The sequence below is a fragment of the Nocardioides sp. genome (assembly GCF_035481145.1).
Lineage (GTDB): Bacteria > Actinomycetota > Actinomycetes > Propionibacteriales > Nocardioidaceae > Nocardioides.
Genome location: NZ_DATIHB010000070.1, coordinates 1 through 42,230, shown reverse-complemented (window position 1 = coordinate 42,230; position 42,230 = coordinate 1). Strand labels below are relative to the sequence as shown.

Here is a 42,230-nt window from a genome sequence, read left to right as displayed (position 1 = left end):
CTCGCGGAGTCGGCGTTCGACGTCGCGCCCGACGCTGCCGGGACGCCGCTGGCGCACGACGGCTGGCGCGACGGTGGCGCTGCCGCCTCGCTCCGTCCGGTCCTGGCCGGCACACCCGCGCTCCGCCTCGTCGGTCCCGCTCACGTCGAGACGGCCGACGGCAGCATCGTCACCTGGGGCGAGGAGCTCCGCGAACCACTCGCTCCCGGCGTCGAGGTCGTGCACGCCGCGGTCGATGGGGCCTGGCTCTACGGCGTCGTACGCCGCGATCGACGCAGCGTCGAGGTGGTCGTCGCAGGTCAGCGCAGCACGTTCGAGCGTCACACCGCCGACCGTGACCACACCGCGCATGCCGGCGACGGTGCGGTGCTCGCGCCGATGCCCGGCACGGTCCTCGCGGTCCGGGTGGCACCCGGTCAGGAGGTCGCCAAGGGCGACGTCCTCGGTGTCCTCGAGGCGATGAAGATGGAGCTCAGCCTGACCGCTCCCTTCGACGGCACGGTGACCGACGTCGCGTGCACCCCCGGTGCGCAGGTGGCCCTCGGGGCGGTCCTCTTCGAGGTCGATGCGGCAGAATCGCCGGCATGACGACTGCGGGGTGGCGCCGATGACCGACACCCCCCAGCAGTACGTCGGACGGCTGGTCGCCGAGGCCGCCTCCCGGCGCGCGGACCCTCCGTCCGCGGCGACCGTCGCCACCCTTCTCGCGAAGGTCGACCGGGCCAGCGTGCCCGGTCGCGGCACGGGTGCGAGCGAGGGCGTCCGGCTCGCGGTGGGGCTGCTGGCGGAGGAGCTGCTCGCCCGCGACCCGGGCGTCTCCCCGCGCCGCCGTGGCGCCAGCCGCGCCCCGCGCCGTGGTGTGCTGGTGGTGGGTGCGCCGCTCGCGGTCGCCGCCACGCGCGCGGCCAGCGGCCTCCCGGCGGCACGCCCGAAGCGGCCCACGGACGTGGTGGTCCTCGGCCGCCCGCTGGACGAGGCGATCGCCGATGCCTGGGCCCACCAGGTCCAGGCCGGGATCAACCGGACCTGGGGTGGCATGACCGCGACCCTCGCGGCGCACGACCGGATCCCGCCACGCTCCGACGCGGCCTGGGTGGCCGCGCGCTGGGCACGGATCGTCGGCGCCGACCGGGTGCATGTCGCCACGCGTCCCGGACCGGTCGGCGGACTGACCCGGGCCCCGCTGCAGGTGGTGCAGCCCCCCGTCGTCGCAGCCGCGGTCGAGCTCACCCGGCTCACCGCCGAGCAACTCGGCATCCTGACCGACCGGCCCACCCATGCGCGCGTGCTGGAGCAGGTGCTGGTGCCCCTGCTCGCCCGCGAGCGGGGGCGCGGCCCTCGCGTGCGTGCGAAGCTCGATCCGTGGCTCGGACGACGCGCTGCCGACATCATCGAGCACATCGAGCAGGGTGGCTACGCTCTGCACGGCGACCCCACCGACCTCGCTCCACGCGGCGGGCCGGGGGTCATGTGGCCCGGATCGGACCACCAGCAGCCGGCGCTGCTCGCCGTCGCCGTCCGCACCCTGCTCGCCCTCTGTGAGGAGTCACCGTGACCGATGCCGCGTCCAAGGGGCCGATCTACCTGCACGTCGGCACGCCGAAGACGGGCACGTCGTACCTCCAGGATGTCCTCTTCGGCAACCGCGACGTGCTCGCGAAGCAGGGCCTGCTCTACCCCGCCGAGCGGTTCGACGGGCAGTTCCTCGCTGCCCTCGACCTGATGCGCCTGCCGTGGGGTGGCCTGGAGCGGGAAGCCGTCGGCGCGTGGGACGCGCTGGCCCGGAAGGTCCGCGACTGGGACGGCCCGGTCATCATCAGCCACGAGATCCTGGCGACGGCCAAGCCCGCCGACATCAAGCGCGCGCTGACGTCACTGGGCCACCCCGGGCGCGAGGTCCGCATCCTCGTCTCCGTCCGCGACCTGGCCCGCCAGATCCCGGCCGAGTGGCAGGAGAACGTCAAGCACCGCCGCGGGCTGCGCTACCGCCGATTCCTCGAGCAGATCCAGGACCCCGCACGCCCCGGCAAGGTGGCGCCGTGGTTCTGGGACGCGCAGGACGTCCCCGCGATCCTCGGCCGATGGGCCGCCGACCTCCCGGCCGACCGCGTCACGCTGATCACGGTCCCGCCCCCGGGGGCTCCGCGCGACCTGCTCTGGCAGCGGTTCGTGGAGGCGTTCGACCTCTCCGGCTACAAGTTCGATCTCTTCACCGAGCGCGCCAACCCGTCGATGGGCGTCCCCGAGACCGCTCTCCTGCGCCGGCTCAACCGTGCCGCCACCAAGGTGGTGCCGCCCCAGCACTATCGCGTCCTGGTCCGCGAGCTCCTCGCGCACCGCACCCTCGCGCTCCGCACCGAGTCGCCGCGCCTCGGCGTACCTCCGGATGTGTGGGAGTGGGCCGACTCGCTGGCGCGTGGCTGGGTGGCCACGCTGGAGGAGCGCGGCTACCGCGTCGTCGGTGACCTCGCGGACCTGACGCCCGCCCCCGCGAAGGCGGAGTACGCCGACCCCGACCGCCCCCGCGAGCGTCAGGTCGCGAATGCCGCGGTCGAGGCGCTCACCGCCCTGCTCGTCGAGGCTGCGCGCCTGCGCGACGTCGAGGAGCAGCTCCGTGCCGAGCTCGCCGAGGCGCGTGCGGCTCTCCACAAGGCGGAGCTGCCGCTGAAGGAGCGCACCAAGGTGCGCGCCTACGGCTACGCCTCGCAGCGCCCGTGGGGCCGCCGCGCGATCGCGGCGTACAAGAAGCGGCAGGGCTGAGGCGCCGGGCCAGCCCCGTCACGCCTTCGGCGTGGCGCCCTTCGCAAACTCGCGCGCCGCGTAGCGGCCCAGCTGCCAGGTGGCGTAGCCGTCTGCGGTCAGGCCGACCACGCCGCCGAGCACCGGGACGCGCTTGCCGATGGTGGTCGCCAGCCGGCGGCCCGCAACACGTGCGATCAGCTCGGTGGCGATCTCCAGGCTGAGCATGTTCTCCAGCTCGGGCGCGAGCTCGGGGCCCGTGGCGAGCTTGTGCGGCGTGCCCGGCAGCTGCTTCTTCTTGACTGCCTTCTTCACGCCGTCCTCGCCGAGGAGGGCGGTGACGACCGCGCGGCGTACCTTCACGTCGTTGAGGTCGTGGCCGTGGAGGTGGGCGATCTCCGCGATCATCCGCACCTGGATCAGGGTGAGTCCGGTGATGTTGGCCGGCACCGCCGCGATCGCGGTCATCAGGCCCCCGATGTTGGTCACGAACCCCTGCGCACCCGCGTAGGCGACGTGCACGCGGACGATGTCGGCGACCGCCTTCGCGACGTCGCCCTTCTCGTCGGCGAGCTGCTTCTCCGCGGCCCGCACGGCGGGGCGCAGCGGTCCGATGCCGGTGATGGCCTTGTCCATGGCCTCACGCACGAAGTTGTGTGTCACGTCGGGCACGAGCTTCTGCACACGGGGGGCGAGGCGACGGCCGACGATGCTTCCGAGTCCCATGTCCGTGATCGTAGGCGACGGGTCCCTACGATCACGGGTGTGCAGCCGCCCGTCGAGCCACCGCCGTCCCCGTGGCACTTTCCGGATCCGTCGACGGCCGATGACGACCTCGTGGCGATCGGCGCGGACCTCGCCCCCGGCACCCTCCTCGCGGCGTACCGGGCCGGGCTCTTCCCGATGCCGCTGGGTGACGACGTGGACGCGGACGAGCCGCCCGGCTGGTTCTCCCCCGTACGCCGCGGGGTGCTCCCGCTGGACGAGCTCAAGGTCAGCGCGTCCCTGAGGAAGTCGTGCCGCCGCTTCGAGATCCGGGTGGACACGGCGTTCACCGAGGTGATGCGCGCGTGCGGCGACCCCGCGCGCGACGGCGGCTGGATCACCAAGGAGTTCGTGGCGGCGTACACGGAGCTGCACGAGCTCGGCTGGGCGCACTCGGTCGAGGCCTGGCGCGACGGCGAGCTGGCAGGTGGGCTCTACGGGCTCGCGGTCGGTGGCCTCTTCGCGGGGGAGTCGATGTTCCACCGGCAGCGGGATGCGTCGAAGGTGGCGCTGGTCGGGCTGGTCGACCTGCTGCGGGACGAGCACGCCGACCGGCGGCTGCTCGACGTGCAGTGGCGCACCGACCACCTGGCGACGCTGGGCGTCGTCGAGATCCCGCGTGCGACCTACCTGCAGCGCCTGGGCGTCGCGCTCGGGCTGCCGGCACCTCGGGCCTTTGTCGCCGAGTAACGCGCGGGCTCAGACGACCTGGGCGGCCTGGCCGGTCTCGCTGACCATCGGGCGGCCGGCAGCCTCCCAGTCGAGCATGCCGCCGTCGAGGTTCACCACGTCGTGGCCCTGCTGCTGGAGCCACATGACCGCCTGAGCGGAGCGCCCGCCGACCTTGCAGACCACGAGGGTCTGGCCCGCGGGGAGCTCGTCGACACGGGCGGTGAGCGTGCCGAGCGGGATGTGCAGCGCGCCCTCGATGTGGCCGTACTGCCACTCCATCGGCTCGCGGACGTCGAGGACGGTGAGCCCCTCCGGCAGCGGGTGGGGGACCTGGTCGATCGAGACGGTGGGGATGCCCATGCGTCCTAGTATCGACGCATGCCCGAGCTGCCCGAAGTCGAAGCCCTCGCCCTCGACCTCGCGGGCCGCCTCGAGGGCCGCGCGATCGTGCGCATCGACCTCGCGGCGTTCAGCGCACTGAAGACATTCGACCCGCCGCTCGCCGCGCTCAACGGCGCCTTCGTGGACGGCGTGGCCCGGCACGGCAAGTTCCTCGACATCTCGGCGGGCGGCCTGCACCTGTGTGTCCACCTCGCCCGCGCCGGCTGGATCCGCTGGAAGGACTCCGTCCCCGCTCTCCCGGCGCGCCCCAGCTCCAAGTCGCCGCTCGCGGCCCGCATCGTGCTCGACGACGACACGGCCCTCGACATCACCGAGGCCGGCACCAAGAAGAGCCTCGCCCTGTACGTCGTCCGGTCACCGCAGGACGTCCCCGGCATCGCCTCGCTCGGGCCGGACCCGCTGGACGACGCCTTCACGGTCGAGGTCCTCGAGGGAATCCTCCAGAGCGAGGGGCGCAAGCAGATCAAGGGCGTGCTCCGCCACCAGGGCACCATCGCCGGCATCGGCAACGCCTACTCCGACGAGATCCTGCACGCGGCGCGGATGTCGCCGTACAAGCCGGCCTCCTCGATCGAGGGGGAGGAGCTGACCACGCTCTTCCACGCCATCAAGGACACGATCGGCGATGCGGTCGATCGCTCGCGGGGCCTCGCCGCCTCCGAGCTCAAGGGCGAGAAGAAGAGCAACATGGCGGTCCACGGCCGCACCGGCCAGGCGTGTCCGGTCTGTGGCGACACCGTGCGCGAGGTGAGCTTCGCCGACTCGAGCCTGCAGTACTGCGCCACCTGCCAGACCGGCGGCAAGCCGCTCGCCGATCGGCGGATGAGCAAGCTGCTGAAGTGACGCGCCCCCGCCGCGTCGCCCCCGAACGACGTACACGCTCGTGTTGTCAGGCGGACCGCGGAGCCGCCCGGCCAGGCGGCGCGGGCCGAGCTGTACGTCGTCCGGGGGCCGCCACCCGATCGCCGGGTGACGACCCCCTTGCCCAGGCAGGTCAGCTGACGTTGAAGAACTCCCGCAGCGCCGGCACCCGCCGCAGCACAAGCTGGTCGAGCGCCAGGACCGCGACGACCGAGGCTCCGAAGAGCGGCAGGAAGGCGCCGAGCGCGATGAGCCCGACGACGGCTCCCGGTCCGGTCTTCCAGGTGAGCCGGCCACGCGGCGCCGCGAAGACGCGCCCCTTCGGACGCCGGCGCCACCACATCATCGGCCCGGTGACACACATGAAGATCACCGCGACGCAGAAGGCGCCGGAGACGATCATGTTGGCGGTGCCGAACCGGCGCCCCTCGTGCAGGGCGATGCCCTGGCCGACCACCTTGGCGACGGCGCCGTACTGGTCGTAGCCGAACTCCGACACGACCTTGCCGGTGAACTGGTCGACGTGGACGGTCGCCTCGTGGCCGGGCTCGTTGAAGGCGTAGCCGAGCACGGAGTAGACGCCCTGCTCGTCGGCCGGCGGGATGACGGTCATGGGGTGCTTCAGGCCCGCGTCTTCGGCGGTGCTGACCGCCGCGTCGACGCCGACCTGCTGCGCGCCGGACCCTGCCTCCGAGCGGGGCACCTCGGTCTTCCCCTCGCCCCACGGCACGTTGTGGCTGTGCGGCACGGAGGCGTCGAGCTTCGGGGCGCCTGACTGTGCGCCGGGGTCGGTCGACCAGAGCGAGGTGCCCTGCGACGTCGCGAGCTCCTGGACCTTCGTGCCCCACCAGACCGTCCACGGCAGGCCCGAGACGACCAGGAGCAGCAGGCCCACGCCCACGAACGGGCCGACCTTCGCGTGGCGGTGACGCAGGGCGACGCCCGGGGAGACTGCCCGAGCGGGCGGCGCGACCTGGGCGCCGCCCTTGCGGGCCAGCGCTGCGCGCCGGCGGGCCGGCCGCGTGCGGCGGAACATGTAGAAGCCGGTGAGTGCCATGACGATCGCCCAGCAGGCGCCGAGCTCGATGACGTACTCACCGGTGGTGCCGGCCATGAAGCTGCCGTGCAGCTCCTTCGCGTAGCCCGACACGGTCGTCGCCGGATCGAGCTCGCCGAGCACCTCGCCGGTGTAGGGGTTCACGTAGACCTCGCGGACGGTGTCGTCCTCCCAGCTCGGCGTGCCCGGCGGCGCCGTCGAGAGCGAGAAGTCCGTCGACCGGTCGGCGCCGGACGGCTCGAGCACGGCCGCGATGCGACCGTCGGGATAGGCCTCCAGCAACGACGCGGCCTGCTCGTCGTACGACAGGCGCTGCGCACCGGCCGGCACGTCCACCTTCATCAGGTCGGCGTGGAGCAGTGGCTCGATCTGGAACCGCAGCAGGTAGACCAGACCCGTGCTCGCGAGCATAAGCAGCACCGGGATGACCAGGAAGCTGGCGTAGAAGTGCCAGCGCCAGAAGGCGCGGAAGAGGCCACCCGAGGGCTTCTTCCGCGGGCGCGAGACGGCTTGCGCCGTGGGTTGTGGGTCGTCGAGCCCTTCCGGCTCGACGACGGTGGTGTCGGACATGGGTCCTCCTCAGGACACGTGGGGTGCACCGCGTGACCCGAGCGGTGAGTCCGCCGGGCCGGAGGTGCGTGGACCGTGCCGCCCTCAGCTCGGGGTCAGCGAGCGGGGGCGGGGAGGAGGGCCGGGGGACCCCGGCGTACGTGCGTGTCGGCGAGCCAGACAGAGGTACGCCGCGACGTCGCGCCGGCGACCGGCGCGCGACGGAGCGTGGGGTCGGAGAAGGCGACCGGGCGAGGGAGCGACGGCAGCGCGAGGGCGACGAACCGGGCCGCACGGGCGAGCAGCTGCAGGACCGTCCAGAGGGCTCGCTCGCCCTGCCCAAGGAGGAGGCCGGCGAGGGCGGCCGCCATGAGGTGGGTGGCCGTCATCATCAGCCCCGATGCCGAGGAGACGTCCACGAGCACGTGGTGGGTGGCGTCGGAAAGGGCGCCGCCGACGGTGTCGGCCGCGAGCCCGTGCCCGCCGTGCCCGGCGAGCGCCGACATCGCGAAGTGGAGCGTGGCCTGCGCTCCGAGGAGGAGCAGGGCGAGGCTGCGCCGCGAGGCACGCTGTCCGAGCCAGAGTGCGCAGCCGGCGAAGCAGAGCGCGGTCATCGCGACGAGCACCCCGCGGCCCGGCAGCAGACCCCCCGCGGAGACGTGCGCCGCGATGGCCAGGAGCAGGGAGAGGCCGGTGGCGACGGTGGCGCGCACCAGCACCAGGTCACGCGCCGCCCGAGTCGTCACGGCGCCATCATGCCTGCTGAACCCGTGACGCGCGTGGATCGGGGGAGCATGATGGACGTGTGCCTCCGGTCACCCCGCTTCCGCTGACGGGCGAGATCTACCTCGACGCCCGTTCGCCGTCGCGCGCGCTCCGGGTCACGTGGCACCACGAGGCGGGCCTCGTCGTCCTGTCGCTGTGGCGCGACACGACGTGTGCGGGCACGTTCCGGCTGGCGATCGAGGAGGTGCCCGACCTCATCGACGTGCTGCGGGCCGGCCTCGACGCGTCGTACTCCAGCGCGCTCGGCGACCGCCGGGCCGCCCGCCTCGCCGGCCTCTCCGACGCCGGCTGAGCGCCCTCTCCCTGCCGAGCCTGCACCCGTAGTCAGTCGAACCTGCACCTGTGGCCGCTCGATGCGACACGCTAGCGATGTCTAAGGCCGCGCCTAGATTCGCCGATACCGTCACATCGTGGACCCGATCCGTAACCCCTATGCCCCCGGCGCCGGCCAGCGCCCGCCCGAGCTCGCCGGTCGCGACGAGCAGCTGGCGCAGTTCGACGTGGTGCTGGAGAGGGTCTCCCGCGGGCGCCCCGAGCGGTCGATGGTGCTCACCGGCCTGCGCGGCGTCGGCAAGACCGTGCTGCTCAACGCGCTGCGCTCGGCCGCGGTGCGGAAGCGCTGGGGCACCGGCAAGCTCGAGGCCCGCCCCGACCAGGGCCTCCGCCGCCCGCTGAGCTCCGCGCTCCACCAGGCGATCCGCGAGCTCGGCCACCCCCAGCAGGACGACGTCGACCACGTGCTGGGCGTGCTCAAGGCGTTCGCCCAGCGCGAGGCCGGCCCTGCTGCGAAGCTCGCCGAGAAGTGGAACCCCGGCATCGACGTCGTCGCCCGCAAGGGCCGCGCCGACTCGGGTGACATCGAGATCGACCTCGTCGAGCTCTTCACCGACATCGGCGGACTCGCAGCCGACGTCGGCAAGGGCATCGCGGTCTTCATCGACGAGATGCAGGACCTCGGCCCCGACGACATCTCCGCGCTCTGCGCCGCCTGCCACGAGATCAGCCAGTCGGGCCTGCCGGTCATCGTGGTCGGCGCGGGCCTGCCGCACCTGCCCGCCGTGCTCTCCGCGAGCAAGTCCTACTCCGAGCGGCTCTTCCGCTACCAGCGGATCGACCGCCTCTCCCGCGAGGCGGCTGACGCGGCGCTGGAGCGGCCCGCCGGCGACGAGGACGCGGCGTACACGGGGGAGGCACTGGAGGCGATGTACGCCGCGACCGGCGGCTACCCGTACTTCATCCAGGCCTACGGCAAGGAGGTCTGGGACCTCGCGCCGCGCTCGCCGATCACCGTCGACGACGTGAAGGTCGCGGCACCGGCTGCCGAGGCAGAGCTCGCGGTCGGCTTCTTCGGGTCCCGCTACGAGCGCGCGACGCCGGGGGAGCGGGAGTACCTCCGGGCGATGGCCGACGTCGCCGTCGACATGGCCGCGACGGGTCAGGGACGCATCGACGACATCGGCTCGGTCGCCACGGCCGACGTCGCGATCCAGCTCGGCAAGAAGCCGCAGTCGCTCTCGCCGGCCCGTGACGCGTTGCTGAAGAAGGGCTTGATCTACTCCGCCGAGCGCGGACTGATCGCCTTCACCGTCCCCCACTTCGGCCGCTACCTGCTCGACCACGCCTGACGGAGGGCGGCGCGCCGTCATCTCAAAACCGGGCAGACGCACCTCGCGGGGGTGCAAGATCACGGCATGGAGGTCGTCGCCCACCGCGGAGCCAGCGCGGACATGGCCGAGCACACCCTGGGCGCGTACCTCGAGGCGCTCGAGGTCGGAGCGGACGCGCTCGAGTGCGACGTCCGGCTCAGCGCCGACGGCCACCTTGTCTGCGTGCACGACCGCGACCTGCGGCGTACGGCGGGCGCGCGCGGCACGGTGTCGACGATGGAGCTCAGCGACCTCGCGGAGCTCGACTTCGCGAGCTGGAAGCGGCCTTGGTCCGATCTCGACGACGAGGCGCCCGACCTCGACCCACGGCTCGGCGGCGTGCTGACGCTGCGCAACCTGCTGGCCACGGTCGCCGACTACGGGCGGCCGGTGGAGCTGGCGATCGAGACCAAGCACCCCACGCGCTACGGCGGGCTGGTCGAGAAGCGGCTCATGGAGACGTTGCGCGAGTTCGGCTGGGCCGGCAAGGAGTCGCCGGTGCGGGTGATGAGCTTCTCGCACACGGCGCTCCTTCGGATGCAGCGGCTGGCGCCGGACCTCCGGCTCGTGCAGCTGGTCGAGAAGGCGCACCACTGGCCGATGCTGCGGCCGATCGTGCCGCGCGACTGGATCATCGGCCCGGGCATCAAGCAGCTCAACCTCCACCCCGGCCTGGGCGAGCACCTGATGCGGGAGCAACGGCGCATGCACGTGTGGACCGTCAACACGGAGAAGAACCTCCGGTACTGCCAGGAGCTCGGCGTCGAAGCTGTCATCTCCGACAAACCGGCCACCATGCTGAGACTTCTCGGCAGGAAATGACAACGGATGTTGCGGACGGCACCGCGAGGGGCCTATCTTTCTCTTGCCCGGTCGTTGTTGTATCCCCCGTCGACAACGACCGGGTTTTTCATTGCCCGAACATCGGTTTCTTTATACAACTTTGACAGTTTGCCGCGTCAGAGCAGCTCGTAGACCGTGACCGCGGCGAGCAGCAGGCACATGCCGGCTCCGACGTAGTGCAGCGTGCTGAGCCGGATCCGCGCGAGCAGCCAGCGCCCGAGCAGCACGGCCAGGCCGCTGACGGCGAGCAGCCCGCCCAGGGCGCCGATGAAGACGGACAGCGGGTCGTCGTACTTCGCCGAGAACGAGAGCACGAGCAGCTGCGACAGGTCGCCCCACTCGGCGGCGAAGAGGACCAGGAAGCTCGTCGCCAGCGCCGTCCACGCCGTACGCCGGTCCCCGGCCGCGTCTGCCTTCGCGGCGTACTCCGCCTCGGTGTCGGCCTCGTCGGCGTCCGCGCTGCGCGCCTCGCGCAGCAGCAGGAAGGCACCCACCAGGAAGAGCACCGCGGCGCCGCCTCGCACGACGTCGGTCGGGAGGAACGACAGCGCCTTGCCGAGCCCGACCGCGATCGCCACCTGCAGTGCGAACGCGCAGCCGACGCCGATCCACACGTAGAGCGGGCGGAAGCGGGTGCTCAGCACCAGCGTCGCGAGGAAGGTCTTGTCAGGCAGCTCGACCACGAAGATGGTGCCGAACGTGAGCGCGATGAGGGCGAGATCCATGGTGGGCCCAAGTGTACGGAGCGCCGACCTCGCGGCCGTGGCCACCCGATCCGCGCTGTGCCCGCCCGAGCCTGCGCGTGTGGTCACGCGAACCCGCACCTGTGGTCACGCGAGCCTGCTCGGGTGACGGTCGCGCCGCGGCTACGCTGCCGCCGTGCTGTACGTCGCGATCGCCGCTCTGCTCCTCGCCCTCGCCGCCTGCGTTCTCGCGCTCGTGGCCCTGCGTCGCGGAGCGCCGTCGACGGCCACCGGCACAGCCCACGAACCGCTGCCCGAGGACGTGCAGGGCCTCCGCCAGGAGGTTGCCGCGCTCCGTGCCGAGGGTGCCTACGCGCTGAAGCACCTCGCCGTGGTGCGCTACGACGCCTTCGGCGACATGGGCGGCCACCTCTCGTGGTCGCTGGCGATGGCCGACGATGAGGGCAACGGCGTCGTCCTGACCTCGATCCACGGCCGGAGTGAGGCGCGCACCTACGCCAAGTCGATCAACGACTGGTCCTGCGACCAGCAGCTCTCGCCCGAGGAGGACGAGGCGATCGCAGCCGCGCGGCCCTGACCACAAGCGCAGGCTCGCGTGACCACAACTGCAAGGTCGGGTGACCACTAGCGCGAGTTCAGCGTCGGGGGGGGTCAGCGAGGGACGCGCACCAGCAGCCGCCCGTGCACGGTCTCGCAGACCAGCTCCTTGCCGGACGGGATGATGTCGCCGTCGATCTGACGGGGGACGTCGACCGCCGAGCGCACCACGACCCGCGTGCCCGTGAAACGGGTGAGGGAGGCGTCGACACGCTTCTGCTTCGTCAGGATCCGCACCGCGAGCGGCAGCCACGACAGGAACTTGCGCGGGTAGAGCAGCACGACGTCGAGCTGGCCGTCGTCGATCGCGGCGTTCGGGATCAGCGGCATGCCGGCCTGGAGGTAGCCGACGTTGCCGATGACGACCGTGCGCGCGCGGTGGGTGGTGAACTCGCCGTCGTCGACGGAGATCTCCAGCTTCATGGCCGGGAACATCAACGCCTTGAGCGCGGAGAGGACGTAGGCGATCCAGCCGACCTTCTTCTTGATGTCCTCGTTGACGCCCTCCATGATCGCGGCGTCGAAGCCCATGCCGGCCATCACCAGGAACGACGTGTCCTCCACGCCGTCGCCTGACAGCGACACCATGTCGATCGCCTTGTCCTGGCCGTTGAGTGCGACGTCGATCGCAGAGCGGAAGTAGAGGGGGAGCGAGAGGTTGCGGCCGAGGAGGTTGCCCGTGCCGGCCGGGACGATGCCGACCGGGATGCCGGTGCCGGCCAGCTCGGCGCAGACCTCGCGCACCGTCCCGTCGCCACCGCAGACGAGGACGAGGTCCGCGCCCGCGATCGAGGCGTCGTGGGCCTGGCCGGTGCCGGAGTCCTCGACGGTCGTGTAGTGCCAGACCGGCTCCGACCAGCCCGCGTCGGCGGCCATCTGCTCGACGACGCTGCGGAACGCGTCGAGGTCCTCGACCTTGATCGGGTTCATGACGACGTGCAGGTCGCGGGTGCTGCCGGGTGTCGTGGCGAGCAGGGGCTCGAGCCGGCGCGCGTGGCTGCGGGGGACCGGCGAGTAGAGGGCGAGGACCAGCAGGACCCAGATGCCACCGAGCGCCGCACCGCCGATCACATCGGTCAGGAAGTGGCGCCCGAGCAGGATCCGGTCGGCAGCGATGAGGACGACCGAGAGGGCAAGCGCGGCGTAGAGGACCCGGCGTACGGGCGCCTTGCGGACCAGCATCGAGACGAGGACGCCGAGCGACCCTGCGATGGAGGCCGCCCACGCGGCGTGGCCCGACGGGTAGGAGCCGTTGTGGAGGATGTCGGTGACGACCTGCCACTCCGGGCGGTCGCGGTCGAAGGCCGCCTTGAGCAGGTGCACCGAGACGAGGGTCAGCGAGTTGACCAGGGCGAAGTAGACACCGGCGCGGGGGTGGCCCTTCCACCAGAGCAGCAGAGCGCCGACGATCGCGGTCACCTCGGCTCCGATGGTGCCGGTCAGCACCTCGAACCAGTGCAGGCCCGTGATCACGTGGCTGTGGCCGTCGACGAGGCGGGCGATGGGGTCGCTGAGCTCGGCGTCGAGGTCGAGCAGCGCCTGCCAGCCGGCGCTCACGAACACGCCGAGGAGGAGGAAGAAGCCGGCCAGGACGGCAGCCCAGGTCAGGAGCCAGCGGGAGGAGCGATCGGTCACGGCGCTCAGTATGCAGGCGCGGGGCCCGCAAAAGGCTGATGTGTGAGCGGGCCGATAGCCTGTGCGCATGATCGACCCGCGCATCCTCCGCGACGAGCCCGACCGTGTCCGCGCCTCGCAGGCCAAGCGCGGCCTCCCCGACGACGTCGTCGACGCGGCACTGGTGGCCGACACCCGCCGCCGGGCAGCCATCGCGGCGTTCGAGGAGAAGCGCGCCGAGCAGAAGCGCATCGGTGGCCTGATTCCGCGCGCGTCCGCGGAGGAGAAGCCCGCCCTGCTCGCCCAGACCAAGGCGCTGGCCGCCGAGGTCAAGGCCGCGGAGGAGGCCAACCGCGAGGCCGAGGAGGCCTGGGAGAAGGCGCTGAAGTCGATCCCCAACATCTGCGAGGAAGCGACACCGCCCGGCGGCGAGGACGACTCCGTCGTCATCGAATACGTCGGTACGCCGCGTGACTTCGCCGCCGAGGGGTTCGAGCCCCGCGACCACGTCGAGCTCGGCAAGCTGCTCGGCGCGATCGACCTCGATCGTGGCGCGAAGGTGTCGGGCAGCCGCTTCTACTTCCTCACCGGGGTGGGTGCGCAGCTCGAGTTCGCGCTGATCAACATGGCCCTCGACCAGGCGCGCGAGGCCGGCTTCACCCAGGTGGTCGCGCCGGCGCTGGTGCGGGCCGAGGCGATGGCCGGCACCGGCTTCCTCGACCAGGTCGACGAGGGTGTCTACAAGGTCGACGACCTCTACCTGGTCGGCACCTCCGAGGTCCCGATGGCGGCGTACCACTCCGACGAGATCCTCGAGCCGGCGACGCTGCCGAAGCGCTACGCGGCGTTCTCCTCGTGCTTCCGCAAGGAGGCCGGCTCGGCGGGCAAGGACACCAAGGGCATCATCCGGGTCCACCAGTTCGAGAAGGTGGAGATGTTCGTCTACACCTCGATCGAGGACGCCCCGGCCGAGCACCAGCGGCTGCTGGAGTGGGAGAAGCAGTTCCTCGACAAGCTCGAGCTCGCCTACCAGGTCGTCGACATCGCGGCCGGTGACCTCGGCTCCTCCGCGGTGCGCAAGTTCGACTGCGAGGCGTGGATCCCGACCCAGGGCAAGTACCGCGAGCTCACCTCGACCTCCAACTGCACCGAGTTCCAGAGCCGCCGGCTCAACATCCGTGAGCGCGGCGAGAAGGGCACCCGCCCGGTCGCCACCCTCAACGGCACGCTGACCGCTGTCACCCGCGCGATCGTCGCTGTCCTGGAGACCCACCAGCAGGCCGACGGCTCGGTCCGCGTGCCGAAGGCGCTCCAGCCCTACATGGCCGGCCTCGAGGTGCTCACCCCGATCGCCTGAAGCCCCACCTCGACGTGAGTAGGGTCGAGGCGTGACGGACCCGGCGTACGACGACTGGCAGCCGCGCCTGGTGGCGCTCGACATCGACGGCACCGTGATCCAGTGGGTCGAGGGCACCGGCCAGGACAACGAGGAGATCGCTCCCGCCGTCCGCGCCGCCGTGCACCGCGTCCTCGATGCGGGGGGCCACGTGGTCCTCGCCTCTGGCCGGTCCATCGACGGCATGACCAGCGTCGTCGACCTGCTCGGCCTCCACCGCGGCGAACAGGTCTGGGTCGTCGCCTCCAACGGCGGCGTGGTCTTCCGCTATCCCCCTGTCGACGTGGTCCACGAGGAGCGCTTCGACGCCTCCGAGGCGGTGCGGGCGATCCTGGCCGAGCACCCGACCGCCCTTGTCGCGGTCGAGGAGTACGGCGTGGGCTACCGCGTCTCGCACCACTTCCCGCCCGGCGAGCTGAGCGGCACCCAGATCGTGGCGGACGTCGACGAGCTCGTCGCCGAGCCGGTCACCCGCGTCGTCATCCGCGACCCCGATGCGACGCCCGAGGAGTTCGTCGAGCTCGGCCGCCGTCTGGGCCTGGCCAACACGGAGTACGTCGTGGGCTGGTCGGCGTGGATGGACCTCGCCCCCGTCGGGGTCTCGAAGGCGAGCGGGCTGGCCAGGGTCGCCGACGCGCTCGGCATCGACGCGCACGAGACGCTGGCGATCGGCGACGGCCGCAACGACCTCGAGATGCTCCGCTGGGCGCACCGGGGCGTCGCGATGGGCCAGGCGGTCGACGAGGTGAAGGCGGTGGCCGACGACGTCACCGCGCCGGTCGAGGAGGACGGAGTGGCCGTCGAGCTCGCTCGCTGGTTCCTGCCTGATCGCTGAGTGATGCTCACGCCATGGGCGGTCAGCGGCCGTAGTAGCGCGCGGTCTCGGTCTGCATCAGCTCGGTGAGCTCGGTGGTCTCGGCGGCGCCGGCCCGCAGGGCCTTCGAGAGGGGGATGTGGCAGTCGCTGCCGGCACAGGCGTGGAAGCTGTTCCAGGCCTTGCGCAGCTCCGCCTTCACGTCGGCGTACGCCGGGTCCCGGGCGACCGAGGTGAGCTGGACCGGGTCGGCGCGGAGGTCGAAGAGCTCCTCCTGGCCGTTGCTGTAGCGGACGTAGAACCAGCCGGCGGTCCGGATGCCGACGGCGGAGGCGTCGCCGCCCTCGAAACCGGGGACCGTGCGGTCGTTGGGGAGCTTGGGGAAGTAGGCCTCGTAGCCGACGGCGCGGTCCCAGCCGCGGTCGCTGCCGATGGCATCGACGAACGAGTGGCCATCAGTGCCGTCGAGGCGGGCTCCGGCCCAGTCGAGAACGGAGGCCGAGAGGTCGACCGTGTTGACCGGGATGTCGTCGTCGACGCCTTCGGGGACGCCCGGGCCCGCGACGAGCAGGGGGACCCGGTAGGACGGCTCGAACCCGATGACCTTGCCGTCACGCCAGCGGTGCTCGCCCTGCATGAAGCCGTTGTCGGAGGTGAACGCGACGATGGTGTGGTCGAGCTGGCCGCTGCGCTTGAGGTTGCGCAGCACGCGCACCAGCTGGTGGTCGAAGGCGAGGAGCGTCTCGGCGCGCTGGCGCGAGACCGCCAGGATGCCGGCCCGGTCGGCGTCGTCGAGCGGGTCGCGGAAGCGGGTCAGCCCGGCCTTGTCGCTGACGTCGTCCTCGGGCTCACCGCTCTCCGGTACGCCGAGGCCGCGGGGGATCTCGAGGTCGAACTTCCCCTTGGTCCACTCCGGGCGGGCCGGGGTCGCGAACTCCGCCGGGTCGTCGAGCTCGGTCGGTCCGCCGTGGTGCGGCGCGAGGGAGTTGAGCTGGAGGTACCAGGGCCGGTTGCCCGCCTGGAACTCCTCCATCACCTCGAGCGTCTCGTCGACGAGGACCTGCGAGTTGTACTCACCCTCGTGCCCCTCGAGGGTGCCGTTGACGTTGACGGTCGTGTCGAAGTACGCGTAGGTGCTGCCCTCACGCGGGTCCCAGGAGGGCAGGCCGGTGGCGTCCGGCGTACCCCGCCACTCGTCCCAGCCCGCCGGGACGTACGTCGCCGGGTCGGCGCCGGGGTCGGCCTTCGGGGCGGCGATGCCGTAGCGGTTGAGGTACTTGCCGACGTAGCCGGTGGCGTAGCCCGCCTGCTGGAGGGCACCGGCGAGCGTGTGCCGGTCGTCGAAGGAGCCGTAGCCGAACGGCTCGTCGTGCCACCAGACCTCGTGGTTGTGGCTGTACTCGCCGGTGAGGTACGACGCACGGTTGGGGCAGCAGAGCGGCGTCGGGGCGAACATGTTGCGGAAGTTGGTGCCCCGCGTGGCGAAGAACTCCTGGGTGCGCGGCATCCACTGGAGGTCGTCCGCACGCATGTCGTCGGTCATGACGAGGAGGATGTTGGGCCGGTCGATCCGTGGCTTGACCGGCTGCTTCAGCGGCGGGTGGGCGGCGACCTCGGCGCTCGGCGTGGCACGCGGCTCGCCCCCGGCGTCGGGAGCGCCCTGGCTGCATGCGCCGAGGGTGAGGAGCGCCGTCGACAGTGCGACGAGCAGACGTGCACGCACCATCGGTGACTCCCCCAAGACCTGTAACAATTCGCCCAGCCGTAGCCGCGCCAGGAAAACGCTAAGCCCCTCGGACCGGACTTGTCCGGCGAATCGCCGTCTCCGGACCGTGGCCTGCGCAACTCCGGCGACACTCTGGGGAGGACCCCAGGGCGTCTAGGCTCGCCCCATGCCGTCCCTCGTCGCGACCGACCTCGACGGCACGCTGCTCCACACCGACGGCACGGTGACGGCGTACACGCGGGCGGTCCTCGCGCAGCTCGACGAGCGTGACGTCCCGGTGGTCTTCGTGACCGGCCGGCCGATCCGCTGGATGGACTCCCTGTGGGAGCACGTCGGCGGCCACGGGCTCGCGATCTGCTCCAACGGCGGCATCGTCTACGACGTCGCGCGCCACGAGGTGCGCACCGCCCTGACCATCGAGCCTGAGGTCTGTCTGCAGGTGGGCCGCGCGCTGCGCCGGGCGATCCCGGGCACGACGTTCGCCCTGGAGAAGACCGGTGGGTTCGCGCTCTCCTCCGACTTCGTGCCGCGCGCGGAGACGCCTCCTGACATCCCACGCGGGTCGCTGAGCGAGATCGTCGACTCGACCGTGGTGAAGATGCTGGCGCGGCACGACGAGATGGCGCCCGACGCCTTCTGGCACCTCGTCGAGGAGCACGTCGGCTCGCTGGTGACGACGACCTGGTCGTCATCGGGTGCGCTCGTGGAGATGAGTGCGAAGGGCGTGACGAAGGCGTCGACCCTCGAGCGCCTGGCCGCCTCCCTGGGCGTCGCCCAGGCTGATGTCGTCGCCTTCGGTGACATGCCCAACGACATCGACATGCTGCTGTGGGCGGGCACCTCCTACGCCATGGAGAACGCCCATCCCTCCGTACGCCGCGTGGCCTCGCGAGTCGCGCCACCCAACGACGAGGACGGTGTCGCGGTCACGCTGGCCACCCTCTTCGGCCTCGAACGGTAGTTTGGCCCCGTCCGGCCACCACCGTCGTCGAAGGAGGGCCCTCATGCGGCGCCTCGTCCCGCTCGCCCTCGTGGCGCCCACGCTGGCGCTGGGGGCCGTGCTGGCGGCCTCCCCTGCCCAGGCCGCGTGCGACAGCGGCCCGCTCCGCACGGAGCTGAAGGCGGCGAAGCTGGTCGTGACCGGCACCGTCACGGAGATCGAGGAGCGCCCGCGCCACCAGCGCTACACCGTCACCGTCAAGCGGGTGTACGCCGGCTCCGCGACCACCACGCTCGAGCTCCGCGCCCCGAGCAAGGGCGCCGCCTGTGCCCTGCCGGTCGCCGAGGGCGCGCAGTGGCTCTTCCTCAGCGACGGGACGTCCGCAGCGCCGATCGTGCGCCGCGACGGTGGCAGCACGAAGCTCTCGGCCGAGGCCGCGACCGTCGTGGCCGACGTCCTCGGCTCGGGTGAGCGGCCGGCAAAGGGTGGCAACGACCCGGTCGAGGTCACGCTCGAGAAGGTCGGCGCCGCGGAGCGCTACGGCTTCTGGCAGATCGCGCTCCCGGGCGCTGTGCTCGCCGGTGGTGGCTTCCTGGTGCTGCTGCTCGCCCGCGCCCTGGGCCGCGCGCGCGGCTGACCGTCTCGCGTCAGAGGTACATGCCGTTGGAGTGACCGTCACCCGGCACCGGCGGGCCCGGCTGCTGCGGTGCCGACTGCTCGGCGTTCGGCTCGAGGTGGATGCCGGGCGGGAGGGCCCGGCGCATCTGCTCGAGCTGTGCGCGGGCGGCCATCTGCTGGGCGTAGATCGCCGTCTGGATCCCGTGGAAGAGCCCCTCGAGCCAGCCGACGAGCTGCGCCTGTGCGATGCGGAGCTCGGCGTCGGTGGGCGTGCCGGACTCGAACGGCTCGATCAGCCGGTCGAGCTCCTCGTCGAGCTCGGGGGCGAGGCCGTCCTTGAGCTCCTTGACCGAGGTCTCGAGGATGCCGGCGAGGCGGGTGCGGCTGGGCTCGTCGAGCGGAGCCGACTTCACCTCCTCGAGGAGCTGCCGGATCATGCTGCCGATGCGCATGACCTTCGCGGGCTGCTCGACGAGGTCGGTGATGGGGGCATCGCCGCTGTCGGGCTCGTCACCATCGGAGTCGGTGTCGAGGACGAAGACCTGCTCGGGCTGCTGCTCGCTCATGCCCTTCACCTTAGCCAGCGCCGTGAACCGAGCAGTACGAACAGGTTCGCGCGCGACAGGCGTTCGTACTGCTCGTTCGCGGTCAGAGCGTGAGCAGGATCTTGCCGACGTGGTCGCCGGAGTCGATCAGGCGGTGCGCCTCGGCGGCCTCCTCCAGCGGAAGTACGGCGTGCACGATCGGCGTCACCTGGCCGTCGGCGACGAGGGGCCACACGTTGTCGACGACGTCGGCGCAGATCAGCGCCTTCTCCCCGAGCGGGCGGCTGCGCAGGGAGGTCGCGTGGACAGAACCGCGCTTGGCCAGCAGGGCACCGATGTTGAGCTCGGCCTTCACGCCGCCCTGCATGCCGATGATGACGAGACGGCCGTCGGTGTTGAGCGCGCTCACGTTCGAGGAGAGGTACTTCGCGCCCATGTTGTCGAGGATGACGTCAGCGCCGCCAGCCTCCTTGAGGATCGCGACGAAGTCCTCCGCCTTGTAGTCGATCGTCACGTCGGCGCCGAGATCGGCGCAGGTCGCGCGCTTGGCCTCGGAGCCGGCGGTCGTGAAGACCTGGGCTCCGAGCGCGGAGGCGACCTGGATCGCGTGGGTGCCGATGCCGCCGGCGCCGCCGTGCACCAGGAACCGCTCGCCCGCCTCGAGGCCGGCGAGCATGAAGACGTTGGACCAGACGGTGCAGGCCACCTCGGGCAGCGCCGCTGCGTCGACCAGGGAGACGCCCGCGGGCACCGGCATCAGCTGGCCCGCCGGTACGACGACGTGCGACGCGTAGCCGCCACCCGCCAGGAGGGCGCAGACCTCGTCGCCGACCTGCCAGCCCTCGATGCCCTCGCCGAGCGCGGCAACGGTGCCGCTGCACTCGAGGCCGATGATGTCGGACGCGCCCGGCGGCGGCGGGTAGAAGCCCATCCGCTGCAGCACGTCAGCCCGGTTGACCGCCGTCGCGGCGACCTCGACCAGCACCTCTCCCGGACCGGGTGCCGGTGTCGGCACCTCCTGGACAGACAGGACCTCGGGTCCGCCGGGCTGGGTGGCGACGATGGCACGCATGGTGCCGAGGCTAGCGGCCGACAGGACCGAGGCGGGCTGCGCCGGGGCAGAGTCCCTCCCTGCAGCTCGCCTGCGCTCGTCCCTCGCTCCGGCTCGACGCTCGGGGCTTCGCCCCGGCTCCGCCCACCTCGGTCGACGGCTCAGCTGATCACGTCGGCGACGTCCGCCGAGTGGTCGACGCCGGCGTCGTCGGGGACCTCGACGTCGATCCCGTCGACATCCGGGTCGGGCGCGCCGGCGGGCCGCTCCCACTGCTCCGCGAGTGCGGTCGCCTTGGCAGCGAGCGCCTCCATCTCGGCGGGGTCCGCGTCGGTCGCGCCGGCGGCGTACCCGAGGAGGAACGTGGTGATCGGGGCCGACGTGTGTTGCACCTGGTGGGCCGAGACCCGCGCGAGGTCGAGGAGGAGTGCCTCGTCGACCTCCACCTCGACGTCGAGGACGTCGCAGAGCTCATCGATCCAGTCGTGGAGGTTCACGTCTCCCACCTTGCTCCCGACGCACGGACCTGACAAGACCTCCAGCGACCACGAGCCCCACTTCGCGTGACCACACCCCACACTTCGGCGGACCACAAGCCCCACTTCGGCGGAGTCAGGCGAGGTCGTCCCAGGTGTCGATGTCGTGGGCCTCGTCGCGCTGGGCCGGCACAGCGGCCAGGTCGAGGTCGCCGAGGAGCGCACGCAACGACATCCCGTACGCCGCCTCGGCATCCGGGCGGGCGCTGTCCAGCGCCGCCCGCGCGAGCACGTACGCCAGGGCGCGTCGCCCGTGGCCGTCCACGAGCACCGCACCGTCGCGGCCCTCGGCTGCGTCGCGGAGCCGGTCGATGGTCGTCATCGTCACCCGCGGCATGTCGACGGCGAGCACCACGACGTGCCGGGGGGTGCCGGCGAAGGCATCGAGCCCGGCGAGCACGCCGGCCGCGGGGCCACCCTGCACGGGGTCCTCGCGGGTGAAGGTGACCGGCCGCTCGGTGGGGACCCAGTCACCCACGACGACGACCTCGGCCGCGTCCGTGACGGCGTCGAGGGCGTACTCCAGCAGCGTGCGGCCGCGCCATTCGATCGAGGCCTTGTCGACGCCGCCCATGCGCACCGCCGTGCCGCCGGCGAGGACGATCGCTCCGAGGCGCAGCTCAGGTCGCTCCATGGGGGCAGTCTGGCAGGCTGGAGCCATGGCTTCGACGGCGGAGACACTCACGGTCGCGGCGCTCCAGTGGCCCGCGTCGCTCGATGCTGCGGCCAATCGAGCCGCCCTCGAGGCTGCACCCGCTGCGGACCTGCTCGTCCTCCCCGAGGCCTTCGCGCGCGACTTCGGCCCGGTCACCGAGCCCCTCGCGCCGTACGCCGAGGCGCAAAGCGGGTCCTTCGACCTCGCCGTCCGCGACCTCGCGGCGCGCACGGAGTCGACCGTCGTGGCGGGGATGTTCGAGACCTCCGATGACCCGGAGCGGCCGTTCAACACGCTGCTGGTCCGCGGTGGTGCGGAGGCCGCCTACCGGAAGGTCCACCTCTACGACTCCTTCGGCTACAAGGAGTCCGACCGGCTCCGTGCGGGGGAGTGGGAGCCGCTCGTCGTCGACGTGCAGGGCTGGAAGGTCGGCGTGATGACCTGCTACGACCTGCGCTTCCCCGAGCTCGGTCGCGCGCTGGTCGACGCCGGCGCCGAGGTGATCGTGGTCCCCGCCGCGTGGCTGCCGGGGCGCACCGAGGCCGAGCACGAGCGGAAGCTCGACCACTGGCGCACCCTCGCCCGAGCCCGCGCCATCGAGGACGTCAGCTACGTCGTGGCCGTGGGCCAGCCTGCGCCGCGCTACACCGGCTGCTCGCTCGTGGTCGCACCGACCGGGGAGGTCGTGGCCGAGGCAGGTCCCGAGGAGACGACACTGACCGCCACCCTCGACCGCGCTGTCCTCGACGAGGCCCGCGCCACGAACCCGTCGCTCGCCAACCGCGTCCGCTGACCGAGACCCGACCCGGTTAACCTCGACCCCGTGACGACCCCGACGCCGCTCTACCCGCTCCTCGTCGTCCGCTCGATCCTCGCCGTCCTCGCGGTCGGCATCGTCCTTCTCGGTGTCGCGGTCGCGGAAGTCGGTCCCGCGTGGCTCGACCGGGCCGGCGGCGTCGCGGTGGCCACGGCGTACGCAGGGCTGCTGGCGATGCGCACCGGTGGGCGACCCCTCGTCTTCGGCGTCGGCGCTCTCGTCTTCGGTGTCGCGGGCGCGCTGCTCGCGGAGCTGGGCCCCGTGACCGGTGTCGCGCACGACCTCGCGGTCATCCTGACCACCGGCGGATCGGTCGGCACGGCGGTGGTGACTGCGGTGCTGGCCGTCATGCTGACCACCCCGGCCGTGCGCACCCTGCGGGCCATGCTCGAGGTGCTGGTGGCGTACGCCATCGCCGGTGTGGGCTCGCTCGCGGTGGTGTCGTTCCGGCCCCAGCTCGACACAGAGCGCTTCGACTACGCGGCGCTCGCGCTGGCGTTCGCGCTCGGGTTCGTCCTGGTCTTCCGGCTCGGCGCCGGCTGGCACGGGCTGGGCCGCCGCGGCCTGCTCGTCGTCCTCGGCGGCAGCGCGGTGCTCGCCGTCTCCGTCGCGTACGCCGAGCTGCTGCGGCACTACGGCACCCCCGAGCTGGTCGACGCGATCGACCGCTCGGTCCGCTGGACCCGCGACACGATCGGCGCCGTCCCCCGGCCGCTCCAGGTCCTGATCGGTGTCCCCGCTCTGCTCTGGGGCTGCCACATGCGCGCCCGCCGCCGCCAGGGCTGGTGGGTCTGCGTCTTCGGCTGCGCGGCCACCGGCTCCGTCGCCACCACGCTGACCAACCCCGGCACGACCTGGCTCGAGGCCGGTCTGATCCCGCTCTACTCGCTCGTGCTCGGCGTCGTGCTCGGCTACCTGGTGATCCGGGTCGACCTCGCCCTCACCGGCCAGCGCGGCTCCCGGGCCCGCGCGGTCGAGCGGGAGCGCGCCGTACGACCGGAGCCCTCGCGGCTGCAGCCGCTGCTCTGACGCTGTCGCGCTCGCTGCTGCCGGACGCTTCGAGCCTGCTGCCGCACCGGACGTCATAGGAGCTGGCTGCTTGAGCAACCAGCTCCTATGACGTTGTGGCAGAGGAGGAGGGATTTGAACCCCCGGTGGGTCTCCCCACGACCGCTTTCAAGGCGGTTCCGATAGGCCGCTCCGGCACTCCTCCATGCCCGCCTGGGCGGGTGCCGTCGAGTCTAGCGATCCCCATCGGCGAGAATCCTCCCGTGCCCCAGGACTACCGCCTCGCCCCGCAGTTCGCCGCCCGCCTCCTCGGCCTGACCCTCATGGGGGCCGGCCTGGCGATCGTCGTGGCGACGGTGGTGGCGGTCGGCTTCATCACCCAGCCGTGGGTCGTGTCGCTGACCGTTGCGGCCGCGCTCGCCGTGATCCTCCTCGTCATCTGGAAGCTCCGCTCCGGCACCTGGGTGGTCCGGCTCACCGACGACGGCTACAAGGTGCAGTTCGTGCGCGGCGCCGGCGTGAAGCAGGCCCGCTGGGCCGACGTCGCCGACGCCGTCACCACCGACGTCGCCGGCTCGCCGTGCGTCGTCCTGCGGCTCAAGAATGGTGGTGCCACGACCATCCCCGTCGAGGTGCTCGCGGTCGATCGCGACACCTTCGTCCGTGACGTGCAGGTGCAGCTGAAGAAGCACGGCAAGGCGCGCTGACCGGCGTTCGGAGGTGGGCGATTCCACACGGCGTGACGGCTTCGGCTAGCCTGTCCCGCGCAGCAAATTGGAGACGTCGCATAGTCCGGTCGAGTGCGCCTCACTGCTAATGAGGTATGGGGTGAAACCCATCGGGGGTTCAAATCCCCCCGTCTCCGCCACCGCGAACGGGGTGGATCCCATCGGGTCCGCCCCGTTCGGCATTTCCAGCCGACATCGGGAATCTGTTGTGCCCAGCCACTGGTCTGGGGCACGATTCTGTGAGGGAGCAGGGTCGGCGACGTTCGCCGGCACACCGAGGGAGACGTTGTGAAGACCAGGATCACCCGCATCATCGCGGCCGGGCTTGCTGTTGTCGCACTCGCCGTCGGGGGCGCCACCGCCGCCAGCGCGGCTGCAGACACCGACGACGCCTCGCGCAGTGTCCTGCTGCGTGACACCAGCTGGGGCTGACCCACCTCAGGAGTCGGTGCCGTCCTGGGCCGCCTCGAGTCCCATCCGGTAGCCCAGCTGGAACCGTGTCTGCGCGTCGTAGTCACGCTTGAGATCAGCGAGGTACGCCGCGTAGGTGCGGTCGCTGACGCCCATCCGCTTCGCGCTGGCTGAGTCGGGGTGGCCCTCGATCAGCATGCGCGTGGCCATCGCGCGCTGCTCACCCGCGATCGCCGACGCGATCGCCGCGGTGGTCTGGGTGAACGGCTTCCCTCGGTCCCAGTTGCGCTCGAAGATGTCGACGAGGTAGGCCACCAGGTTGGCGTCGCGGATCACGACCGCGGTCGTGCGCTCCTTCGCCGACGGGATCAGCGCGACCCGCCGGTCGACCACGATCAGGCGGTTGAAGAACTCGTCGAGGGTGCGCACCTCGGCGCCCTCGGCGGTCACGCGATCGACGTACTGCCGGGTGAAGCGGGCGCGGCGGGCGGCGTGCTGGTAGATCGTGCGCAGCCGCACCCCGCGCTGCAGGGCCGCGAGGTCGCGTGCGGAGGCGTCGCGGAGCGAGGCCGCCGTGCGCCCGACCTGGGGCTGTGCGGTGAGCACCTCGTCGCGCGCTCCGTTGACCAGCTGCTCGAGGAAGACGTTGAGCTGCTCGCCGTGGAGCTCGGTCATCGGCCCGTCGGCGGTACGCGGGTAGCGGCGGTAGGCCCGGGTCAGCTGCGCGAACGCCTCCGCCCACGAGCTCGCCTCCCCGATGGCCTCGGTCGCCCGCTGGCTCAGCGGCGTCACGATCGCGCCCTGCGCCATCTGCGGGTCGACGACGTCGTACCGCCCGGCCTCCTCGTGGAGCAGCCCCAGCTTCATGAGCACCGTGGTCGATGTCGGATCCGCGGTGATCAGAGGATCGTCCGCAGGTACGCCGCCGCGCGCCGCCACTTCCGCGAACAGCTCGCCCGCCGGCCCCTCGACGAGGTGCAGGTGCTCGCGGTCGATCTGTGCCACGGTGCTCCTCCCTGTGTCTGTCTCCGGGCTCGCCCGGCCGAGCGCTCGCTCGCGATCCTGCCAGAGTGGCCGATTTCGCGGGCCGGGTGCGGGTCCGCTATTCTCTTCCAGTCCTCGCGGTGAGAGCCGCAGGACGGGCGCCTGTAGCTCAACGGATAGAGCATCTGACTACGGATCAGAAGGTTTGGGGTTCGAATCCCTACAGGCGCGCAACACGCGAAGGGCCTCTGACCAGCAGAAACGCTGCGACGGGGCCCTTCGGCATTTCCTGCGAGATCGCTTCTGTAGCAACGATCTGTAGCAACGGACCCGTTCATGTGGTCTGTGCCGTCAGAGCTTGTCAGCTTCGATGAGCAGCAGCGAGAGCACAGCTGAGCGGACGTCTTCCCCGATTGGAATCGTTCCGGCTTCCGCCCGAGCATCGTTCACGACCGCGTGGCTGATGAGGTGACCCCCACGCGAGAAGGCCGCTCCAAAGCGGGAATCAGGTAACCGGTCGATGACCGGGAATACCTCGGCCACGGGCTCTTCGTGGCAGCCCATGAGTTCGAGTAGACGATCGAACTCATCCCAATCAGCCTCCGCTTCAGGCGACATGGGGCATCTTCGTCGCGGTCATCGACGCGTTGGACGTGAATTCCGAGCCCGGCGTCAAGGCACATCACGAGGAAGTTGTGCTGATTGCGACTCTCGTGGACGGTGGCGGACCATTCGAGCGGGAGGTACCGAGCAGGGGACGGAAGCCCCAGGCGCGGTCCCTCGCCCTCGATCGAGAGCGTTTCCTCGCTGATCCCCACTGCGCGGGCGAGTGCCGCCCCCAGGTGGTTGTGCTTGAACTGCTCCATGACGCGGCCAACAACCGCGTCGACTTCAGAGTCGGGCCACCGGCCGAGCAACTCAGCCAGCCAGTTCACCTCAACGTTGTCCACGCCGGTGTGGCTTCCAAAGAACTCCACGCCATATCCGTGGGTGTCTTCGGGACGAGCCAACAGCCACTCTGGACACGGTGTTCGGGCGAGTTCCTCGTAACCCCACTCCCCAATGGGTCCGGCGGACGGGCCCGGCCACATCGCCTCGTAGGAAACGGGCTCTCCGTCGATGAAGGTGTGGATGCGCACGTGCGGCACTGGATGCGAGGGCGGTTCGCCGGGGCCAGGTACGGCGACTGCCCTGCCAGCGTGTGGCTTTCGCCTTCCGAACAGTGCCATGGTCCTTCTCCTCGAAACTCAACAACTCGCGCCACTACATCGTGCCGGTCACCGGCGGTCGGCGCGGATGAACCATTGAAATCTCGCCGCGCCCCACCAAGCCTCGTGAGGACCACCGACACAACCTGGCCTCACTGCTCGTCATCTCCGAACAGCGCATCGAGCTTGTCGAGGGCGTCGCGCTTGTCGTCGAGAGTCACGTGCGCGTAGACGTTCATCGTCATTTCGAGACCCGAGTGGCCGGCGATCTCCATGACAGTCCGAGGCGGTACCCCGAGTCCCAGGAGCACCGAGACGCAGCCGTGGCGGAAGTCGTGCATCCGCACCTTTCTCGCACCAGCCCTGACCAATGCCGCCTGCACGAACTTGCTCGTGTTGTCCGGGTCAAGCGGGGTCCCGAGGGTCGTGGTGAAGACGTGCCCGCTGGCCCGCCACCTGGCACCGCACTCGGCTTGCTCCTGTTTCTGACGCTCGCGGTGTTCGAGGAGCGCACCTACGACCAAGCGTGGAAGCGGGACCGTTCGCTTCGACCGAGCTGTCTTGGTGTCCATGGTGATGAGCTGCCCGGAGATGCGGTGAAGTCCGCGGCGCACCGTGAGCGTGCCGGCCTCGAGGTCCACGTCGTCCCATGTCAGGCCAAGCACCTCGCTTCGTCGGAGACCGAGCAGCGCGATCACCACCAGCAGGGCGAAGAGTCGATCATCGCGGTTCGCCTTCAAGACGTCCTTGAGTTCGTCGACCGACAGCGGCCGGGGCTCGGACTTCGGCGCGGTAGGCGGGCGGACGAGCTTCGCGACGTTCTTCTCGATCAGCTCCTCACGCATCGCATCCTCAAGTGCGGCCCGCAACGTGGCATGCGTGTAGCGAATTGTGCGCACGCCAACCCCGCGCTTCTTGAGCTGGTCGAGGTACTGACGCACGTCGCGCGCGGTGAGGCTTCCGAGGCGAGTCGAGCCGAGGTCGGGCTCGAGGAATCTGTCGACGTTGTAGGTGTACGCGCGAAGCGTGGCGTGACGGACCCGCGGGGTGACGATCTGATCGAGCCACTCACGGAGGTACTTCCCAACCGTGAGGTGGTTCGGCGTGATCGGCGTTCCGGCATCGCTCTTGCGACGAAGTTCCTCCATCTTGGCGACAGCGTCGCGCCGTGTCCGCCCGTAGACGACTCGTCGACGCCGGGCTCCATCCGCCTCGTAGACGTAGAGGCCGGCGGCCCAGATGCCGTCGGTGCGCTTCCAGACGGAGCCCGACCCATTCGCCTTCTTCGCAGTCATGCCGCTGCCTCGCGCTCGATCGCCTGGACGTACTCGGCCAGCGCGCGGGCGGTGATCCGTCGGGACCCCCCGACCTTGATCGAGCGGAGCGTCCCCTTCCGGATCAGCTCGTAGACCTTGGGTCGGCCGATGCGGAGCGTCTTCGCGGCATCATCCGGCGTGAACAGCAGAGGCGGCAGATCGTCAGGATCCATCAGCCACAGATTGGGCTTCACGTGCAGCTCGCCGGATGCATCGCGCTCCGTGACCGAGTGCAGGTCGAACAGGTACTCCATGTCTTCCTCCGAGAACCGTGGCGCGTGACCCGCGGCCGCCCGCCGTTGGATTGTTCGGTCTCCGCCCTGCCCGTCAAGGGCTTCGTCCTTCGGATTCGCTTCGCTCACCCTTGACGGCCAGGGCGGAGACCCTGCTGGCTGGCTATCGGGCGGCCGCGGGGATGTGGTTGCCGAATGGGTTGTCCACAGGCTCACGGTGAGGGTCCCGTCGATGCGAGGGCGGCTTTCGCTGTCTCGTACTGGGTGGCCCAGGCGCGCTTCTGCTTCAGCGACAGCGCGATGGTCCTGGCGTAGTCCCGCTCGGGTGGCGGAACGTCTTCCCACACGAACCGGGGTCGGCCGTCGGTGTCGAGGACGTCAGCTGCGAGGCGGCGGGCTTCGGGTGCTTCGATGCCGGCTTCCTCGAGCACTGCGCGGACGACGGCGGAGCGGTCGGCGCGGTGGTCGTCGAGGGTCTTCCCGGTCCAGTGCCGGGAGACGAGGACGCGTCGGCCGCCGAGGCCGAGGTGGTCACGGTCGTGGGCCTTCGAGCTGCACTCACCCGGCTTCAGTCCAGGCCCCGGATCCTTCGGGCAGATGCCGAACCGGAGCCAGTTCGCGCAGGTCTCCGAGCAGGGGAGCCAGCGGACTTCCTCATGGAGTCGGTCGACGTGAGCCTCATAGGCCGCGTCGGTGTGGTCGTCGTCGGCGTAGGTGTCCGCGATCGATTTCGTCAGGTACTTGCAGAGGTAGCCGACGGCGCGGCGGGTTTCGTCGGTGTCGCCGAGGATCCCCTTGACGTCGACCTGGGCCCCGAACGACAGCACATGCATCGGCTCGGCGTACGGGTCGTCCTCGAGGTCGTCGAGGGCCTGCGCCCAGCTCGGCAGGAGCGCACCCGAGGCCGGGTCGTAGTAGCTCTGAACCACCGGATCCCACACGGGGAGGTCATCGCCGCGGGCTTCGTCGTAGACCACGCGGTCGATCGACGGCCACCACAGCGCGCAGTACGTCGCGGCAGTGACGGCCTTGATCGTCGCCCGAGGGATTGCACCCCGGAGGGCCGTGTGCAGGTGCGGGGCCAGGCGGCGCTGCGGTTCGACGACCGCGAAGTACTGCACCTTGTAGCCGGCGCATCGGCGCAGGTTCTGCCACCACCGATCGACCAACTTGGAGAAGAACAGCGCGTCCAGCGCGGCACGTCGGTAGTCGTAGGAGTCGGGGAAGGCGGGGACGCCGGTGCCGGGCTGGATCCGGCCGTACGAGGGCATCGTGAGGGTGAGGAACATCGACGGGCGGAACGTCGCGCCGGTCTTGGGGTCGGTGAATGTCCGGCCGATCGAGGAGTGCTCCGCGGCGACCTTGGGAAGGTCCGGAAACCCTTCCAGTCGGCGGGTGGAGCGGACCCGGCGATCCGTTCCATCGCCGCCGTCGTCGTTCGCTTCCTCTGGATCCGGCTCCTCTCCGGGCTCGGGCGGGAGCGGATCTTCGGTCAGATGCCAGCCTTCGCGGCACTGCTGCATGCGCAACCGCCGGGCCTTGTCCGCGCACGCCGGGCAGACCGACTCCCGCGTGGATCCGCACGGGATCGGCACGGTCGTGACGTCGCAGGTGGCACGGTCAGTGACCTTCCGGAGCAGTGGCCGGCGGCAGACCTGGACCTTGTCGGCGTAGGCCTCGACCATCGACGTCGACACGACCGGCGCCATCGAGAGCGACGGCCGGATCATGCCGCGCCGTCCTCGACCAGCTCGACCGCAGGATCGGCAGTCGTTCGGGGCTTCCGCGGTGACCGGGGCTTGCGAGGACGGTCGTCAGGTTCGGTCGACCGGGTTCGGAACGACTCGCGCTCCTCCTCTGCCGGCAGCTCGACCTGGACTTCAGTCGCGTAGCGGCTCGCGAGGTCCCGGATCAGCTCGTCAGGCCAGTAGTCCGCCCGCACCCGATCCGCAGCGCCGGTGTCCTCCACCACCCACGCCGTACCGGGGAAGGTCGGGGAGATCCGATGCGCAGGCGCCGTCTTCGTCATCCCGTCCCCGAGCACCATCGACGTCTCCTCGGTTGAGCGGAGCCGCAACGCGACGGTCTGGGTGAAGAGGCCGCGCATGGTGACGACGTCCTTGCGCGGGTCCTGCACGCAGGCCACGACCACGACACCGAGGGCCCGGCCCTGGGTGAGGATCTCCGAGAGCAGCCGTTCAGCCTCACGCCGGATCGACACGTCGGCGTAGGCCGTGAGAGCGGCGAGCTCGTCGATCACGAGCACATGCAGCGGGTCCCCGACCGCGGGCTCGTGGAGCCGGGTGGTGCCGGCCATGACCGCGCCGCGTTCGTCGATGACAGCCATCAGCGCCTTGAGCACCCGCAGGGCGTCAGCCGGTGTGTAGGCCTTCGCCGAGAGCAGACCTGAGCCCATCTCGAGTTCGACACCACGCTTGAGGTCGACACCCCAGAGCCGGACCAAGTCGGTCCGCACAGCTGGGGCGAGTCCACCAACGATGCCCCAGAGGATCGAGCCCTTGCCGGATCCCGAGCAGCCAGCGATCAGCGTGTGGCGCCCGCGGACCTGGAGCATCCAGTCAGCCCCGGACTGCGTCCGCCCGACTCGGACCGCGTCGCAGGCCGCGTAGGGCGCTGGTTCGACCGCGGTCGCTGCCGTGGTGAGTGCGTCAGCCATGACGAGTTCGATGACGGTCGTGCAGCCGGACGTGCCCCCTGAGATCGGGCGCGTCCGGTACGACACCGCCGCCAGCGTCGACGCCAGGCGAGGGACCGCTTCCTCGAGGTCCTCGATCGTCTGACCGGCACGGGCTCGGACCGTCAGTTCGAGGAGGTGACCTCGTGTGCGGACCTTCCGCAGCTTCGGGGCCACCGTCCGGTACTCGGAGACCTTGCGCCCGTCGCGACGAACCGAGTGGGCGACCCGCTCGGTCATGTGGCACCACTCCGCGATTCCGACCCACTGTCCGCGTACGTGGCGACGCCAGCCGAGGCGGCGGGCAGGGCCAGCACACCAGCGTTCGAAAGCGACTGGAGCCGCAGCCCGCCAGATCAGGCCGAGGAGTCCCGGTGCGACTGCTACAGCTGTCGTTTGGGCTGCGGTCGCGGTCGACCCGAGGAGCATCGCGAGGCTCGCCACGATCAGCCAGCCGGCGAGCCAGCGGCGGTGGTTGCGTGCCCATCTGGCGAGCCAGCGGACATCGAGCAGTCGGCTGGTCATGCCTCCTCCAGCCGTCGCAGGGTCCGCTTGACCCGGTCGTTGCAGTCATCGAGCAGGCTCAGCGTGGAGATCAGCTGGTCCGCGAGCGACTCGGAGACCCGGTCGAGCAGGTCGACGGCCCGGTTCAGGTCATTGCCGGCGGAATCGATGATCCGCGTGGCGACCTGCAGTTCCTCGGTCGCAGTGATGGTGCTCATCGCCGTCCCCGTCCGTGCGCGCCGAGCTCCTGGACCACGATCAGCTCGCGGCTGACCATGTCCTCCAGTGAGCGGGCCTGGTTGCGGATCTTCATCGCCTCATCCGCGAGATCGCTGCCGGTGTCCTCGAGGCACTTGGCGACCATGTTCAGCGCCATGAACGCCTCCTCGGCAGCGCGCGCCGCCGAGCGGGTCAGGCCCTCGATCTGAAGCACGTCGATAGCCATCACGACACGACCTCTCCGTCGACTGTGTCCGGCTCGTCGGCCGCGAGGTCTTCCATCGCCACCTGACGCAGGACGTGCCCCATGAGGTTGTCGGCGGCCAACGCGAGACTGTTCGCGGCTGCCTCGATGCGGCGGTCGATACGAGTGAGACGGTTGCCGGCGCCGGTGAGGGAGTCGGCAGCATCGCTGATCTGTGCAGCAGCGAGCAGTAGCTGGTCGTTGCGGTAGGTGCGCATCACGCGACCGCCTTGGCGTCCGAGTTGGCCTTCGCTGCCTGACCCGGGGCGTGGATGCCGTTGGCTCGGATCGACCAAGCGATACGCGGGCGCTCCTTGTTGGAGTCGTCGATCCACGCGGTCGCGGTGACGCCCGAGAACTCCACGAGCGTGAACGGCGTGCCCGACTTGTTCTCGGGCGGGACCGGCTGGACCTTGGCGGCGATCTTGACCGCCACGGACTTGTCCTTCTTGCTGGCGTCGGGGTCGGCATCGATCACGGTCACCTGCCAGACCGGCAGACCGTTCTCCTTGTCGATGGCCTGGCGCTTCGTGCCGTCCGGGAGCGGGGGAGCCTCGTAGTCGAGGACCGGCTCGAACGCGTCGAGCAGGTAGGCGCCGTGCGGGAAGACGTCGCCGTGGCGGAGGTGAAGCCGTCGCTGGATTGCCATGAGATTGCTCCTGTCTAGGTTGCCTAGCCAAATGGCTCGGTAGAACCAATCTCCCTAGGTTGGCTAGCCATGTCAAGACCCAATGACGAACTTTCCTAGGTTGGCTAGGGAAGTGTGGGACTCTGGGGGCATGAGCCTGGATCCCGACGACCCGCGTCCGCCGTACCAGCAGGTGGCGGCTGCGCTTCGGGCTGCGATCCTCACGCGGAAGATCGAGCCCGGTCAGAAGCTCCCGAGCCAGTCGGAGCTGGCCGCGACGTACGGCGTTGCCCGCATGACCATCCAGCAAGCGCTTCGACTCCTGAAGGACGAGGGACTGACGGTCTCGCGGCAGGGGAGTGGCGTGTTCGCGCGCGCCCGAGTCGAACGCCCCGTCGGGCTCCGGCCGCACATCGAAAACGCCTTCGAGGCCGAGACCGTCCGCATCGACTTTTCCGGCTACACGGCCGAGACGCTCCACGGCATCCTGTCCGAGCCGCTCGACAAGGTCCGCGCCGGCCGCCTGACGCCCAAGGCGATCCACGTCCGCCTGCTGCTCTCCGACATGGAGCGCGAGCTTGCGCTGCCCGTCCTGGACAACAACGACCCCGCTGCGTCGGGAGCGGTCCGCAAGCGCATGGCCGGCATCAGCGCACGCCATGCCGGTGCCATCCATGAGGCGCTTGAAGAACTCGGCGACCTGGGCCTCGTGCCCGAGGTGACCGTCGAGACCCGAGTTCACGGATCCGCGCCACTCTTCAAGGCCTACGTCATCAACGAGACCGACGTCTTCTTCGGGTACTACCCGGTCGTGCGCCACGAAGTCCGCATCGACGGCAAGAAGGCCGCAATCCTCGACCCGATGGGCAAGGACGCGGCCATGTTCCAGTACTCCGACGATGGCGACCCTGACTCGCGCGAGGCGCAGTTCGTCGCTCAGACGCGGACCTGGTTCGACAGCATCTGGAACACGATCGCCACGCCGTCGACATGACCAGCGAGGTTCTAGCCCTCCTCGAAGGCGCGAGCGCCCTCCTGCTCGACTTCGACGGGCCGCTGGCTGCGCTCATGCCTCCGCCGGCGAACGCACAAGCTGCAGATGCTGCACTCGCGGTCCTCGACGGTGTCGAGTTGCCGAACGACATCGCTACGACGACTGACCACCTCGCCGTACTCCGCTGGTCGCTCGAGCACCTGCCGGCGCCCCTCATGCTCGAGGTCGAAGCCGCGTGCACTCAGGCAGAGGTCGCCGCTGCCGCGGATTGTCGGGAGGCCGTGAACTGCTCAGCGCTCTTCGAGCACGCGGAGCGCGCAGGGTTGCCCGTAGGCGTCGTCAGCAACAACGCGGCTGCGGCCGTACGTGCCTTCCTCCAGCGGACCGGTCGGCTTGGATCGGTGGAGGTCATCAGCGCCAGGACTCCGGACACCGTCGAGTGGCTTAAGCCTCGGCCCGAGCTCCTCCTGACTGCCGCCGTCGCGTTGCGTGTCAACGTTGGAGAAGTGGTCTTCGTCGGTGACGCAGTCAGCGACGTCATAGCCTCCAAGCGCGTCGGATGCCGATCCCTCGGCCTGTATAAGAACGCGAGTCGAAAGGCCGAACTCGAGGAGGCCGGCGCCGATGCCGTGTGGCCGATCGACTCTCAAGTCGCTATTCGGTAAGTACCGGATGTGGCCGGATCTGGCCGAGATCCGCTCGGTAGCGCGAGACCCTCAAAACCCAACCCTGACGCGCCCCGAAGATGGTCCCGGGGCGCGTCAGGGGATGGCCTCAGTCAGCTTCGGGGGCGTCCTTCACAACGGCGGTCTCGTAGGTCGTGGTCCACATGGGGTCCTCAGGGCCGACCCAGGACTTGTCCTTTTCCGGGTAGCCCACGAGACCGCGGAATGCTCCGGTCTGGGGGTCGACCACGAACCACACGCGCTCGCCGTCGATCGTTACAGCCTTACCCGTCAGCCCGGGGCTGGTGAAGTCAGGGTCCGCAATCGTGACGCCATCGAGGCTCATCAGCGCGTTCATCACCTTCGTTCGGAACACCTCCGGCGCGGTCGGGTCGTTGGCGACCCAGAAGGCAACGGTCCAGACGCCGTGCAGGTCCCGCTGCTGGTCGTTGGCCTTGGCGTAGTCCTTGAGTTGCTCCACCAGGGCGGGGATGTCGTCGGCGTGGTCGACGTACAGCTTCGGCCCCCAGTTGTCGAACTCTTTGGTCTCAATGAGTCGGCCGGTCTCGCGCGGGTCGAGGCTGCGGTGGCGCTCGATCCACGGCGACTCACCGTCACCCGGGATCCAGTACTCCAACTGCAGGTCGCCCTTGGCAGGCCCCGGACCGTAGCCCCAGACCCGGTGGACCCGCTTGATGTGCAGGTACTCGCTCGGGCCAACTTCGGGATGGAGTTCCAGGTGGGCGGAGGCGAGTTGGGCGGCCATGGCGGGGCGCCCGGTGCCGGGCACGACGAGGCCGATCGTGACGGCCGCAGCTACCGCGGCGGCGCCGACCGTGATCAGCCGCAGGCGTCGGCGACGTCGACCCGCGAGGCCGCGTCGAAGGACAGCACGACGGGCGCGGAGGACCGTCAGGTCGTCGGGGGCGGAGACCTCAGGGCGGGCCTCACGCAGCAGGTTCAATTCGTCGATCATGGTGTGGTCTCCTCGAGGGTCTCGGTGAGGGCGGCGCGAAGGGCCGCACGGGCCCGGTGGATGCGGGAGCGGACGGTGCCTACGGGGACACCGACGACCTGCGCGATCTCGGCGTACGACAGCTCCTCCCATGCGTAGAGCAGCAGTGCCTCGCGGTCGTCCGTGGCAACCGAACCGAGGGCTGTGTGGACGACCTGCCACCGTCGGGCGGAATCCACCCCGGCGATGACCTCGTCGTCGTGGGTGCCGGTTGCGTCGGGCTGCTGAGCGGCCCAGGTGCCGAACGCACGCTGCGCGTTCGCTGCGCTCCGGAAGTGGCGGTAGGTGAGATTGCGGGCAATGCCGTAGAGCCAGGGAAGCGCGGAGCCTGTCTCGGAGGAGAACCCCGCCCGTTGGCTGAAGGCTGCGGTGAAGACCTCGGCTAGCACGTCGTCCGCGGTCTGGCTCCCCGCTCGGCGGGCAACATACGCGTGAATGGCCTTGTGGTGCCGATCGAAGATGTCGGCGAAGGACTCGGGGTGATGTCGAGATCGTCTGATCAGCTCGACGTCGGATGTCATGGTCACGTGACCTTATGCCGCGGGCGCGACCTCCGGTTCGCCGATCGCGAAGATCGCGGTACCGCGCGCGAATCCGAGTACAGAATTGATGCGAGCGGATCTGGCGCTATCCGACGGCGTTGATGACGCGGTGCGCATCGGCTCCGTCGTTCCAGATGTGGAAGCTGACCCGGACTGCGCCAGCGCGAGCGGCAACCGCGCACCCTGAATCCTGGAGACGCGACTGCAGGGAGCCGTCTGGATCCTCGAGGCTCAGCACCGGCAGTCCACGCGGCGCGAGGCCCAGCTCTGCGCGGACCAGGTCGGCCAGAGAGGCTCCATGGCTCCGCAGCAGTGCGGGGTCTGCGTCGGCGAAAAGTTCAATGGCAGGCGCCGTGCCAACCCAGGCGGGCCAGCCGGGCGAGATGTCGAAGCGTCGCGCCGAGGTGGCCAATTGCATCGACGGCCCGTAGATGGAGGACCAGATCTCCTCCCCGGCGTACCAGCCAGCCGACAGTGGTCGGATCTCGTCGATCAAGTCTGGCGCCAAGGTCATGAATGCACTTCCCCGTGGCGCGCACAGCCACTTGTAGGCGCCTGTCACCGTGACGTCGAAGTCATCCGCGCGGACCGGCAGCCACCCGGCCGCTTGTGTCAGGTCAGCCAGGGTCCGGGCACCGTGGGCGGTAGCTGCCTCATGAATCGCTTCGATGTCCGCGACCGTTCCGTCTGATGACTGCACCAGGGAGAACGCAACCCAGTCGACTCCGGAGTGGATCGACTCCGCGAGACGGGCTCGCGGGACCTGCTCGACAACGATTCCACGGTCGCGGTGAACCAGGAAGGGAAAGACAACGGACGTGAAATCGTCTTCGGGCACGACTACCCGTGAGTGGGCCGGAAGAGACGAAGCCACCAGCCCCACCAGGGCGGATACCTGCGCGCCGATGGCGACCCGGTCGGGGATTGTGCCCACGAGGCGACCAAACGCGCACCGAGCGCGACGCACGTCGTCGTCGAAGGCGCCCGCTTGACACTCGCCCGCTTTCCAGCGACCAAGGTGCTCCTCCATCGCCGTGACGACGCGTAAGGGCGGCAGGCCCATCGTGGCCGCGTTCAAGTAGCCGGGGACACGGTTCCACTCGGCGGCGAGAGGCGTCATGGAAGGAACCTAGCCACCGGCACAAACGATCGGAGCCGCGATTGGTGGCATCTGCGATGCCCTGCGCACAGGATGCGCAAGGGTGGTTGCGTGAGCGAGATCGTGACGCGCGACGCGGTGCAGTCCGAGTCGAGAACCTCAACGCGTTCTGGGCGGTCGCTGGTGAGAACGGCGCCCCGCCCCAACGATCGGCCCGACCTCGTCATGCGACTGATCGAGCACGACCCCGCCGCAGTCCTGGTTGCCGTGCACGAAGGCCGAATCGTCGGCACCAGCGTGAGCGGATGGGATGGGTGGCGGGCCAAGCTCTACCGCCTCGCAGTGGTCCAGGCTGGCGCGGTAGGGGCCTTGGCCGCAGATGGTGACCTGGCATGAGCAGTGCTCCTGGCCGTGAGCCAAATTTTTCTTCGCGCGCTGTAACGCGGCCGACCTCATGGGCGTCTAATGACCGGAACCCATACGAGGAGGGGTGGACGTGTCGGACGCTCGCAATGGTGACTTCCGTGAGTTCGCTGCTGCGCGGCTGACGCCGTTGTACCGGTTCGCGGTTCTCCTCACGGGCCATCACCAGTCCGCTGAGGACATGGTGCAGGAGACGCTCGCGCGGATCTATGTCGTCTGGGGTAGTCGAGACCTATCGGATCCGATTGCGTACTCGCGGTCTACGCTCATGAACGTCTTCCTCACGAGCCGGCGGCGACGCCAAGGCTCGCGGGAGCACCTTCACGCGCTGGTTCCTGACTCTCCAGTCGCTGGCGCCGACGTTCCGCTTCGCGTCGACCTACAGCGAGCTCTGAACCAGCTCAAGCCGGTCGACCGGGCGATCGTCGTCATGCGTTACCTCGAAGACCTTCCGGTGGAGGAGGTCGCGTGTGCTCTTCACCTGTCTCCCGGAAACGTTCGAGTGCGCGCACAACGGGCTCGGACGCAATTGGAGCGTCGTCTGTCGCTTGATCAAGTCACTGCATCGGGAGAGGAGCCGGCATCATGAGCGAGGACGCACTGTCGACGTTGCTGGAACACGTGGCCGACCACGCCGTAGGCCCTGACCCAGCGATCGTCGACACCAGCATTGCCATCGGTCAACGGCGATTGCGTCGGCGGCGGGCGATCCGTTCCGGCGGTGGGCTGGCGGCCGCATGCCTGGTCACCGCGGGCCTGACCTGGAGCTTGGCCGCTCCCCACGACGCCCCGCAGGTCGCTACGGACCAGCCAGCCGTGGCCGACGTCGTCGGCGTTCCTGCGGCAGAGACAGCCCAGAGGCTGGACGCACTGCTGCCTCGGCCGGCGAACACATCCGCGCTCGAGTCGAGCGAGGACCTGGCTGCATTCCGTCAGGTGACTCAGTTCGAAGACCCCCTGGAAGTCACCGTTGAGGCGCTGCAGTCAGGATCACTCCAATCGGGAGTGCTCGACTATCGCCGGCATGGCGTAATCGCTCGGGTCGGCGTCGCCGTGATGAGGAGCCCCGAGACAGCGGCACCCGAGTGCCGTAGATCTGAAAGGCCGTGTGTTCGTACTGCCGCGGGCGACGTCATCCGAACGGCGGAGGACCCCCATGGGCCATCGGCTGTGGCGACGTTCGTGAGCCCTGGGCGCGGGATGGTTCAGATTGCCGTCTCCGACCGGTCAGTCCTTTCGACGAGCGAAATGATGGAGATCGCGATGAATGAAGCGTGGCTGCGATGACGACGTCCTCGATGCCTTGGCGATGCATCCTGGCGATCGGGTCGGCCGGCCTGCTTCTCATCTCCGTGGCGGGTTGCGCGGATGAAGCGGCGCCAAAGGTCGCCTCTGTCTCGCCAGCGACGACCGCGGGCGAAACGGCAGCGTCGTCAACATCGGGCGAGATGAGTGTCGAAGACTACGTCGCCAAGCACCGCGAGTTCGTCGAGTGCGCCCGCGAGAACGGTGCCCCCGACATGCCGGACCCTGACGAGTTCGGTGCGATCAAGCTCTTGAGCATTCCAGAGGGCCCCACCGGCCTCAAGTTGATGAAGGAGTGCTCACCCCTGATCGAAGGGCTGGCCATGCCGGAGGAGCTCCAGCGCCGCCTGCGTGAGAAGCAGGCTGGTCGGATGACGGAGGCCCAGAAGCAGGCCGAGCGGGACTTCGCCAACTGCATGCAGGAGAACGGGGTTCCTGACTGGCCCGATCCGGATGCCAACGGGCTTCCGGTCTATCCAGATTGGGCCCAACCGGGTTCAACCCTGCCGCGCCCACCGGAGGTCGACCCGGCCAACGAGATTTGTCAGCCGATCCTCGGGGGTGGCCCCGAGGCAGGACAGCCCGATGTTCGAGGCAGCGAGTGAGAGGACACCGGCGTCGCTGGATCGGTGCAGTCCTCGTCGTCACGCTGGTCGCGGCGGCCGCAGTGGCTTGGGTGCTGCTCGGCAACCGCGAAGCGGAAGGCACTGCCGACCTCGAGGACAACCCCTTCAAGGTCCAGAGAGTCACGAGGACGACGCTCACCGTGGGGGAAACCCTTCCAGGACGTCTTGGATACGGATCAGCCAGCCCGATTCCCCTGCGGGTCACCGGAACTGTGACCCGCCTGCCGAAGCTCGGAGCCGTGGCCAGACAAGGCGACATCCTCCTCGAGGTTGACGGGCGCCCCATCGTGCTCATGTACGGAACGACTCCGGCATACCGCGCGCTTGATGCCGGCGTGCCCGCGGATGCTGAGCGCCGTGGCCAGAAGTCCGGGAACCCTTCCGCCGACCTGGGAACCCCACAGGACGAGCCAGCAGAAGCAGTGCCCCCGGCTGTCGGTACGGATGTCAGGCAGTTGGAGGAGGCCCTGCAAGCGCTTGGCTACAGCGGATTCACGGTCGACGAGGAATTCACCTCCAACACGGCGTCGGCGGTCAAGGAATGGCAGTCCGACCTCGGCCTGACACCCACTGGACGGGTGCTCGATGGAGACGTCGTGTTCCTTCCGGGGCCCGTTCGGCTGCAACCCGACGCCGCGTCCCTGGGCAGGGCAGCTACCGAAACGTCCGTGCTGCAGACGGGACTCACCCAGATCGTCACTGTGCCGACGCTCGGGCAGGACCTCGCGTGGGCCTCTGAGGGAGAGCCGGTCACGATCACTCTGCCGAACCAGAAGAGCCTGTCAGGTCGCGTTCTTCGTGCTGGCGCATCGTCCGGCAGCGCGATGGGCGAAGACGCGACATCCGAGGAGATCGTGATTGGTCTGACCCATCCACGGCGGACAGGGGCTGATCCTGGCCCGGTCACCGTCACGCACGTATCGGCGACAGCACGCAACGTTCTCGCCGTTCCTGTGCTCGCGCTGGTCGCCCTCGCCGAGGGCGGCTACGGCATTCAGCTCGAGGACGGCCAGTTCCTCGCGGTCACGCCCGGTCTGTACGCCGACGGCATGGTTGAGGTTTCGGGAGCTGACCTCCGCGAAGGACTCCCGGTGAGGGTTCCGCTGTGACGGCTGGCGCGGCAGCCATCGAATGTCACGGTCTGACGAAGACTTACCCGGGAGGCGTCGAGGCGCTGCGGGGAGTAAGTCTTGCGGTCGCGCCAGGCGAAGTCGTTGCCGTTGTCGGGCCCTCGGGATCTGGAAAGAGCACACTCCTTCAGCTCTTGGGCACCCTGGACCGCCCCACATCCGGTTCCGTCAAGCTCAACGCCGTCGACACGACGTCACTGAACGACTCCGGGCTTTCCCGGCTCAGGGCGGAGCAACTGGGGTTCGTGTTCCAAGCCTTCCACCTGTCGCCGCTGATGGATGTACGCGACAACGTGGCGGAGGGGCTTCTCTACAGCAGGGTTCGCCGCTCGAAGCGGCGGCGCGAGGCTGAGCAACACCTGGAGCGACTGGGACTCGGGCACCGGTTGTCTCACCGACCCTTCATGCTGTCGGGCGGGGAGAAGCAGCGTGCGGCGATCGCGCGCGCCCTGATGGGGAGCCCGTCGGTGATCTTGGCCGATGAGCCCACAGGGAACCTCGACACCGCCAGCAGCCACACGGTCATCGCGGCACTGAAGCAGCTGGCGGAAGACGGGACAGCTGTCGTGGTCATCACGCACGACCAGGACCTCGCCCGGGACATCGGTCGGCGCATCGTCCTGCGAGACGGTCAGATCGAGGAGGAGGTCCGCCATGGCGCTGCGGGCGGCTGACGCCGCGGGGCTTGCCTTCCAGGGTCTTCGAGGGCATCCGTTGCGCTTCTTCCTCTCTGCGCTCGGCATTGCCATCGGGGTCGCTGCCATGGTCGCTGTCGGCGGCGTGACCGAGTCATCTCGCGTTGAGCTCAACCAGACTCTGGATCGGCTCGGCACGAACATGCTGACTGTCGCGCCGGCGAAGGATCGCGATGGCAACGAGACGCGGCTTCCGGCGACAGCTGGCCGCATGCTCGGGAACATCGGTCCCGTCACCTCGACCAGCGTCGTGGGGCGAATCGATGATCTCGCGGCCTACCGGACCCCATACGTTCCCTCGGGAAGGACTGGTGGTGTCTTCGTCGCAGCAGTCGATTCATCCCTGCTGACAACGCTCCGCGGGGACCTCGCGCACGGCACGTGGTTCACCACGGCAGGGGAGTCCTATCCAACGGTCGTGCTGGGTCATCAGGCTGCTCGCAACCTCGGGATCACCCTGCCCGGCACACGTCTCTGGATCGGCAACCGCTGGGCAGTCGTGGTCGGGATCCTGAGACCGCTCGACCTCGCCGAAGGGCTTGACCCCGGGGTGCTGCTGCCCATGGGGGCGGCTCAGGACTACTTCGGCTACGACGGTACGGCTACAAGCGTGTACCTCCGTGTCGATGAGAGACAGGTCGACGCGGTCGTCGCAGTGATTCCGCAGACAGCGGCACCCCAGAGGCCGGAGCTGGTGCTTGTGGACCAACCTTCCGACGCGCTGGAGGCAAAGTTGGCAGCGGACGACGCATTGAACCGACTGCTCATCGCGCTGGCGGCGATCGGGCTGCTTGTCGGCGGAATCGGCGTGTCGAACACGATGATCATCGCGAGCCTCGAACGTCGTTCCGAAATCGGGCTCCGACGAGCCCTTGGCGCCACCCGAGGCAACATTGCGACGCAGTTCCTGGCCGAGTCCACGCTCATGGCGGCTATGGGCGGCCTGCTGGGTTCCCTGCTCGGCTGTCTGGTGACGGCCTACTACACCCGCGCCCAGGATTTGGGATACGCGCTGCCGCTCTGGTTGGCCGTAGCCGCTGTCGTTCTGACGGCGCTTGTTGGGGGAGTTGCCGGGCTGTATCCCGCCTTCAGGGCCAGCAGGGAGTCGCCGGTGTCCGCACTCACCGCGCAGTAGAACGCCGCGGAGCCGGACGGCGACCTCATGGCCCCTGTCTTGACTCCGCCCACTGCCGATTCCGGCTCTGTACTGACGATCAAGACGCGG

At 69.9% G+C, this 42,230-nt stretch carries 50 protein-coding genes and 3 tRNA genes; 28 read left to right on the top strand and 25 right to left on the bottom strand.

What is annotated here, in order from left to right:
- The 3 genes from VLF38_RS06500 to VLF38_RS06490 all read left to right on the top strand — a co-directional run.
- The coding region (locus VLF38_RS06500; protein ID WP_325270465.1) for an acetyl-CoA carboxylase biotin carboxyl carrier protein subunit at window positions 1-588 on the top strand (588 nt) is incomplete at its 5' end.
- Between the two features lie 19 nt (window positions 589-607).
- On the top strand, window positions 608-1,555 hold the full coding sequence (locus tag VLF38_RS06495) for a hypothetical protein (RefSeq protein WP_325270464.1): 948 nt from the start codon (window positions 608-610) through the stop codon (window positions 1,553-1,555).
- The gene (locus VLF38_RS06490) at window positions 1,552-2,760 is read left to right on the top strand and encodes a hypothetical protein (protein ID WP_325270463.1); all 1,209 of its coding nucleotides are present in this window, start codon (window positions 1,552-1,554) and stop codon (window positions 2,758-2,760) included. Before VLF38_RS06495 ends, VLF38_RS06490 begins: the two co-directional genes overlap by 4 nt.
- An 18-nt stretch (window positions 2,761-2,778) precedes the next feature.
- Here the strand turns inward: VLF38_RS06490 and VLF38_RS06485 are convergent, their stop codons facing one another.
- Window positions 2,779-3,465 carry an EcsC family protein gene (locus tag VLF38_RS06485; protein WP_325270462.1) on the bottom strand — a complete coding sequence of 229 codons (687 nt, stop codon included), beginning with the start codon at window positions 3,463-3,465 and terminating at the stop codon, window positions 2,779-2,781.
- A 39-nt stretch (window positions 3,466-3,504) separates the two neighbouring features.
- Here VLF38_RS06485 and aat point away from each other — a divergent pair, with 39 nt between their 5' ends.
- Entirely contained in the window at window positions 3,505-4,194 is a 690-nt protein-coding gene (gene aat / locus VLF38_RS06480; protein WP_325270461.1) for a leucyl/phenylalanyl-tRNA--protein transferase, read from the top strand.
- A 9-nt stretch (window positions 4,195-4,203) separates the two neighbouring features.
- On the opposite strand, the gene VLF38_RS06475 is transcribed toward aat, so the two are convergent.
- Window positions 4,204-4,536: a rhodanese-like domain-containing protein gene (locus tag VLF38_RS06475; protein WP_325270460.1), complete on the bottom strand. Its 333-nt coding sequence runs from the start codon at window positions 4,534-4,536 to the stop codon at window positions 4,204-4,206.
- A gap of 18 nt (window positions 4,537-4,554) precedes the next feature.
- On the opposite strand from VLF38_RS06475, the gene VLF38_RS06470 reads away from it, so the two are divergent.
- Window positions 4,555-5,421 (top strand): Fpg/Nei family DNA glycosylase, encoded by an 867-nt coding sequence (locus VLF38_RS06470; RefSeq protein WP_325270459.1) that lies wholly within the window; start codon window positions 4,555-4,557, stop codon window positions 5,419-5,421.
- A 151-nt stretch (window positions 5,422-5,572) separates the two neighbouring features.
- On the opposite strand, the gene VLF38_RS06465 is transcribed toward VLF38_RS06470, so the two are convergent.
- Both VLF38_RS06465 and VLF38_RS06460 read right to left on the bottom strand, forming a co-directional pair.
- Window positions 5,573-7,066 carry a PepSY domain-containing protein gene (locus VLF38_RS06465; protein WP_325270458.1) on the bottom strand — a complete coding sequence of 498 codons (1,494 nt, stop codon included), beginning with the start codon at window positions 7,064-7,066 and terminating at the stop codon, window positions 5,573-5,575.
- Window positions 7,067-7,161: 95 nt separating this feature from the next.
- Window positions 7,162-7,791 (bottom strand): hypothetical protein, encoded by a 630-nt coding sequence (locus tag VLF38_RS06460; RefSeq protein ID WP_325270457.1) that lies wholly within the window; start codon window positions 7,789-7,791, stop codon window positions 7,162-7,164.
- A 59-nt stretch (window positions 7,792-7,850) separates the two neighbouring features.
- Here VLF38_RS06460 and VLF38_RS06455 point away from each other — a divergent pair, with 59 nt between their 5' ends.
- From VLF38_RS06455 to VLF38_RS06445, 3 genes are all read left to right on the top strand, one after another.
- On the top strand, window positions 7,851-8,123 hold the full coding sequence (locus VLF38_RS06455) for a hypothetical protein (protein ID WP_325270456.1): 273 nt from the start codon (window positions 7,851-7,853) through the stop codon (window positions 8,121-8,123).
- 118 nt (window positions 8,124-8,241) lie between these two features.
- The gene (locus VLF38_RS06450) at window positions 8,242-9,456 is read left to right on the top strand and encodes an ATP-binding protein (RefSeq protein WP_107701066.1); all 1,215 of its coding nucleotides are present in this window, start codon (window positions 8,242-8,244) and stop codon (window positions 9,454-9,456) included.
- A gap of 66 nt (window positions 9,457-9,522) precedes the next feature.
- Window positions 9,523-10,299, top strand: coding sequence for a glycerophosphodiester phosphodiesterase (locus tag VLF38_RS06445; RefSeq protein WP_325270455.1), 777 nt, complete (start codon window positions 9,523-9,525; stop codon window positions 10,297-10,299).
- 137 nt (window positions 10,300-10,436) lie between these two features.
- On the opposite strand, the gene VLF38_RS06440 is transcribed toward VLF38_RS06445, so the two are convergent.
- Complete coding sequence (locus VLF38_RS06440; protein ID WP_325270454.1) at window positions 10,437-11,045, bottom strand: TMEM165/GDT1 family protein; 609 nt, start codon at window positions 11,043-11,045, stop codon at window positions 10,437-10,439.
- 154 nt (window positions 11,046-11,199) lie between these two features.
- Between VLF38_RS06440 and VLF38_RS06435 the strand changes: the two genes are divergently transcribed.
- Window positions 11,200-11,601 carry a DUF4446 family protein gene (locus VLF38_RS06435; RefSeq protein WP_325270453.1) on the top strand — a complete coding sequence of 134 codons (402 nt, stop codon included), beginning with the start codon at window positions 11,200-11,202 and terminating at the stop codon, window positions 11,599-11,601.
- Between the two features lie 74 nt (window positions 11,602-11,675).
- Here the strand turns inward: VLF38_RS06435 and VLF38_RS06430 are convergent, their stop codons facing one another.
- A complete protein-coding gene (locus VLF38_RS06430; RefSeq protein ID WP_325270452.1) occupies window positions 11,676-13,256 on the bottom strand; it encodes a diacylglycerol kinase family protein in 1,581 nt (526 codons plus the stop codon).
- 67 nt (window positions 13,257-13,323) lie between these two features.
- On the opposite strand from VLF38_RS06430, the gene serS reads away from it, so the two are divergent.
- Window positions 13,324-14,592, top strand: coding sequence for a serine--tRNA ligase (gene serS, locus VLF38_RS06425; protein ID WP_325270451.1), 1,269 nt, complete (start codon window positions 13,324-13,326; stop codon window positions 14,590-14,592).
- 31 nt (window positions 14,593-14,623) lie between these two features.
- The gene (locus VLF38_RS06420) at window positions 14,624-15,466 is read left to right on the top strand and encodes an HAD family hydrolase (protein ID WP_325270450.1); all 843 of its coding nucleotides are present in this window, start codon (window positions 14,624-14,626) and stop codon (window positions 15,464-15,466) included.
- Between the two features lie 22 nt (window positions 15,467-15,488).
- Here VLF38_RS06420 and VLF38_RS06415 read toward each other — a convergent pair whose 3' ends face one another.
- Window positions 15,489-17,171: a sulfatase-like hydrolase/transferase gene (locus VLF38_RS06415; RefSeq protein ID WP_325270449.1), complete on the bottom strand. Its 1,683-nt coding sequence runs from the start codon at window positions 17,169-17,171 to the stop codon at window positions 15,489-15,491.
- Window positions 17,172-17,337: 166 nt separating this feature from the next.
- On the opposite strand from VLF38_RS06415, the gene VLF38_RS06410 reads away from it, so the two are divergent.
- Both VLF38_RS06410 and VLF38_RS06405 read left to right on the top strand, forming a co-directional pair.
- Window positions 17,338-18,132, top strand: coding sequence for an HAD family hydrolase (locus VLF38_RS06410; RefSeq protein WP_325270448.1), 795 nt, complete (start codon window positions 17,338-17,340; stop codon window positions 18,130-18,132).
- Window positions 18,133-18,175: 43 nt separating this feature from the next.
- Window positions 18,176-18,748, top strand: coding sequence for a hypothetical protein (locus VLF38_RS06405; protein ID WP_325270447.1), 573 nt, complete (start codon window positions 18,176-18,178; stop codon window positions 18,746-18,748).
- A gap of 10 nt (window positions 18,749-18,758) precedes the next feature.
- Here the strand turns inward: VLF38_RS06405 and VLF38_RS06400 are convergent, their stop codons facing one another.
- From VLF38_RS06400 to mobA, 4 genes are all read right to left on the bottom strand, one after another.
- Complete coding sequence (locus VLF38_RS06400; RefSeq protein ID WP_325270446.1) at window positions 18,759-19,295, bottom strand: bacterial proteasome activator family protein; 537 nt, start codon at window positions 19,293-19,295, stop codon at window positions 18,759-18,761.
- A gap of 82 nt (window positions 19,296-19,377) precedes the next feature.
- A complete protein-coding gene (locus VLF38_RS06395; protein WP_325270445.1) occupies window positions 19,378-20,346 on the bottom strand; it encodes an NAD(P)H-quinone oxidoreductase in 969 nt (322 codons plus the stop codon).
- A 140-nt stretch (window positions 20,347-20,486) separates the two neighbouring features.
- On the bottom strand, window positions 20,487-20,822 hold the full coding sequence (locus tag VLF38_RS06390; RefSeq protein ID WP_325270444.1) for a DUF6457 domain-containing protein: 336 nt from the start codon (window positions 20,820-20,822) through the stop codon (window positions 20,487-20,489).
- A 115-nt stretch (window positions 20,823-20,937) separates the two neighbouring features.
- The gene (gene mobA, locus VLF38_RS06385; protein ID WP_325270443.1) at window positions 20,938-21,495 is read right to left on the bottom strand and encodes a molybdenum cofactor guanylyltransferase; all 558 of its coding nucleotides are present in this window, start codon (window positions 21,493-21,495) and stop codon (window positions 20,938-20,940) included.
- Window positions 21,496-21,520: 25 nt separating this feature from the next.
- Between mobA and VLF38_RS06380 the strand changes: the two genes are divergently transcribed.
- Entirely contained in the window at window positions 21,521-22,309 is a 789-nt protein-coding gene (locus tag VLF38_RS06380; protein WP_325270442.1) for a nitrilase-related carbon-nitrogen hydrolase, read from the top strand.
- Between the two features lie 30 nt (window positions 22,310-22,339).
- The gene (locus tag VLF38_RS06375; protein WP_325270441.1) at window positions 22,340-23,362 is read left to right on the top strand and encodes a hypothetical protein; all 1,023 of its coding nucleotides are present in this window, start codon (window positions 22,340-22,342) and stop codon (window positions 23,360-23,362) included.
- Between the two features lie 96 nt (window positions 23,363-23,458).
- Here VLF38_RS06375 and VLF38_RS06370 read toward each other — a convergent pair.
- Window positions 23,459-23,546, bottom strand: a tRNA-Ser gene (locus VLF38_RS06370).
- A gap of 58 nt (window positions 23,547-23,604) precedes the next feature.
- Here VLF38_RS06370 and VLF38_RS06365 point away from each other — a divergent pair.
- From VLF38_RS06365 to VLF38_RS06355, 3 genes are all read left to right on the top strand, one after another.
- Window positions 23,605-24,048, top strand: a complete 444-nt coding sequence (locus tag VLF38_RS06365; RefSeq protein WP_325270440.1) for a hypothetical protein — start codon at window positions 23,605-23,607, stop codon at window positions 24,046-24,048.
- 69 nt (window positions 24,049-24,117) lie between these two features.
- Window positions 24,118-24,209: transfer RNA gene (locus VLF38_RS06360), tRNA-Ser, on the top strand.
- Between the two features lie 148 nt (window positions 24,210-24,357).
- Window positions 24,358-24,501 carry a hypothetical protein gene (locus tag VLF38_RS06355; protein ID WP_325270439.1) on the top strand — a complete coding sequence of 48 codons (144 nt, stop codon included), beginning with the start codon at window positions 24,358-24,360 and terminating at the stop codon, window positions 24,499-24,501.
- A 6-nt stretch (window positions 24,502-24,507) separates the two neighbouring features.
- Here the strand turns inward: VLF38_RS06355 and VLF38_RS06350 are convergent, their stop codons facing one another.
- Window positions 24,508-25,485, bottom strand: a complete 978-nt coding sequence (locus VLF38_RS06350) for a LuxR family transcriptional regulator (protein WP_325270438.1) — start codon at window positions 25,483-25,485, stop codon at window positions 24,508-24,510.
- A gap of 137 nt (window positions 25,486-25,622) precedes the next feature.
- On the opposite strand from VLF38_RS06350, the gene VLF38_RS06345 reads away from it, so the two are divergent.
- Window positions 25,623-25,695, top strand: a tRNA-Arg gene (locus VLF38_RS06345).
- A 215-nt stretch (window positions 25,696-25,910) separates the two neighbouring features.
- Here the strand turns inward: VLF38_RS06345 and VLF38_RS06340 are convergent.
- The 9 genes from VLF38_RS06340 to VLF38_RS06300 all read right to left on the bottom strand — a co-directional run bounded on the left by VLF38_RS06340 (window position 25,911) and on the right by VLF38_RS06300 (window position 32,532).
- Window positions 25,911-26,603: a hypothetical protein gene (locus VLF38_RS06340; protein ID WP_325270437.1), complete on the bottom strand. Its 693-nt coding sequence runs from the start codon at window positions 26,601-26,603 to the stop codon at window positions 25,911-25,913.
- A gap of 221 nt (window positions 26,604-26,824) precedes the next feature.
- Window positions 26,825-27,967, bottom strand: coding sequence for a tyrosine-type recombinase/integrase (locus VLF38_RS06335; RefSeq protein ID WP_325270436.1), 1,143 nt, complete (start codon window positions 27,965-27,967; stop codon window positions 26,825-26,827).
- Entirely contained in the window at window positions 27,964-28,242 is a 279-nt protein-coding gene (locus VLF38_RS06330; RefSeq protein ID WP_325270435.1) for a helix-turn-helix domain-containing protein, read from the bottom strand. Before VLF38_RS06330 ends, VLF38_RS06335 begins: the two co-directional genes overlap by 4 nt.
- Window positions 28,243-28,433: 191 nt before the next feature.
- Window positions 28,434-29,951, bottom strand: coding sequence for a replication initiator (locus VLF38_RS06325; protein WP_325270434.1), 1,518 nt, complete (start codon window positions 29,949-29,951; stop codon window positions 28,434-28,436).
- The gene (locus VLF38_RS06320; RefSeq protein WP_325270433.1) at window positions 29,948-31,441 is read right to left on the bottom strand and encodes an FtsK/SpoIIIE domain-containing protein; all 1,494 of its coding nucleotides are present in this window, start codon (window positions 31,439-31,441) and stop codon (window positions 29,948-29,950) included. Before VLF38_RS06320 ends, VLF38_RS06325 begins: the two co-directional genes overlap by 4 nt.
- Complete coding sequence (locus tag VLF38_RS06315) at window positions 31,438-31,638, bottom strand: hypothetical protein (RefSeq protein ID WP_325270432.1); 201 nt, start codon at window positions 31,636-31,638, stop codon at window positions 31,438-31,440. Before VLF38_RS06315 ends, VLF38_RS06320 begins: the two co-directional genes overlap by 4 nt.
- Entirely contained in the window at window positions 31,635-31,853 is a 219-nt protein-coding gene (locus VLF38_RS06310) for a hypothetical protein (RefSeq protein WP_325270431.1), read from the bottom strand. Before VLF38_RS06310 ends, VLF38_RS06315 begins: the two co-directional genes overlap by 4 nt.
- Window positions 31,854-31,864: 11 nt before the next feature.
- A complete protein-coding gene (locus tag VLF38_RS06305; protein WP_325270430.1) occupies window positions 31,865-32,101 on the bottom strand; it encodes a hypothetical protein in 237 nt (78 codons plus the stop codon).
- A complete protein-coding gene (locus VLF38_RS06300; RefSeq protein WP_325270429.1) occupies window positions 32,101-32,532 on the bottom strand; it encodes a plasmid replication, integration and excision activator in 432 nt (143 codons plus the stop codon). Before VLF38_RS06300 ends, VLF38_RS06305 begins: the two co-directional genes overlap by 1 nt.
- A gap of 130 nt (window positions 32,533-32,662) precedes the next feature.
- On the opposite strand from VLF38_RS06300, the gene VLF38_RS06295 reads away from it, so the two are divergent.
- On the top strand, window positions 32,663-33,505 hold the full coding sequence (locus tag VLF38_RS06295; protein ID WP_325270428.1) for a winged helix-turn-helix domain-containing protein: 843 nt from the start codon (window positions 32,663-32,665) through the stop codon (window positions 33,503-33,505).
- Complete coding sequence (locus tag VLF38_RS06290) at window positions 33,502-34,170, top strand: HAD family hydrolase (protein ID WP_325270427.1); 669 nt, start codon at window positions 33,502-33,504, stop codon at window positions 34,168-34,170. Before VLF38_RS06295 ends, VLF38_RS06290 begins: the two co-directional genes overlap by 4 nt.
- A 109-nt stretch (window positions 34,171-34,279) precedes the next feature.
- On the opposite strand, the gene VLF38_RS06285 is transcribed toward VLF38_RS06290, so the two are convergent.
- The 3 genes from VLF38_RS06285 to VLF38_RS06275 all read right to left on the bottom strand — a co-directional run bounded on the left by VLF38_RS06285 (window position 34,280) and on the right by VLF38_RS06275 (window position 36,847).
- Complete coding sequence (locus VLF38_RS06285; protein WP_325270426.1) at window positions 34,280-35,146, bottom strand: hypothetical protein; 867 nt, start codon at window positions 35,144-35,146, stop codon at window positions 34,280-34,282.
- Window positions 35,143-35,706 (bottom strand): RNA polymerase sigma factor, encoded by a 564-nt coding sequence (locus tag VLF38_RS06280; RefSeq protein WP_325270425.1) that lies wholly within the window; start codon window positions 35,704-35,706, stop codon window positions 35,143-35,145. Before VLF38_RS06280 ends, VLF38_RS06285 begins: the two co-directional genes overlap by 4 nt.
- 106 nt (window positions 35,707-35,812) lie before the next feature.
- Window positions 35,813-36,847 carry an aminotransferase class V-fold PLP-dependent enzyme gene (locus VLF38_RS06275; protein ID WP_325270424.1) on the bottom strand — a complete coding sequence of 345 codons (1,035 nt, stop codon included), beginning with the start codon at window positions 36,845-36,847 and terminating at the stop codon, window positions 35,813-35,815.
- 90 nt (window positions 36,848-36,937) lie between these two features.
- Between VLF38_RS06275 and VLF38_RS06270 the strand changes: the two genes are divergently transcribed.
- From VLF38_RS06270 to VLF38_RS06240, 7 genes are all read left to right on the top strand, one after another.
- Window positions 36,938-37,222: a hypothetical protein gene (locus VLF38_RS06270; protein WP_325270423.1), complete on the top strand. Its 285-nt coding sequence runs from the start codon at window positions 36,938-36,940 to the stop codon at window positions 37,220-37,222.
- Between the two features lie 100 nt (window positions 37,223-37,322).
- On the top strand, window positions 37,323-37,838 hold the full coding sequence (locus tag VLF38_RS06265; RefSeq protein ID WP_325270422.1) for a SigE family RNA polymerase sigma factor: 516 nt from the start codon (window positions 37,323-37,325) through the stop codon (window positions 37,836-37,838).
- Complete coding sequence (locus tag VLF38_RS06260) at window positions 37,835-38,536, top strand: hypothetical protein (protein ID WP_325270421.1); 702 nt, start codon at window positions 37,835-37,837, stop codon at window positions 38,534-38,536. Before VLF38_RS06265 ends, VLF38_RS06260 begins: the two co-directional genes overlap by 4 nt.
- Entirely contained in the window at window positions 38,524-39,159 is a 636-nt protein-coding gene (locus VLF38_RS06255; protein ID WP_325270420.1) for a hypothetical protein, read from the top strand. Before VLF38_RS06260 ends, VLF38_RS06255 begins: the two co-directional genes overlap by 13 nt.
- A 71-nt stretch (window positions 39,160-39,230) precedes the next feature.
- Complete coding sequence (locus VLF38_RS06250; RefSeq protein WP_325270419.1) at window positions 39,231-40,289, top strand: peptidoglycan-binding domain-containing protein; 1,059 nt, start codon at window positions 39,231-39,233, stop codon at window positions 40,287-40,289.
- On the top strand, window positions 40,286-40,984 hold the full coding sequence (locus VLF38_RS06245) for an ABC transporter ATP-binding protein (RefSeq protein WP_325270418.1): 699 nt from the start codon (window positions 40,286-40,288) through the stop codon (window positions 40,982-40,984). Before VLF38_RS06250 ends, VLF38_RS06245 begins: the two co-directional genes overlap by 4 nt.
- Complete coding sequence (locus VLF38_RS06240; protein WP_325270417.1) at window positions 40,965-42,140, top strand: ABC transporter permease; 1,176 nt, start codon at window positions 40,965-40,967, stop codon at window positions 42,138-42,140. Before VLF38_RS06245 ends, VLF38_RS06240 begins: the two co-directional genes overlap by 20 nt.
- Window positions 42,141-42,230: the final 90 nt, after the last annotated feature.

Excerpts from the sequence above, each read along its gene's own strand:
- VLF38_RS06465 (WP_325270458.1), bottom strand. The coding sequence starts at position 7,066 with ATGTCCGACACCACCGTCGTCGAGCCGGAAGGGCTCGACGACCCACAA.
- VLF38_RS06305 (WP_325270430.1), bottom strand. The coding sequence starts at position 32,101 with ATGCGCACCTACCGCAACGACCAGCTACTGCTCGCTGCTGCACAGATC.
- VLF38_RS06335 (WP_325270436.1), bottom strand. The coding sequence starts at position 27,967 with ATGACTGCGAAGAAGGCGAATGGGTCGGGCTCCGTCTGGAAGCGCACC.
- VLF38_RS06260 (WP_325270421.1), top strand. The coding sequence starts at position 37,835 with ATGAGCGAGGACGCACTGTCGACGTTGCTGGAACACGTGGCCGACCAC.
- VLF38_RS06320 (WP_325270433.1), bottom strand. The coding sequence starts at position 31,441 with ATGACCAGCCGACTGCTCGATGTCCGCTGGCTCGCCAGATGGGCACGC.
- VLF38_RS06485 (WP_325270462.1), bottom strand. The coding sequence starts at position 3,465 with ATGGGACTCGGAAGCATCGTCGGCCGTCGCCTCGCCCCCCGTGTGCAG.
- VLF38_RS06275 (WP_325270424.1), bottom strand. The coding sequence starts at position 36,847 with ATGACGCCTCTCGCCGCCGAGTGGAACCGTGTCCCCGGCTACTTGAAC.
- VLF38_RS06295 (WP_325270428.1), top strand. The coding sequence starts at position 32,663 with ATGAGCCTGGATCCCGACGACCCGCGTCCGCCGTACCAGCAGGTGGCG.
- VLF38_RS06300 (WP_325270429.1), bottom strand. The coding sequence starts at position 32,532 with ATGGCAATCCAGCGACGGCTTCACCTCCGCCACGGCGACGTCTTCCCG.
- VLF38_RS06380 (WP_325270442.1), top strand. The coding sequence starts at position 21,521 with ATGGCTTCGACGGCGGAGACACTCACGGTCGCGGCGCTCCAGTGGCCC.
- VLF38_RS06285 (WP_325270426.1), bottom strand. The coding sequence starts at position 35,146 with ATGATCGACGAATTGAACCTGCTGCGTGAGGCCCGCCCTGAGGTCTCC.
- VLF38_RS06400 (WP_325270446.1), bottom strand. The coding sequence starts at position 19,295 with ATGAGCGAGCAGCAGCCCGAGCAGGTCTTCGTCCTCGACACCGACTCC.
- VLF38_RS06475 (WP_325270460.1), bottom strand. The coding sequence starts at position 4,536 with ATGGGCATCCCCACCGTCTCGATCGACCAGGTCCCCCACCCGCTGCCG.
- VLF38_RS06470 (WP_325270459.1), top strand. The coding sequence starts at position 4,555 with ATGCCCGAGCTGCCCGAAGTCGAAGCCCTCGCCCTCGACCTCGCGGGC.
- serS (WP_325270451.1), top strand. The coding sequence starts at position 13,324 with ATGATCGACCCGCGCATCCTCCGCGACGAGCCCGACCGTGTCCGCGCC.
- VLF38_RS06445 (WP_325270455.1), top strand. The coding sequence starts at position 9,523 with ATGGAGGTCGTCGCCCACCGCGGAGCCAGCGCGGACATGGCCGAGCAC.
- VLF38_RS06240 (WP_325270417.1), top strand. The coding sequence starts at position 40,965 with ATGGCGCTGCGGGCGGCTGACGCCGCGGGGCTTGCCTTCCAGGGTCTT.
- VLF38_RS06410 (WP_325270448.1), top strand. The coding sequence starts at position 17,338 with ATGCCGTCCCTCGTCGCGACCGACCTCGACGGCACGCTGCTCCACACC.
- mobA (WP_325270443.1), bottom strand. The coding sequence starts at position 21,495 with ATGGAGCGACCTGAGCTGCGCCTCGGAGCGATCGTCCTCGCCGGCGGC.
- VLF38_RS06440 (WP_325270454.1), bottom strand. The coding sequence starts at position 11,045 with ATGGATCTCGCCCTCATCGCGCTCACGTTCGGCACCATCTTCGTGGTC.
- VLF38_RS06415 (WP_325270449.1), bottom strand. The coding sequence starts at position 17,171 with ATGGTGCGTGCACGTCTGCTCGTCGCACTGTCGACGGCGCTCCTCACC.
- VLF38_RS06315 (WP_325270432.1), bottom strand. The coding sequence starts at position 31,638 with ATGAGCACCATCACTGCGACCGAGGAACTGCAGGTCGCCACGCGGATC.
- VLF38_RS06495 (WP_325270464.1), top strand. The coding sequence starts at position 608 with ATGACCGACACCCCCCAGCAGTACGTCGGACGGCTGGTCGCCGAGGCC.
- VLF38_RS06290 (WP_325270427.1), top strand. The coding sequence starts at position 33,502 with ATGACCAGCGAGGTTCTAGCCCTCCTCGAAGGCGCGAGCGCCCTCCTG.
- VLF38_RS06280 (WP_325270425.1), bottom strand. The coding sequence starts at position 35,706 with ATGACATCCGACGTCGAGCTGATCAGACGATCTCGACATCACCCCGAG.
- VLF38_RS06405 (WP_325270447.1), top strand. The coding sequence starts at position 18,176 with ATGCGGCGCCTCGTCCCGCTCGCCCTCGTGGCGCCCACGCTGGCGCTG.
- VLF38_RS06395 (WP_325270445.1), bottom strand. The coding sequence starts at position 20,346 with ATGCGTGCCATCGTCGCCACCCAGCCCGGCGGACCCGAGGTCCTGTCT.
- VLF38_RS06330 (WP_325270435.1), bottom strand. The coding sequence starts at position 28,242 with ATGGAGTACCTGTTCGACCTGCACTCGGTCACGGAGCGCGATGCATCC.
- VLF38_RS06325 (WP_325270434.1), bottom strand. The coding sequence starts at position 29,951 with ATGATCCGGCCGTCGCTCTCGATGGCGCCGGTCGTGTCGACGTCGATG.